Consider the following 57,671-nt stretch of genomic DNA (forward strand, 5'->3'; position numbering starts at 1 on the left):
CAGACGCTTTGTTCAGGTACGTAGTACTTTTCGTATTGTTCTTGCGCTTGTTCAGCCATGTTTATCTCCGTAGACCACTGTTCATCGCCACTACTTCAGCTTCGTCAGCGTTCTCAGTAATGTCATATAAAGTGTATTGCAATGTAAAAAAAGTTATATCGTCAGGCAGTTGCGGGTCAATGTAGAACGTCATTGGCATGACCGCTTCTTCGCCTGCTTTGAGAGGTTGGTGTTTAAAACAAAAACACTCTGTTTTATTGACATAAAGCGCAGCAGTTCCTGGAGAGACCGATGGGATCGCCTGCGCAATAATATTTCGATTGACCGGATTACGCACATAAAAAGCAACTTCGCTCATTTCACCGGGGTTAACTTCAACGCGCTTTGTTTGCGCTTTGAACTCCCATGGCATGCCTGTGTTTGTTCGCGTAATGAATTCAACCGTAATGGTGCGCGATGTATCAATTTCAACCGCTTCGTACACCGCTACTTCGTTACTTGTTTTGCCGTTTATGCCTAGTGCATCGCACAATACGTCATACAGCGGCACAAGCGCAAAACCAAAACCAAACATGCCCACTACAACCAATATGAGTTTGCCCACGGTTTTCCCGTGAGACTGTGGGGCAGTAGAGGCAGACTGCACAGCACTCTCAGCGCTAGACAGTTCAGCCTTGTTTTCAGTTGTTTGCTTGTTCGTCATAATGTATTGATTACCGCAATGCCGCCTGGCATACCTATTGTTTATCGGTTAATTACTTAATAACCGGTGGTGTATCAAAGGTATGATAAGGAGCCGGTGAAGGGATTTCCCATTCTAGGCCCTCGGCGCCATCCCACACTTGGTCTGATACCTTTTCACCCTGCTTACGACACGCTTTAATGATCAATGCCAAGAATATCAACTGTGATAAACCAAAGGCGAAACCGCCGATACTGATCCACTTGTTAAAATCAGCAAATTGCAATGCGTAATCAGGGATACGACGAGGCATACCCGCTAAGCCTACGAAGTGCATAGGGAAGAACAAGACATTTACCGAGACCAGCGAGCACCAAAAATGCAGTTTGGCCAATTTAATGTCGAACATGCGCCCGGTCCACTTAGGTAACCAGTAATAAACCGCTGCCATAATCGAGAAGACCGCACCGGTTACCAGCACATAGTGGAAGTGAGCAACCACAAAGTAGGTATCGTGGTACTGGAAGTCCACAGGCACGATTGCAAGCATTAGGCCTGACAAACCGCCGATGGTAAATAGTATGATGAACGCGATGGCAAACAGCATCGGCACTTCAAAGGAGATACTGCCGCGCCACATGGTGGCCACCCAGTTAAATACCTTCACACCCGTTGGCACTGCGATGATCATGGTGGCAATCATGAAGAACATTTCAGCAAATACTGGCATACCAGTAGTGAACATATGGTGTGCCCATACGATAAACGACAGCAATGCGATAGATGCGGTGGCATACACCATGGACGCATAACCAAAGAGTTTCTTGCGTGAAAAGGTTGGTACGATTTGCGAGATGATCCCAAAGGCGGGCAAGATCATTATGTACACTTCAGGATGCCCAAAGAACCAGAAAATATGCTGGAACAATACTGGATCGCCACCACCGGCTGCATCGAAGAAGCTTGTGCCGAAGTATTTATCGGTAAGCACCATCGTTACCACGCCCGCAAGCACTGGCATAACCGCGATTAACAAAAATGCTGTGATTAACCATGTCCATACAAAAAGAGGCATCTTCATGTAGGTCATGCCTGGGGCTCGCATGTTGAATATCGTGACCACAACGTTAATCGCGCCCATGATTGAGCTTATACCCATGATGTGCACTGAGAATACGAACAGGGCAGTACTGTCACCACTGTAGGTAGTAGATAACGGCGCGTAGAAAGTCCAACCAAAGGCAGGACCGCCTCCTTCAACAAACAATGAAGAAAGAAGTATCAAAAAGGCAAATGGAAGTATCCAAAAGCTCCAGTTATTCATGCGCGGCAGAGCCATATCTGGCGCACCAATCATCATAGGAATCAACCAGTTAGCTAGCCCGGTAAAGGCTGGCATAACGGCGCCGAATACCATGATCAATCCATGAACGGTGGTCATTTGGTTAAAGAAGTTTGGCTCAACTATTTGTAGCCCAGGTTGAAAGAGCTCTGCGCGAATAACCATCGCCATTGCTCCGCCCACCAAAAACATGATGAAGGCGAACCATAAATAAAGCGTACCAATGTCTTTATGGTTGGTGGTTAATAACCAACGCATCAAGCCTTTAGGCGCGCCGTGATGATGTCCGTCATGTCCGTCGTGGGAATCATGAGCGTCAGGTGCATGTGCAGTATCAGTTACGGTCGACATTTACTTGATCTCCTACTCGCCATTCATGATGGCATTAACATCTTTAGCTTGAACCATTTCGCCGGTATTGTTCCCCCAAGCATTTCGCTGATAGGTAACAACCGCCGCAATCTCTGACATCGTTAACTGTTTTGCAAATGACTGCATGGCAGTTCCTGCTTTACCGTAAACGATGATATCTATGTGGGCTTGTTGATCTTCTGTGGCTATCTTCGAGCCTTTAATCGCAGGGAACACGCCGGCAAGACCTTCACCATTTGGCATATGACATGCAGCGCAAACAGCTTCATATACGCGTTTCCCATCAGTCATCAGCTCTTCCATCGACATGTTCATCGCCAACAAACGCTGCTCTTCTTCTTTGGCACGAATGGCAATCGCTTCTTGTTCTTCAATCCATGCTTGATAATCTGCAGGATCTTTCGCGATGACCACGATGGGCATAAACCCGTGGTCTTTACCACACAGCTCCGCACACTGACCACGGTATACACCGGGCTCATTCACGTTAGTCCATGCTTCGTTTATAAAACCGGGATTAGCATCTTTCTTAACGGCAAAATCAGGCACCCACCAAGAATGAATAACATCATCGGAGGTGATGAGAAAACGCACTTTTTGGCCAGTAGGAATCACGAGAGGACGGTCAACTTCGAGCAGATAGTTTTCGCCCTTTGTAAACTTGTTGCGGATTTGTTCTTGCTGAGTAGCGAGTGTAGAGAAAAACTCAACATCGTTATCCATGTACTTGTAATGCCATTTCCACTGAGAACCAGTGACCAATACCGTCAGGTCAGGTTTAGACACGTCTTCCATATCTATCAGCGTATTTGCCGCTGGCACAGCCATGGCAATGAGGATTAAGAACGGCACTACTGTCCACGCAATCTCTACTTTTACATTTTCATGGAAATGCGCAGGTTTAGCGCCCTTGGACTTACGGTGTTTCACCATTGAGTAAAACATAACCCCGAAAACCAACACAGCAATGCCTATGCAGATGTAGAACATCATCATATGTAGGCCATACACCTGTTGGCTAATCTCTGTTACGCCTGGACGCAGGTTTAAATCTGACCGCTCACCAGCAGTAGTGGCTAGCGACATCATCGGCGCACTCATCAATAGAGTACTTAAAGCAATTTGCAGCGACTTCACACTTGACTCCCAAAATTGAGGTTGACGCATTATGTGTTTTATCAAAATTTACAGCTTAAGTAAGCGTGTTTCGATACGAATTAACGTCGGATGTTATTAGAATGTGAATAACTGTATAATGATTAATCAAACAAAAGCTTACGTCTAGTACTTTTTGGAGAAAAACCATACAAACAGTTCGAATTATCCACGAGTTTGCTGTTTTTTTAATCAAAAGAAAATAAAGCGTGTAAAAAACAAACACCATGCTGTGAATTTTTTGTTACGCAAATATAAAATTTTGCGCAATGGCTCGCGCGATTGTGAGAGAGAATCTAGATAAATATCTCAATAAAAAAAGCAAAAAAACTCGCCGTCATGTTTCTATAAGGGCGAGTTTCAGTTGATTTATATTTGGGCGAGAATTACCAAGCCGTTTACCCTAATTTGAGCGTAGCGCTTTCTCGTTAAGTTCACAGCATGAAACTACTACTCGCATTTTCTCGACATTCGAGCCAAAGCGAGTTGAGATTCGCATGCCAGCAATAGGTGAGAGTGACACCAACAGGGCTAATTGCCGGCGGAGGCCAATTAGGCGAAGGCCCTCTAATTGAAGTCTACATTATCCCGAATAACGCCAACCGCTAGTCCCTCAATTTCAAAGTATTGAGAGCGTAGGTCTACCTCAATGGGCGAAAAGTCATCATTTTCGGCATGCAAAATCACTAATGGCCCTTTCTTCTCGAAGCGTTTTACCGTCACATCTTCGTCAATACGTGCCACCACAACCTGCCCGTTTCGCACATTATTAGTTTTGTGTACGGCAAGCAAATCACCGTCCATAATGCCGATTTTCTTCATACTCATACCGTTAACACGCAATAAAAAATCTGCGCCCGGATGAAACATTGCAGGGTCTACTTTATAGTGAGAGTCAACATGCTCTTGCGCCAATATAGGTTGTCCGGCTGCAACACGGCCAATCAAAGGAATGCCTTGTTCAACATTGTCTTCGAGCGCGCAGTTCAATCGAATGCCTCGAGAAGTACCCGGAAGAATTTCTATTACGTTCTTTTTTGCAAGCGCCTTCAAATGCTCTTCTGCCGCGTTAGCGGATTTAAAGCCGAGTTCGCGCGCTATCTCAGCGCGAGTAGGGGGCATGCCCGTATCTATCATGGTAGATTTGATCAGATTGAGCACTTCTTCTTGACGTGGAGTTAGTGGACGCATAACCAGCCTGTTTTTCTATACAGTTAAGTCGAGTATAACTTTTTAATCGCAAAGCGCAACACTCTTGTTAAGGTTTGTGGTGATGATCACGCCTTTTGACCTTTTTTGAACAACGCTTATTAATATTCCACTTTCGCAAAGCGTGTTATTATTCAGTGACTAAGTTAGTTCGGAGCGCACATGCTAAATATTGGTTCTGCCTTTCGTTGGCTCGTATCGAAAGCGGTTGGTTGGTTAGTGTCGGTAAAAAGTGTCCCTGCAAATCTTGAAAAAGAATTGGGCATTGATAAAAGCAAACCCATTTTATATTTGTTGCAAACGGAGTCTTTTACAGACCAAGTTGCCCTTGAAAAGTCAACCAAAGCATTGGGATTGCCGAGCGTTTTTGAGCCTATTGAAATTGCCGGACAAGAACGGAAAAGACGCTATTTTTTAACACGTCCACAAAGCCTTTTAACGCGCCGGGTGTCTAAGACATCGATTGAAGATGTTTTTACCGAGTACTTTCATCTGCACCGCGAACACCCAGAAATCGATTTACAAATTCTGCCTGTGTTTATTTCGTGGGGTCGCTCGGCCGGAAAAGAAAAAAGCGGCTTTGCGCAGCTTTTTGCTAGCAAAGCCTCACCCAACTGGTTAAGAAAGTTATTTATTGTGTTGATATTTGGCCGCGATAACTTTGTTAGTTATTCGCCTGCGGTTTCTACCCGCCAAATGTCGCAACTACACGGCAGCGACAAGCAAATTGCTCAGAAACTTGTACGCGTTGCCCGCACCCATTTTCAGCGCAAACGACAAACGCTTTCTGGCCCTACACTGCTCGAACGACAAACCTTATACAACTCAATTTTAGGCGCAAGCTCAGTAAAGAGCGCTATTAGCGATGAGGTGAAGCACAAAGCAATTAGTTACGAAAAGGGCCGAGAAGATGCGCTCGCATACATCAACGAAATTTCTGCTGACTATCGTGAAGGCTTAATTCGCATAGGCGACAGATTGCTCAAACGTGTATGGAATAAAATTTACGATGGCATTGAAGTAGGTCATCCTGAACGTGTGCGTGAGCTTGCACAAAACGGCCATGAAATTATCTACGTACCCTGCCATCGCAGCCACATGGACTATTTGTTACTCACCTATGTGATTTATCATGAAGGTTTAGTGACGCCGCACATTGCAGCGGGGATTAATCTCAACTTTTGGCCTGTCGGCGGTATTTTGCGCCGCTGCGGCGCTTTTTACCTGCGCCGAAGCTTTGCCGGTAACAAACTTTATACCGCAGTATTTCGAGAGTATCTTGAGCTTCTGTTTAACAAAGGGTATTCGGTGAAGTACTTCCCCGAAGGCGGGCGCAGTCGCACCGGACGCTTACTTCCCCCTAAAACCGGCATGCTCGCCATGACGCTACAGGCGCTCGCAAAAGGCATTAACCGACCCGTTTCTATTGTACCGGTTTACATCGGTTATGAACACGTAATGGAAGTTAAAAGCTATATGAAGGAGCTTAAAGGGAAGTCTAAGAAAAAGGAGTCTCCCACCCAGGTATTTTCTGCCATTCGCAAGTTAAAAAATTACGGGCATGGCTTTGTTAACTTTGGCGAGCCCATTGCACTTAGTCAATTTTTAGATGAGTCGGTGAGCGACTGGCGCGAACAAAAAGCACTTGAAGACAAAAAACCAAAATGGCTCACACCAGTAGTAAACGCACTGGCCGACAAAGTGATGACGCGCATCAACCGTGCCGCCGCGCTGAACGGAACGGCCATGGTAGCCTTATGTTTGCTCTCATCGAAAACGCAAATCATGAGTAAAAAGGCCTTGGTGCAAAGCATGAGCGATTATTTGGCCTTGTTTAACGATGTGCGCTACAGCGAAGACTGCACCTTGCCAAACGAGCCTGCTGCTGAACTTGTAGACCGAACACTGGCGCTTAATCGCTTTGAACAAGGCGAAGACGCTTACGGTGCAATGGTATCGCCAAAAGACAGTAACGGGCTATTGTTGACCTTTTATCGCAACAACATCCTGCATATGTTTGCCCTACCATCGCTTATCATGGCGGCCGTGTTTGCGCATAAAAACCTAGAAAAGACGGCTCTTCAAGCCCTCGTTGCAACGTTGTTCCCTTTGCTCAAGCGCGAGTTCTTTATGCATCAAAGCCTAGAAGAGGCTGCCAAATATATCGATGCGCTTATTGTCCATATGACCGACAAAGGACTGCTGATACAAAAAGATGATTGCCTTGCCCCACCACCGGCCACACACGAAAAGTTTCATTCATCGTGGTTGCTCAGCCGCGCCATGCAGGAAACCTGGCAGCGCTATGCCATTGTGCTTCATGTTTTAGAAAAAGAAAAAGTGATTGGGCGCTCGCAGCTTGAGAGACAAAGCCAGATTATTGCGGAAAGGCTGTCGGCACTTTTTGGGATGCATTCGCCTGAATTTTACGACAAAAACGTGCTCAGCAGCTTTGTTAATGCGCTGCGTGAAAACGAACACGTTAAGAACCAAGACGACGGCAATTTTGCCTTTTCCCAAAGTAGCCTAGCGCTGAAAGAGGCTATTTTACCGCTTGTGTGGCCTGAAATCATTCAGCATCTTGAGCAAATTTAGCCCTCGGCGGCCAAGAAAAACTGATAGGCAGGGTCGTCGGTATGCTCTTGTGCTGCGTAATCGAGCGCCGCTAAATGCTCATTAAACAGCGCCCTTTCACTATCGCTAATATCGAAGCCGACCAATACTAAGCCTTGGGCGGCGCCATGATTGCGATAGTGAAACAGGGTAATATTCCACTGTTCACCAAGCGTATTTAAAAAGTGCATAAGCGCACCTGGGTACTCAGGGAAAGAAAACGAAAATAGCGTTTCGTTTAGGGCTGTTTGTGGTCTGCCGCCCACCATATGACGCACGTGAAGTTTGGCGAGTTCGTTATCGGATAAATCAAAACACTGATAGTTATTTTCTTGCAAGCGCTGCATTAAATTGGCAAATTCGATTCGCCCTTGTTTGAGCTTTACCCCAACGAAAATATGCGCTTCGCTGTTGCTAGAATATCGGTAATTAAATTCTGATATATTTAACCCGCCTAAAGTGGCACAAAAGGCCTTGAACGCGCCCGTTTGCTCTTTTAGTTTTACTGCAAATACTGCCTCTTTTTGTTCTCCGAGCTCACAGCGTTCAGACACGTATCGTAAGGTATGAAAGTTAATATTCGCTCCGCACAAAATGCCGGCAATATTTGCGCCTTTAATATTGTGCTCCGCGCAGTATTTACGCATTGCCGCCACCGACAAGGCCCCGGCTGGCTCTGCAATGACTCTGGTATCGTCAAAAATGTCTTTAATCGCTGTGCATATCTCATCGTTGGTGACCGTAACGACCTCATCTACATACAGCTGACACAAACGAAACGGCTCTTCACCAATGGTTTTAACCGCCACACCGTCGGCAAAAATTCCCACGCTCGGCAAAGTAACCGGGTGCCCTTCGGCAAGCGCAGCTTTCAAACAAGCTGATTCTTCTGATTCTACCGCGACAATTCGTATATTTGGATTAATTTGCTTTGCATATACTGAAATCCCGGCCGCTAAGCCACCGCCACCAACGGCCACAAACAAATACTGCAGATCGTGAATATGCTCAAGAATTTCTTTGCCAATGGTACCTTGACCGGCGATAACATCGGGGTGGTCAAATGGCGGGATCATCGTCATGCCGGTTTCAGCACAAATGGCCTTTGCCCGCTCACTGGCTTGGTCAAAACTGGTGCCATGCTGAACCACGCTTACCTGTTCTTGGCCAAACTGTTTAACCGCCTCCACCTTAATTTCGGGTGTTGTTTCCGGCATTACAATCACCGCTGGAATACCTAAACGTTTGGCGGCATAAGCTACGCCTTGCGCGTGGTTGCCAGCGGATGCCGCGACAACGCCAGCAGCTTGTTGAGCTTTTGAAAGCTGAGCGATGCAGTTATACGCCCCTCTTAGCTTAAATGATTTTACCGGCTGCTGGTCTTCGCGCTTAAGATACACCTGATTACCAAGCGTTTTTGACAAAGCCGGCATAACACAAAGCTCAGTGGCAATAGCAGCATCGTAAATAGGCGCCTGCAAAATTTTGACTAAATAGTCTTGCTTGCTCAATACTGGCGCGCTTGAGGTCGCCGTAGCGCTAGTTACATTTTCAGCTTGGGTTTTAGCATGGTTTTGCTGCACTGGATAAGGCTCACTTGTGGTCATTCGTTAGAGGTATTACAAAAAACTTCTCTTTCATCATCGCAAACATTGATTGGTGCGGGCAAGTGATTTTGAGGGTGAGTTAAGCAATGGGCGTTAAATTGCGATTTTATTATCGGCTCAGTCCATCCCTTTGGTCAGTTGTAAGCCTAGGCTTTAAATTAAATAATGAGCGCGTTGATAAGCAACTCATGGATGAAAAAAGACAAGGATGTCACTTTCTGTTGTATACACCCGCGCCAATATTGGCATAGACGCACCGCTTGTGACTATTGAGGTGCATTTGTCAAATGGCATGCCGGCCTTTCAGCTCGTTGGCTTGCCAGAAACGTCGGTAAAAGAGAGCCGCGACAGGGTGCGCAGCGCGTTAATCAATGCAGGTTTTGAATTTCCCAGTAAGCGCATTACGGTAAATATGGCACCGGCCGATTTACCTAAGGGTGGCGGTCGCTTTGATTTAGCGATAGCCATTGGCATTATAGCGGCAAGCGAAGAGCTACCCGACACAGCCCTCGAGCCATACGAGTTTGTGGGTGAGCTAGCCCTTTCAGGTGAACTGCGTTCGATACAAGGGGCGCTACCGATGGCATTTGCCGCTCGCAATTCCAATCGCCAGCTCATTTTACCTCTCAGCAACGCTAATGAAGCCGCATTAGTGACCAAAACCTCAGTACTGTGCGCCAGCACATTGTTTGATGTGTATCTTCATCTAACTGGTAAACAAGCTCTACCGGTGGCACAAACACAAAGCGAGAATTATCCGCCACCGAATTACGGCGACTTAAACGAAATTATTGACCAACAGCATGCAAAGCGCGCGCTAGAAATTGCTGCAAGCGGCGCTCATAACATTTTATTTTTTGGCCCAGCAGGCACAGGTAAGAGCATGTTGGCAAGCAGACTGCTGTCAATTATGCCCGACCTAAGCGAAGAGGACGCCCTTGTCGTGTCGAGCATTCGCTCGGTGGTGGGTGAACCTATTGATGCTAACAACTGGCGACAGCGCCCACTGCGCCAGCCACATCATTCAAGCTCGGCAGCTGCAATCGTCGGCGGCGGTACTTACCCAAAGCCGGGAGAAATTACACTCGCGCACAAGGGCGTGTTGTTCCTTGACGAGTTGCCTGAATTTGGTCGTCATGTGCTTGATGTGATGCGAGAGCCGCTTGAAACGGGGGAAATTAACTTATCAAGAGCAGCGCATAAGGTTTGCTACCCTGCGGATTTTCAATTGGTTGCCGCAATGAACCCAAGTCCAACAGGGGATATTGACGACAAGCGCGCTAATCCCGACCAAATACTGCGCTATTTAAATCGTATATCAGGGCCATTGCTTGACCGCATCGACCTACAAGTAAACGTGCCGCGTGTGAATTTAGAAAAAACCCTGAGTCGGAGCGTGGCACCCAACGATGAATCCGATACGGGCAACGACAATCGGCAAGATGCTTCAGAGCATGGTCGTGGATCTAACCACGAGGCCATCTCCAAGCAAAGCGCTCACAGTAGCTCTGAATCTAGCAAAATCGTAAAACGCCGAGTTGAGACTGCACATGCACTGCAGCTTGCTCGTCAAGGCGTGCTCAACAGTGCATTAAGCAATCAACAAATCAACATCCACTGCAGCTTAACGCCCAGCAATCAGCGCTTTATCACGCAAGCAATTGACGCGCTTGGACTGTCGATGAGGGCTTATCATCGTACTCTAAAGGTGGCGCGAACCGTAGCTGATTTGCAGGGTGCAGAGCACATCGAGCAGGCACATATTGCAGAGGCTTTAAGCTTTAGAAACTTTGACCGTCTGCTACATCAGCTTACAAATAGCTGAGTCATTGCTTTAATCAAATGCTCCTCGCTGCGTTCTTTGAGATAGCACACACCAAGCTGATAGGGCTCAATGTTTTTTACGCTTAGTGCGCGCACTTTATTTTTTACGGCTGAATTTTCAAGCACAATACTTGGCACAAAGCCCACGCCAAACCCCAATGCCACCATACTCACTATCGCCTCGTTTCCTGATACCTGCGCATAGACCCTGGGGCGAATGTTTTGCTCTGCAAACCAGTGGTGCACTATGCGCTTTGACGGGCCGGCTGAGGGCATGACTACATGTAGGTCTTGCCACGGCATGTCTTGCCAGCGCTCAACGGTCATGTTTTTAGGCATAATTAAGGTGAGCGGTACAGTAGCAACCGGCGCAAACCCCACCTGCGTTGGGAAGTCGGGCGTATGAATGGCCAGTGAAATATCTACCTCTGACGAGGCTACTTTTGAAACTGAAAGCGCATGGTCGCCCGTGTCTAGCTTAATTTCTACAAGTGGATATTGCTGCCTGAGTTTATCGAGCATGGCAGGCAAGAAGCTCTGACTGGCAGTGACCGAGCAGTACAAAGACAGCTCACCACTTAATATTTGTTCGTGCTGCTTCATGCTTTGCTTCATTAAAGCGTATTGATTCAGGGTGCTTTCAGCAAATGCCAACAGGCTTTTTCCTGCATGAGTTAAGCTAACACTTCGATTATTTCGGGTAAATAGCGCTGCGCCGCATTCTTGCTCGAGTCTGGCGACTACTCGGGTCAGCGTAGGCGCAGAGACAAACATAGCTTGCGCTGTTTTTGAAAAGTGCAGGGTGTTCGCGAGATGCTGAAACAAGCGTAGGCTTTTTATATCCATAATCGATTTACTCTTTTTTGACCCGACACATCTTATCTAATTCATCTTGATTCAACACAGCATGCATGTTCACCGCCGGCTATGTTTTGCTCACATTTTAACCGTTTTACGCAGCCATAATAGACATAAAAATTGGTTCATTACACCCTGTATGTCCTTCAATATAACATTTATTTCATTTTATGAAACACTACGTTTTAAATAATTCAATTTAAGCAACCAGTAGTTTCGTGTACATTGCAATCTCAGTCGTAAATGACTATCTCAATTTTCAGGAATAACATGACAAACTACTTCAATAGCTTACCGTTTAGAAAACAGCGCGACCAACTAGGACAGTGTCGCTTTATGCAGCGAGAAGAATTCGCACAGGGCTGTGATGCACTAAAAGGGAAATCTATCGTTATCGTAGGCTGCGGCGCACAGGGTCTTAATCAGGGCTTAAACATGCGCGACTCAGGCTTAAACGTATCTTACGCACTTCGCCAAGCCGCTATTGATGAAAAACGTGATTCGTATCAACGCGCTACCAGCAACGGATTTACCGTAGGTACCTACCAAGAGCTTATTCCAAGCGCAGATTTGGTGTACAACCTCACGCCCGATAAGCAGCATTCTAGCGTAGTAGAAGCGGTCATGCCGCTGATGCAAAAAGGCGCGACGCTGGGCTACTCTCACGGTTTTAACATTGTAGAAGAGGGTCAGCAAATAAGAAGCGACATTACGGTAGTAATGTGTGCGCCTAAGTGCCCGGGCACCGAAGTGCGTGAAGAATACAAACGCGGATTTGGCGTGCCGACCTTAATTGCCGTGCACCCTGAGAACGACCCTGAGAATAAAGGATGGGACATTGCAAAAGCATTGGCAAGCGCTACCGGCGGTGACCGAGCAGGCGTGCTAGAGAGCTCATTTGTGGCTGAGGTCAAATCTGATTTAATGGGCGAACAAACGATATTGTGCGGCATGCAGCAAGCAGCCGCGATTGTTGGCTACGACAAAATGGTCGCCGATGGTGTTGACCCTGCATATGCAGCCGCGCTAATCCAATATGGCTTGGAGGCAATTACCGAAGCGCTTAAAATTGGTGGCGTAACCAATATGATGGACCGCCTGTCTAACCCCGCCAAAATAGAAGCGTATGAGTTAAGCGAGACACTCACCAATTTATTTAGGCCATTGTTTGAAAAACATCAAGACGACATCATAAGCGGTGAGTTTTCTCGCACAATGATGGCCGATTGGGCAAACAACGATGCAAATTTATTGAAGTGGCGTGAAGAAACCGGTCAATCTGGTTTTGAGCAAGCCCCTGTTTATAGCGGCAAAATAGACGACCAAGAGTTTTTTGATAAGGGCATTTTGATTGTTGCCATGATCAAAGCAGGCGTTGAGCTAGCATTTGACGTGATGGTAGAGGCCGGCATCTTACCTGAGTCAGCGTACTATGAGTCATTGCACGAAACGCCGCTTATTTCCAATACCATTGCCCGAAAGCGTTTATATGAAATGAACGTGGTTATATCGGATACTGCTGAATATGGAAATTATTTGTTTGCCAACGCCGCGGTTCCTTTGCTCAAAGAGCATATAATGCCAAACATCACAGGTAAACAGCTTGGTAAAGGCTTCAGCGCGCAAAGCAATGGCGTTGATAATAAGCGTTTGGTAGAAGTGAACAAAGCGATACGTAGCCACGGCGTTGAAACCGTTGGTGAGGTACTGCGCGGCTACATGACCGACATGAAAGCCATTGTAGGTGCATAGCAGCCCATAGGCCTTTATGAGTAATCATATTGATGCGTGGGCATAAAGTTTTAAGTTTGTAACAGTTCTGTCGTTAGGTGCTTTAACTAAGCTCCTTTTGCCCGGTCAATTTGACCGGGCTTTTTTATGTCCGCTCCGATAGCCACTAGCCTTTGAAAATAGCCGCTCAAGTTAGCAGCTAAACCTGCTTGCGCACCGCTGCAATAGCGATGTGCACGGCAAAGTAAGTAAGAACAGAAAAGCACAAAAAACCGTAGGCAATCGGCAAGATGCTATCGCTCAAATGATGGCTGATAAATACGGCAATTGGCACTGAAAGCATGCTGGTAAAAAAGCCGATAAATGCTGCACCTACACCCGCTATATGACCCACTGGCTGCATAGCAAGCGAGTTCAAATTACCAAATAAAATACCAATAAAGAAAAACCCAATAAACATCGTGCTTACAAACAGCACCAACGGTGGTTTCCCATTAAAGTAAACAGATTCAGCTACCAGCACCACCGAGAACAAAATAGTCAACACTAAGGCATATGAAATCAATTTGATCATGCCTAGTCTTACCACCATGATCCCATTGAACAACGACGCAGCGCCTATTGAGAAAGCAAGCAGGGCAAACAACAGGGGAAACAACTCGCCTGTGTCGTAAATACTTTGAAAAATGGTTTGTGAGCCACTTAAATACGCCAAAAATGCGCCAAAAATCATCCCCATTCCCAGCGCGGCTCCCATCACAACTGGATTTTTTATTAGCCAAACAATTGAGCGCCAAAAAGCATACCAATTAAATTTTACGCGCTTATCACGCGGCAGCGTTTCACCTTGGCGCGCAAAAAACCAAATGCCTGATACCACGCAAACCATGGCAAACACTGTAAAAATATGCCGCCATCCGGCCACTTTCATCACAATCTGACCCATCAGAGGCGCGACCATCGGCATCAAAATAAAGATAACCGTGATAAAGCTCATTACTCGGGCCATTTTATCGCCCACGTGTAAATCACGAATGAGTGCCATCGTAGCTATTCGTGGACCCGACACGCCAAACGCTTGAATCAATCGACCAAGCAACATGATTTCCATATTCGGCGATAAATAGCACACCAGTGTGCCTATCAAAAAAATGATAAGCCCTACCAGAATAGTTAAGCGCCGGCCTCTCGCATCTGCAAAAGGGCCAAAGAATAGCTGCCCAAACGCCATACCCGCAAAAAACAGGGAAATAATGAGATAGGTTTGCTGGTTACTTTGGCTATTTAAGTCTGCACCAATTACGTCGAGTGCAGGCAGCATCGCGTCGATACTCAAAGCCACCAGCGATGTCAAAAACGCCATAAGCAGTATAAACTCGCCTAATGGCAAGGGTTTGCGTGTGCTGCTTGCTGTGGTGCCTGCGGTATCGCTTATCATTTATATAGTCTATGCATGTTGGGTGTTACGCGCTTAGTTAGGTGTTTAGTGTTCAGTAATGGGTGTCTAGTGTTTGGTCTTAGTTGTTAGATGGTTAATAACCAAAGACGCCGCAATTTAGCACACATGCGCGCTCACAGATAAACTTTATGACGCTATGGTATAAACAAAAAGCATGCAGTAAACGCGAATGCTAGCCAATTCGGCACCGCTTACTCATCTCGCTGTAAGGACGTGATTTTTCCGTTGCTTAAACTATAAATCCAGCTGTGTAGCTTTACTTCTTGCCCTCTAGCAACCGCGTCTTGAAACACACTGGTCCGGCGCACGTTTTCGGCCTGCTGTAGAACATTAAGCTCGCAAAGTCTGGCCAATTTAGCATGTTTATCTAGCGCGGCGAGCTCGTTTTCATGGGCACGAGCGATATCTTTAATATGCAGTAGCCAATTATCAATAAGACCTAGCTTACCGTCTCCTAAAGCCGCCTCAACTCCGCCGCAGCCGTAGTGACCGCACACTATCACATGCTTTACTCTTAGTACGTCAATCGCATACTGCAGCACCGACAAACAGTTAAAGTCAGTGTGGATCACCATATTAGCAACGTTGCGATGCACAAAAATATCACCGGGCATTAAATCTACGATTTGATTTGCCGGCACGCGCGAATCTGAGCAACCAATCCACAAATACACCGGAGACTGCTGTGTTGAGAGCTGCTTAAAAAATTCTGGGTCCTGCGCATGGGTAGCTTCTGCCCAACGGATATTGTTGTCTAACAGTTTTTTAATTTCGGGCATGAACCAGAACTACCTTAAGGATGATGTTAAGTCGCGTGTAATGTAGCAATAAGCAAAAGACCCGACAAGCGTCGGGTCTTTAAACATTTTAGTTAAGTCGTTATTCGAGTGCTTGGCTTTCGCCTCAAAACCTCTACTGACGGATTTGCCCATCACCGTATACAACAAACTTCTCAGTGGTGAGTTGCTGCGCGCCCATCGGGCCGTAAGCATGGAGCTTACTCGTCGAAATACCAATTTCAGCGCCTAAGCCCAACTGACCGCCATCTGAAAAACGCGAGGAAGCATTTAACATGATGACCGAGGAATTTACTTCACGCATAAACCGCTGAGAATTGCCCAAGTGCTCGGTTACGATCACTTCTGTGTGCCCGCTACCATAGGTTTGAATGTGCTCAACCGCTCGCTCAAAATCATCCACAATTTTTACCGCAATCTCTAACGCTAAGTATTCCGCATGCCAATCATCTTCAACTGCACCCACCGCTTCGCTGGTTTTAAAGTGCGCTAAGCTCTTCTCGCATGCGTGCACTTTCACACCCTTTTCAGTAAACATGGCGTCAATTTTCGGGAGAGCTTGTTCGGCAATATCCTTGTGTATGAGTAGCGTTTCAAGGGCATTGCACACGCCGGTGCGCTGGGTTTTACCGTTTTCTAAAATCGGCAGCGCTTTTGTTAAGTCAGCGTGGGCATCTACAAATAAATGGCAAACGCCTTTAAAATGTTGAATCACCGGAATCTTACTGTTCTGTGAAACGTATCTTATGAGGCCCTCACCACCGCGCGGAATGATCAAATCAATACTATCGCTAAGCTCAAGCATTTGCGCCATCACCTCTCGGTCAGGCACGGGTATGACGGTTGCTACACCAGTGGGTAAACCTGCTTTTTCAAGCGCCAAATGCAATACAGCGGCCAAGGCCTTGTTGGAGTGCTGCGCTTCTTTACCGCCGCGCAAAATAACCGCATTACCCGCTTTTAAACAAAGCGCCGCAGCATCAATGGTAACATTTGGACGTGACTCGTAAATCATCGCCACTACGCCGAGCGGGATACGCATTTTACCCACCTGAATACCACTTGGCAGCGGTTTAATGTTGGCAACACTGCCTAAAACTTCATCTTGATTTGCTATTTCAGTTACCGCAGCGGCAATGGCTTTAACGCCGCTCTCATCGAGCACGAGTCGCTCAATCATCGACGCACTTAAGCCAGCGCTTTTCGCTTGCTCAACATCCCTCTGGTTTGCCGACAGAATGCTAGGAGTAGCGTCTATCAACATAGACGCAATAGACTCTAGGAGTGCCTTTCGTTTACCTTGCGATAAATTGGCGATGGCGGATTTTGCTGCCTTAGCTTCAGCGGCAGCTTGCTTGATATCAAATGTCATAATGAAGTCTCTTTTTCTCCTTCCGTTTAATTATTCTATGCTTTCATTGTCGTGAGCAATGCGCACAAAGTCGTCTCTGTGAAGCACCTCAGCGCTGTCGCTATAACCCAAAATGTATTGAATTTGAGAGCTCTTTGCGCCTTTGATTTGTTGAATCTCTGCAGATGAATAGGCTGCTAGGCCTTTTCCTATTACGTGTCCTTCGTGAGTGACTAGCACCGCGTCATTCGCGGCGAACTTGCCCACCACTTGAGTAATACCTGCGGCCAACAATGATGCGCCGCGTTCGGTCATGGCTAAATAAGCCCCTTTATCGACCACCAGCTCACCCTTTGGATTAGAGGTATGTTTTAACCAGTCTTGACGCGCGGTGCTGTCGTCATCTTTCGCTAAAAACAGCGTACCAGGGCAATTGCCCTTCACCAGTTCAGTGAAGGTGCGCGTTTTGGTGCCATTAACAAGCAGGGTTTGAATGCCCGATTCGGCGCATTTTTGTGCCGCTTGTAATTTGGTGATCATGCCGCCGGTACCTACCGAAGAGCCTGCGCCACCAGCGAGTCCCATAATGCCCTCGTCGATGTTATCAACCGTGGGCAAAAGCTGCGCTTGTGGGTCTTGGCGAGGATTGCCTGTGTAAAGACCGTCTACGTCAGTACAAATAATTAAGCAGTCTGCCTGCACGGCAATGGCGGTGTGAGCGGCAAGGTTGTCGTTATCACCTACCTTCGACTCATCTATGGCTACAGTGTCATTCTCATTAACAATTGGCAGTACGTCATGATCGAGTAACTGCTCCATCGTATTTTTAATGTTAACAAAGCGGCGGCGGTCATTTAAATCTTCTACCGTAAGCAGCAGTTGCGCGCAGGTAAAGTCAAAAAGCTGCGACCATGTTGCCATCATTTTGGTTTGCCCGATGGCCGCCATGGCGGATTTTTTCCCTGGGCTAACTTTATGGCCGGTGCGTATTTCTCCGCGCGCGGCCGCAACACTACCAGACGATACAAGCACCACATTTTTGCCTTGCTTGCGAGATTCAGAAATAAAGTTTGCGATATTAGATAAGAATTTGTCGGAAGTACCAGTGCCATCAGGCGACACTAAAGCACTGCCTATTTTGATTACGGCGGTTTGCCAAGTAAAAGCTGTCATTACCAAGGTTGTCGATGAATAGTGAGTACGAGGATAAGGATTTACCACGTTTTCACAAGGTCACATATTATTATTTAGTGCTAATAGTGGGGTTTTTTATGCTTTTTAGGTCTATTCACCCAAATAGCGACAAAAGCTCACATTTTTCTAACAATGCTGATTTTATCTTCGAAAATAGTTACACTTTAGACTTACTAAAGCATAATTCGTCTCTACCCCCCTTTGAGACCCGTCCAAAAAAGGTTCCCACAATGACATTCAGGCTTGCTAAGCTTTTCATCTTTAGCGTTCTCTCGCTATATCTCAGCGTTTCTATTGCAAACATCAATCAAACAAAAGGCGACTTTGAAGATAAGTTTCGTCAACTCGACGAGGTATTGCCTACCCCAAATGTTTATCGTAATGCAGCAGGCGAGCCCGGTCATATGTATTGGCAGCAGAAGGTAGATTATGTAATAAGAGCGAGCTTAGACGAGCAAAACCGACGCATTGATGCATCACAAACAATAAAGTATCAAAACAACTCCCCCGACACTCTTAAGTATTTGTGGGTTCAGCTAGACCAAAATAAATTCAAAAATGATTCTATGTCTGCGCTTACCACAACATTTGGCGGCATTGGTAATCGAGGCCCAGCGACCAGCGCCGCAAGCGACAACTCTCCGGCAAAACTCAGTCTGGCGGCGCTGCGTCGCCAGCACTTTGTCGACGATGTTGAGCTAGGTTACACCATAAAAAAGGTCGCTTTATCAAACGGCAAAGCACTTAAACACATCATTGTGGGCACGTTGATGCGTGTTGACCTCAACACGCCGCTGAAAAGCGGCGACAGCGTAAAGTTTGATATCGACTTTGCTTTTAACATCGTTGAGGAGGATGCAGTTTCAGCGCGCGCTGGTTATGAACATTTTCCTGACGACGCCAGAGAGGGTGGCAACGATATATTCTTACTTGCCCAATGGTTTCCAAGGCTTGCGGCCTACACCGATTACGAAGCATGGACAAATAAAGAGTTTATTGGTCGCGGGGAGTTCACGCTTGAGTTTGGCGACTATGACGTGAGCTTAACCGTACCGGCTGATCATATTGTGTCGTCAACAGGCGTGCTCGCAAATCCCAACGATGTGCTCACGCGTGAACAGCGCAATCGTTTAAAAGAAGCAGAAGATGCCAAGCGCCCAGTGTTTATTGTTACCGAACAAGAAGCGCTAGAGAACGAAAAAGAAGGCACTGATAAAACCAAAACATGGCGGTTTAAAGCACAAAATGTGCGCGACTTTGCATGGGCATCCTCTCGTAAATTTATGTGGGACGCAAAAGGTTACCAACAAGGAGGCGAGGAGCAGCCCTTGGTTATGGCCATGTCATTCTATCCCAAAGAAGGCGGCGACCTCTGGAAAAAATACAGCACCGAGTCGGTTATTCATACCATGGAAGTGTATTCACGTTTTTCCTTCGATTACCCGTATCCGGTGGCGCAATCGGTTAATGGTCCAGTGGGCGGTATGGAATATCCGATGATCACCTTCAATGGTCCGCGCACCGAGCTGAGAGATGACGGTTCGCGCACCTATTCACTCGCCGAAAAGCGTTTTCTTATTGGCGTGGTTATTCATGAAATAGGGCATATTTACTTTCCGATGATCGTCAACTCCGACGAACGTCAATGGACTTGGATGGATGAGGGGCTGAATAGCTTTTTGGATGGTGTTGCCGGCAGAGAATGGGACCCAGATATTCCATGGGGCGTTGAGCCACGCGACATTACTGACTATATGAAATCGAGCGTGCAAGTCCCAATTATGACGCAGTCTGATTCTGTATTGCGCTTAGGACCTAACGCCTATACCAAACCGGCAGTTGCACTTAACATATTGCGCGAAACGATTATGGGCAGAGAGCTCTTTGATTTTGCCTTCAAAGAATACGCCCTGCGATGGAAGTACAAACGCCCTACGCCTGCTGATTTTTTTCGGACTATGGAAGAGGCTTCTGGCATCGATTTAGATTGGTTCTGGCGCGGTTGGTTTTATAGCACCGACCATGTGGATATTTCGTTAGATGCGGTTTACAAACTTCGCTTAGATACAAAAGACCCTGACATCGACTTTGCTCGCGAACGCCAAGCAGAACAAAACAAGCCACTTTCGATTACCGTTGAACGTAATCGTAGTGAGGGAGATTTATGGGTTGAGCGCAACCCAGATGTTCGCGATTTTTATGATGACAACGATATTTATACCGTCACCAATAAAGAGCGCAATGCCTACCAAGCCTTTTTAAAAAGCTTAGATCCTTGGGAAAAAACCGCATTTGAACGTGCTGTAAAAGAAGACAAAAACTACTACGTAATGGACTTTTCAAATCATGGTGGTTTAGTCATGCCAATTATTATTGAAATGACCTTCACCGACGGCACAACTGAGATGCTGCGTATACCAGCTGAAATATGGCGACGTTCGCCTAAAGCGGTGCAAAAATTAGTCGTGACTGATAAAAACAAGATCATTGACAAGGTCGTGGTTGACCCACGTTGGGAAACGGCGGATGTTGACGTGCATAACAACCATTATCCCCGCCAAATTATTGATTCGAGGATTGAAGCATACAAACGTAAGCCCTCTACCAGCAAAGTACGTCGCGATATTATGAACGATATCAAAACCGAGCTGAAAGAAGACCTTGATACCAGTGATGACGATAACGAGAACGAAGACAATGACGATTAATGCACACGCGCATCCACTGTAGTAGCAAATGGAGCATTGAGTTGAACATAGCATTGACCAAGATCAGCAGGATAAACGCATGCATAATGATGTTTGTGTTAGCAGCCGCCACGGCGCTATACAGCCCTGCAACACTTGCTCATCAGCAAAAGCTAGCGCTCAGTAAGGTAGTGGTCAACCCGCGGACTGACATGCTTGAAATAATGCATCGCTTTGAGCTCCATGACGCAGAGCACGCAGTTAAGGAAATATTCAAGTCAGATGCCGATATTATCCAGTCACTTGAAACACAAGCGCAGTTTGCGCAATACGTTTACGCACGATTTGGCATATACAAGGCAAACGGCGAGGCCCTCGACCTAGTTGAAGTTGGCTTTGAGATTGAGGGAAAACATTTTTGGGTGTATCAAGAAACGCCTCTGCCGGATAGTCTTGAAGGTCTGCAGGTTGTGCACAACGCCCTGCGCGATATTTGGTTTGCCCAGAGCAACACGGTAAATATAGAAATCGGCGATAAAATTAAGACTTTGAGTTTTACGGATAATACTGAAGTCCTAAGTGTTAACTTCACGCAATGATGTTATTAATATGTATCTAAGATAAATAAACGCATTAAGCGATACATGCACTGAGAGGCAAAATGTCGAAAGGTTCACGGGTAAAAGCGCAAAAACAGGCTCAGCAAGAGGCGAGCTTGGCGGCAAGTAGAGAGCAAAAAGCAGAACAGCAAGATAAACCGGCTACTGCGCACAGTGCTTTTAGCGACCCTAAAAATATCAATTGGGTGCTGATCTCGGGCGCCATGGCACTTACCGTGATTGTGCTTTTGTTTTTACCGCAACAGCTTGGCGCAGGCATTACCTCGGTATATAGCATCATGCTTTGGACAGGCTTATTTGGTACAACATTATTTAGGTACATGGGCAAAAGCGGCTGGATAGGCTTTATTAGCGGCTCGGTAGTGGGCATGCTACTGCATATATTTGCGCCACTGCTTGCTTAAGTTGGGAGCAGGTTGTTTGCCGTCCATATCCCAAAATTTACCGCACACGCTAAACTTAATCTAATGTTGGCTTAAACCGCAGCATGGCAATCAGCGCAAACAACACCACAAAAGCACTTAAAGCAAACATTTCACTTGCCACAACATTAAACTCTGCGCCTTTTAGCATCACAGCCCTAACAACCCTTAAAAAATGCGTCAGAGGAAAGGCCTCGCCTAGTATTTGCGCCCACTGCGGCATTCCTTTAAACGGGAACATAAAACCAGAGAGTAACAGTGACGGCAAAAAGAAAAAGAAGGTAAGCTGCATCGCCTGCATTTGCGAGCCGGCTACCGTCGAGATGAAATAGCCTAACAAGACCAATGCCATCACAAATAGCAGCACAGCGCACAGCAATAATGAAAGACTGCCCACAAAAGGCACACTAAATAAAAGGTGCGCTGCAATTAAGATTACTCCCACCTGCACAGCCCCTATGCTCAGGTAAGGTAGCACTTTTCCTAACATGATCTCGAAGGGCGTGGTGGGCATCGACAAAAGATTTTCCATTGTGCCACGTTCGGTTTCGCGAGTGAGCGCCATCGATGTCATCATTACCATGGTCATCTGTAAAATAACGCCAAGCAAGCCGGGCACAATATTATACTGCGTAATACTTTGAGGATTATAACGCTTATGAACAATGATGCTTACCGCGCTCTGCTCCCCGGCTTGCAAATGTGCAGAACTCTGGGTACTAAGCTCAGCAATCGCTCGGTTTACGGCTGGTTGGATAGATGAGAGTGGCCCTGCGCTTATGGCGGGGTCGGTGGCATCCACGTCGATTAAAATCAGCGCTTGGTCTTTACGTTGCACCCTGCGTGAAAAATCGCTCGGGATGGTCACTACGAACGATACCTCGCCCTTCTCCAATAAAGTTTCAGCCTCATGCTCACTGTCGACAATATAATCGAAGCGAAAATAATCTGTTTGTTCCAACTTAGAAACAATTGCGCGCGAGTATGGGTCTTGGCTAAGTGCTAGCAATGCGCTGGGTAGCTGCTTTGGGTCGCTATTAATTGCATATCCAAACAGCACGAGCTGCAGTAGAGGAATAAACAGCATCATGGCAAAGGTCACGCGATCGCGACTCATTTGAATGAGCTCTTTTTCAAACACCGCATAAAAACGCGCAAGAATAAAAAAATCGGCCATTAGACACTCTTTTTGTTGGAAGAAATTAGCTGAATAAATACATCCTCTAGACTAGTTTCACCCAGCACAGCTTTACATTGCGTTGCATTGACTACTTCGTCAAGCGCCTCTTTCAGCGCGTGCAGATTGCTGCCGACCACGTGCAAATTCATACCAAAGGCAGCGATTTGCTCTACCTGATGATAGGCGCTCAGCATCCGGTGAGCGTCGTTTAAGCGCGCACCACTCACAATAAATGTATATAACTGCGAATTTGCAATAACCTCAGAGACACTTCCCGAGGCTTTTAGAGACCCATTGCTAATATATTTAATGACGTGACAACGCTCAGCTTCGTCCATATAGTGAGTGGATACCAGCACAGTTAAGCCATTGCCTGCAAGTCGGTGTATTTCGTCCCAAAATTCCCTTCTAGCTTTAGGGTCAACGCCCGCCGTCGGCTCGTCTAACATCAGTAATTCTGGCTTATGCATGGTGCAAGCGGCAAGGGCTAAACGTTGTTTCCACCCGCCCGATAGCTCACCTGCTAACTGATGACGACGCTCAGTAAGCCCTAAGCTTTGCAGTGTTGTTTCAATAACAGACTTTATGGGTTTGAGCTCATACAAACGCGCAACAAATCGCAGGTTTTGCTCAATCGATAAATCTTCATAAAACGAAAAGCGTTGGGTCATGTAGCCAACTTTATTTTTAATGGCGCGTTGCTCTGCCAAAATATCGTGACCTAAGACTTGCCCATGCCCACTATCAACATCGAGCAAGCCACATAACAAGCGAATAGATGTTGTTTTACCCGACCCGTTAGGCCCTAAAAAACCGCAGATTTGCCCTCGGCGCACCTTAAGGGATAAATTGTTTACTACATGCTTATCGCCAAAATGCTTATTGAGTAAATGTACATCGATAACAGGCTCTGCATTCATATCCTGAAGTACATTCGGGTCAGAGGCTTGCCTATCAACGGTATCGTTCAATTTTTTGCCTCTGAATAGCTTACAATTTGTCCGGGCGTTAATGATGATGCCGCGGTGTTAGGACGCGCCTCAATTAGATACACAAGTTTTTGGCGAGACTCTGTGGAGTAAATCACCTGCGGTGTAAACTCAGGGGAATCAGAGATGTAGGTAACAGTGGCATTTTTAATGTCGTCGCAACCGTCACAGGTAAGCGAGATATCGCCGCCTACGGTAAACGATGAAAGCTTATTTTGCGGCACATACAGCTTAGCTAGCACGGCATTATCGGGCAAGAGCGATAATACCGGCGCTTGCGGACCGGCGAGCTCACCCTCCCGCCGTATTACATCAAAAACCGTACCGGCAGACGGCGCGGTGATTTCACGCTGATTTAAACGCAGCTGTGCCAAAGATACCGCTTGTTGCTGCTCTTCAACTGCTGCAAGCGCGGCGCTTATTTTGTCGTTGCGAGCAGGGAGTTTTGCTAATGCTAAATTAGCCTTAAGTTGCTCTAGTTCAGCCTCTTTAACTGCAAGCTCGGTTGACGCTTTATCAAAATTTGCTCGACTGTCTTGCCCAGCATTTAGCAAACGCTCCTCTCTTTGCAATGTACGTTTAGCCTCTTCCACCTGGGCATTAAGGGACTTCTCGGTCGCCTGCATTGCTGCAATTTCTTCGCTGCGTTTACCCACCATTAAATCGTTTAACTCGGCCTTTAGCTTTTGCAAGCTGGCTTTACTGCGCGCTAGGTTAATTTCAGCGTCGCGCGTATCAAGGCTAACAATCGTCTGGCCCCGCTCTACTGTATCGCCGCGTCTCACATGCACCTTTATAATTTCGGCGCTTTCCAAAGGCGCCATAAGCACATATTCACCCTCAACATAACCGCTGATTTTTGGCGCGGGCTCAGAGCACGCGCTTAGAAACAAAACTAAGGCAACGGCACAAACCTTTAAATACATATTCGAGTGTTTTTTCATAGAGCTCTTCTAGGCAGTAACAACCGGTAAAATATATTGATTATATTTACAGCTATTTAACGCTAGCACAAGTTCACAAAGCATTCGCTTTTCCGAAAACGAACTGTACTGATGTACATCTATTAATGCCGTTGTAACTTTAATAAAGTGAGTCATGCTTTGATGAATACGGTAAAGCTGTTGATGCAAAAATGCGGTCACCACGTTCACGAGCTACTCTTGCTCTCACTAATTATGTTGTGAGCACTTTTTTAAAACAATATTTGATAAGGATTTCACATGAAGCAAATAGCTCAAAACGAAATGGAAAATGTTACTGGCGGAATAGCAATTTTATGGGGTCCAGCATGGACAGCAGTGTCTGCAGCGTTCGTTGCTACAGATGCTAGCCAAAATGCTAGTTCAGGATTTAACGATGGTTTCAAACAGCGTGCATCAGAGTTACGCCAATTGAATGGGTGGGACTAACGATGCAATGTATAGACGAAAAGCAGATTAATGAAGTTGGCGGCGCAGGTGCTTGGGATGATTTTTGGAACTGGGTAGGCCGACAGGCTGGCGATTCACTAGCCGAATCAGCATATAGCTCAGGCTCTAAAAGACTTCACGACATCGGAGCGGGTAAGGGAGAGCAGTCATTAGATAGCTATTTAGCTGGTCAAACCGATCCTCTTTTGTAACACTAAACCCAATGCAAAACAGAGCAATCGGGCTGTTGGTATCAGCCCGGTTTATAGAGAGAGCCGCTATGTTAAAAAAAATGATATTTAACACCTTCTTTTATTACGGAATTTACCTAGCCTACATTAATCTAGTGCATCTAATTTTTGAAGGTAAGTTAGGATTTTTAAGCGAGCCTGAAATGATATTTTTCTTTTTTGTTTTAGCCGTTATAAACGAAGCTTTATTTCAGAACGACGCAAGAAAGCAACTGAGGTTAAAATAGCAGGAGTCAGTGCTTCCTCTACGAAACAATAGTTTTAACATCCGCCTGCATTTAGTATCGAATCGAGCATACAAAGCCCATCGAGGTTTTGTAACATTGCGTCGAAACAGCATTCGCGATATTTAAAACATTTTCTTATCTTGTAAAAATGGCTCAAAAACGCAACAATTCTTATTAATTTAAAGACAACTTGGTGAATTTTGAGCCAGTCTCGTAAGCATTTAAAGCAAATAAATTGGGAAGATATTCGTTATCTTGGCGCTATTTATCAGTATAAAAGCGTGAGAGCGAGTGCTAGGTTTTTAGGTGTGCATCATTCAACCGTCAGTAGGCGCATGGATGCACTAGAGCACTCAGCCTCAAGCAAACTGTTACATCGCACCCCTGAGGGTTTTGTACTCACAGAAGCAGGCGAATTGTTGGCGCAGACCGCGAACAATATCGAGGACATGGTATTCAGAGCGCAAAGATTAATTGCAGGAGGTGAGAGCGCGCTGAAGGGTAAAATTACCGTAAGCATGCCCGAGCCGATTGCCACTCAAGTGTTTGCAAAGCATTTGGCGCAATTCAGGCAACGCTATCCGAAACTAGAGGTTTGCATGTCGTCTACCTATGAAATGGTAGATTTGGCTAGGCAGCAAGCCGATATTGTTATCCGTTTGAGCAATTCACCAGACGAAAACCTGTTTGGTAAGCGTCTGTTTTCGTACTACAGCTGTGCTTATGTGGCGAAGGATGCAGAAAAAAGACTGAGTCAGAATAATTGGCAGGATTGTCAATGGATTGCGTGGAGCGAGACCTCAAGCATTGATACATCATGGCTGCGTGATTCGGGTTTAGACCGCATTAAGTTTTGGGGAAAATTCCCCGACTTGATTATGCAAACTGAATTAGCGGCTAAAGGCCTAGGCCTTGCATTTTTACCATGTTTTTTAGGTGATACTCATCCAAATTTAACGAGAGTAAATTCTGCTAAACCCATTAAAGAGCGCGATTTATGGATATTGACTCACACTGATCTCAAAAAATCGAAAAAAGTTAGAGCATTTATGCAGTTTGCCGAACAAATACTGCTCCAGTATAAGCCTCAGTTTGAAGGTGATTTAACTGAGGCCCAAACATCAAACTAGACAAAGCTCAGTAGTATCCAAATTGCGCCCGTTAAAATCATAACTATTGTGGCAAACATGCCAATTGGACGGAAAATCGATGGTCCAATCTCAGTTAATCCAATGTAATGAAATATTCTGCCTAATATCAGAGCGATACCAAGCGAATGTAACCAAAGCGCTGAGGCGCCTAACATCTCCATTGCGATGAGAATAAAAACTGCGATGGGTACTGTCTCTATAAAATTTGCTTGCCCTCTAACACGTCTTAGCATCTCAGGATCGTCACCCGTCCCAATAAAAATCTTGGATTTGAGCCGATATAACCCAGCGCGCATTGTAAATGGAATGAACAACAAACCAAGTAATGCAATATAAAGAGGTGAAGTATGTAAAATGCTAAGAGAGTCCATGTTTGCTTTCCTACTGATGAATTGTGAGTCAATAGTATGCATTGCATTTTATCGCTGAGAAGACGCATTTTTTGCAACGGCTTGTTGCAATAATGCGCCAGAGACGCTGACTTATTTGTCAATATTCTTAATTACTTTTTCACAGATAGTATGTATGTTTACTGAAGAGCCAGAAACGTAAAATCACTCTGGGCGCTTGCTTCCAAAAAACGACCAATATAAAAATAAGAAGACTATGAAGAAAAGAATTAAAAAAATTTTGATATCGCTACCTGCTGTTTTATCTATCCCAATAATCATTATACGTACCTTGCAACCTGAATCATCCATCCTGCCAGAGAATATCCTTGATGTGCTTGCTCTTTCGTGCCTAGTCAGTATCACAGGCTTATTGTTTTTAGTAGACAATGAGGAAATGAGCGTCAAATTTGATAAAATTAATCACAGATTATCTGACGCACTTTTATTTTCAAAAGGTAATCTTACGGCTATTCGCCCCGCCAAATCACCCTCTATTTGGACAGGTTTTAAAGGCTCAATGTATATCGTGAATCCGCCCTTGAAAATGGTGGAGGCTTCTGAAGATAGCTACCAGTCGTTGGTCGAGTCGCATGCTGAGAGATTCAATGATGATGAATTTAAAATGGGGCACTACGTCTTTTTTGAAAAAGGAGACCAAGGCAGATATTTCCCTGAAGCGATACCATTATTCATAAAATTTATGAGTGACGTTGAATCGTTGGCTCCCGCTCTTAAACAAAAGCTTCGCATCAGCGTTGCAGATATATCTGCTCCTGGCTTTACCTTTTTTTGCGGCGCGAAACACGTTGCCTCTGAAAAAGGCCTAGAAGCAGTAAGTTATGCAATTACTTACATCAATGAAGAGCCTTTGATGTATCAAAACGGCTTTTCAAATTGGGCTTTTATTTCACTTAATGAATCGTATAACTCCACGCTAGAGGACTATGCCACTGGTTTGCAACACCGAAGTAAAAGTTATGCATGGGATGAGTTTAAGCGCAAATATGCATCCTAAGTGTCCCTATTGTTTTAGATAAAATAGCTTGGAATAAAAACTCGCGCGTTAAACATCTAAGATGCAGTATTACTTAAATATTAGGGCCTTGTTAGCTGCTTATGAAAAACACTAATAAATCAAAATTCGCGATGCGGTTTTTTGCAGGCTTGCTCGCTTTGATAGGGCTAGCTTACGTATATGCCTACATAAATAGTCATACAGACTTTGCTTCTTGGTTAGGTTTCAGTCCTTATTTGTACGAGACAGACGATATCGCTTTGCAGCAAAAATATAGTTCGCAGTCTGCAAATGCTATTCAATGGTCTCAGTTGTTGCCGCCAAACGAAAAGCAGATCCTGCAACAATATCAGCAGCAACAAGCAAGCACGCCTACTGAGTTTGCGGACAATATTTTGCTGTCTCTACGAGCAAGTGTGGACGAAGAGTACAGCGCTGCCATGAATTCAATAAATAGCGTAGACACCTTCGATGGCAAAGCAGTGTCGATTGCTGGATTTATTGTGCCTATTGACTATGCTGAAGACAAAAGTTTGAGCAATATCTTTATCGTGCCGTATTACGGAGCCTGCTTACACTTTCCGCCACCACCACCGAATCAAATCATTTTTGCTCAACTTGGTAAGGGCTTTACGGAATTTGAATTAACGCAGGCTTACCGCTTACGGGGCATTATGCGCAGGGGCTTGTTTGAAGACCCATTAGGCACTTCTGCATATATTTTAGATGTTGTTAGCATTGAACCTTTTGCAGATAATCCGGATGACTTTAGGCAGCATTAAATCATCAATTTATGCACTATTCGTTGTAAGAGGCGTGTTTTTAGCCAAGGCCATGGAAACTACGCAGCTCTCCATGCGGACATATCAGCGAACCACGCTCCTTGCTCAGACCATTGCAGCTTTATTGGGGAAAAAGAGTAGATCAATAACACTTGGTCGAAGCGCACAGTTTTAGGAGCTTCGACCGTATATTGAATGAATCAACGAGTTGTGGCGAGGAGTCTAAAAACCCCTTTACTCTTCGGGCTGAAAAATTTCTTCAACCGACGTACTAAAAAGTTTGGCTGCTTTGAACGCTAAAGACAAACTAGGATCATACTTTCCTTTTTCTATAGCAATAATCGTTTGTCTAGAAACATCCAGAGCATCAGCAAGATCGGCTTGGGTCCAATCTCGCTCTGCTCTTAGCACTTTGAATCTATTTTTCATGCATACTTCCTTGTCGAAAACATGATACCTACAAAATAGGTAATACCCATGACGAATAAAATACTTGAAGGATTTGGTGAGAATGTGACTAGCCGGACGGCTTCAACTAATCCAAATATAGCGCCAAAAACCATGCATACGCCTAATGACAAGGCCATCGCCTCTAGTTGTATGCGCTGTTGCAATTCATCGAGGTCTTGCAGGTGTTGCTTGTTCGCCATGATCATTTTATAGCCCATCACCAGATTGATAATCACGGTGCAGCTAGTAATGACCGTATGATAGTCCCACAAAAACTTTGAGCCAAAAGAAACTATGGCTAAGCTCACTAGCCATAGGCCGGTCCATAGTGCTAGTTGTTTGGTATTACGACGGGTCTTCGACCGAATACTCTCACCATTTGTACGTTTATCTATGTCTTGTGTTGTCATATTTTGCTCACTTTAAAATTGTTGATGCTTATGCTGCTTGCCACCACTGCCGCTTATACAAAACAGGCAACGATAGTTCTCACAACATCCAAACAAAAAGTAAAGCGTCCTTTACTTAATGACAAGATAGCTTAGCTTTTTCGCAAGGTCAAGCTTGCTTTACATTTTGTTAGATAAATCGGACAAAGTGAGGGGAAGCTTAAAGTTTGTAGAATCAGATATCTAAATCAAGACATTGAAGTTACATTGTTCCAAGGAGATCGTGGTATGCACCACGATGACGATTCTTCGCAACGATGATGGTTCTTAGTAACGTCGACGGTTCTTAGTAACGTCGACGGTTCTTTGAAACGATAAGGATTGTTTATAATGACAAAAAAGCTGAACGTTTTTACGGTTCAGCTTTCAATGATTGACTTTGCTTTTTAGCGCTTTTGAATAGCGCGATAGATATTAAAGCTCGCTCATATCTTTCACGCTCACTTCACCAATGCCGGCGGCCTCTACTTCAGCCTTAATTTTACTGGCATCACCTATAATCACCCAAATTAGCTTTTCAGGATGGAGCACTTCATTCGCTGCATTCGATAAGTCAGCGGTGCTAAGCCCTTGATACTGCTGTGGTAGGGTCTCTGGGTAGTTTAATGCTCTTGCAAATCGATCGCTTGCCAACAAGCTCGCCAGCACTGCCCCTGATGTTTCGTATTGACCCGGGAGTGAGCGCACATTATCTAGCACAACTCGGTTGAGCTCAGCTTCGGTGGCCGGTTTGTCGCCTTTAAACGCGTTAAGCTCTTTTACTAGCTCTTGGAGTGACGCGCCTGTTTTGTCGGTTTGCACAGGTGCGTATACCATGAACGGGCGCTGAGCTCGTGCTTCTTGCAAAAAGGTATATGCGCCATACGCCCATCCTTTGTCTTCACGCAGGTTCATGTTTACGCGAGCGGTAAACGCCCCGCCAAGGGTGTCGTTCATCGCAGAAATAGCGATATTGTTTTCAGCACCTGTTGGCGGCGCTAAATGTGCGGCCAATATCAGCGATTGCGATGAGCCTGGACGGTCAATAATAATCGCTCGGCCCTGCTCAGGCAGCTTAGCATCTGCAATCACTTTGCTAGGCTTTTCACCTTCCACATCCCACTTACCAAACACCTTCTCAAGCTGTGGTTTAATTTCGCTCATACTGGTATCACCCACCACAAAAATCTTGCCATTGTCGGGGCGCATCCACGTGTTTTTAAAGCTAATAAGGTCGTCTCGCGTGATACTGGCAACAGCTTGTTCTGTGCCGGTGCCGGTAAAAGGAATGCCATAAGCGTGGTCTTCACCATAAATAAGTGGCGGCAAAACGGTCAGAGCAATCGACACAGGTTGTGCACGCTGCTGCGCGATACCGCTTAAAATTAAGCTACGCTGCCGCTCTATGTCATCACTCTTAAAGCTCGGCTTGAGTAGAACATCACCAAGCAACGACAGTGAAGGTTTCATATTTTCTTTTAGCATCGACATGCTCACCGATGTGGTGTCAAGGTTAGAGCCGGCAGACAGCTCTGCTCCGAGCTTTTCAAGCTCCGCCGATAGCTCTAATGCGTCGTATTTGCCTGCACCTTCGTCGAGCATTTGTGCAGTAAAGTTTGCCAAGCCAAGCTTGTTGCCTTTGTCTGCTGCATAGCCTGCATCAAACTGCACCGCGACGTTTATTACCGGCACCGTTGAACGTTTTGCTAAGAAAACCTGCATGCCGTTAGCTAAGGTCGCTTGCTCTATTTCTGGGAAGCTAAGTGATGTTTCCCCCGTTACATCAGGCAAACCTGTGCTTCGGTCTACGCCATTTGGTGCGCTGGTATATTCAGGGAAAGGCTCCACCGTTACCTGATGCCAACCATCTCCCAACCACTTACGTGAGGCATTTAATACATTCTTTGGTGTCGCTTTATCTAGCAATGCAAGCTGACTTTTAAAATATCCTGGGTCGCTAGCAAGAAGCTCGCCTTGAGCAAGCGTTTGTGCTTTGCCAGCAAAACCGCCTACCTCTTCAAGACCTCTAATAATAGTGGCTTTCGTTTTTGTAGAAACTAACGCCACTTCACTTTTACTGGGGCCTTTTTTCAAAAAGTTAGCCATAATCTTGTCAAGCTCTCGCTCCACAAGCGCAGTGTCTACGCCATCTTTTACATCCACCACAACACCAAAAATAGACGCCATTTGCAGCTCAAGATTAAACACCGAGGCGCCAGTAGCGATCTGCTGGTCGTATACCAATTCTTTATACAGTCTAGAATTTTTACCGTCGCCCAACACGCTGGCCGCTACGAACAAATCGGTCGACACAGGGTTGGTGTCTTCAGGCCCTACCCACACTCTATAAATCCGGGTTTGAGGAACCTTGTCTTGCATAATTTCGCGAGAGTTTGACGTGCGCTTTGGCACCCATGCTTCCCATTTTGAAAGCGCGGGGCCTGCATCAATATCAGCAAAATACTTTTCAACAAGGGGCCGCGCTTCTTCAACGTTGATATCTCCGCTCAATACCAATATGGCGTTAGCCGCGCCGTAATACTGTTTAAACCATGCTTCAACGTCGTCAAGCGATGCAGCATTTAAGTCTTCCATAGAGCCTATGGGTAAATGCGCATAAGGATGTCCAACAGGAAAAATCCCCGGAATAATGCGGTCAAATACCTTCCCATATGGCTGGTCTTCGCCTTGGCGCTTTTCGTTTTGCACTACTCCGCGCTGCTCGTCTAGCTTATCTTGGGTAATTGCACCTAAAAGATGCCCCATACGGTCAGATTCCATCCACAGAATTCGGTCTAGCGCGGGGGTGGGTACTGTTTGGAAATAGTTCGTTCGGTCAAAAGAGGTGGTCCCGTTCAGACCCGTCGCCCCAACCTCTTGCAAAGGACCAAACCATTCATCGTCATAGTTTTCAGTGCCGTTAAACATCAAATGCTCAAACAAATGAGCAAATCCGGTCTTGCCGGCTGGCTCGTCTTTTGAGCCTACTTTGTACCAAACTGCGACAGCAACAACAGGTGCTTTCCGGTCTTCATGCACCACAACGGTTAAGCCATTATCGAGCTGGAATTTTTCAAATGGAATATCAATCTCTTGCGCATGTGCAGGCATTAGCCAGGCAAACATTGCCACTACGCCGCACGCTATTGTTTGTTTTAGCCTATTATGACCTTTCATTATTATCTCCAGTGTCATCTTGCAGTATTGATTAATAGTAATTTACATTGCGAGTGAAGCCGTATTCGCTGCCGTTTTTTGCTGGCTAGTAGGCTTACGATATCTGTATAACCTTGAACATCTGCACATTACGCGTCTGATTCAGTTCGTACCGTTGCTTTTTTGCAAAACAAAGGCGATTTGCCCTATAGTCACCATTCATTATGTAAGCAAACGCTAATCAAAACCAGTCAAGCTTGCGTACTAAAATGTAAATAAGTATGTAATTTACACTAACTTACAGGAGCCCTGCCATTGAACTCACCTAACGAGCCTTCAATCGAACCGAATTCGGGTAACACCTCGGGAATGGGAATGTGGATGATTGTGGCCGCTTGGGTGCTAGGCTTAGGCTTATTAGTGGCTTACTTTTCGGGCATGCTTGAAAAACGCGAAAATCCTAATGCTTCGCCTGTTTCGGTGAGTAGCGAGGCTGGGGTGTCGGTAGCGCTGGTACAAAATAGAATGGGGCACTACGTAACCGGTGGCAAAATTAATGGTCAAGATGTGACTTTTTTACTTGATACCGGCGCCACTAATGTATCGGTAGGTGCACGATTAGGTGAGCAGCTTGGGCTTGTGCCGGGCAGGCGTTATTTAGCGTCAACCGCCAATGGCACGGTTACCGTCGCGCAAACAACAATCGCTGAGCTAAAAATAGGCGACATTACCCTGTATAACGTCGATGCAAACCTCAATCCCGGCATGGACTCAGACAAAATACTTTTGGGCATGAGCGCACTTAAACATCTCGAATGGACACAGCGCGGCAACACGCTTACCTTGAAAACCTACTAAGTCCATTTATTGTGCTCGCTGGCGCCAACGCGTACGATAGTCAAAACCCAAAATAAAGGAGAAATACCATGCGTAAAACGCTTATTGCTCTGGCAACACTCAGCGCCCTTGCTTCGCTCACCGCTTGCTCTGATGCCCCGCAAAGTAGTGCAAACACAAACCAAGCGGCCTCAACAAGTGAAAGCACCCCAACGGCAGCGGTTCAAACTGAAAGCCAGCGCTTGAACGCATGGTTTGAGCAAAAATACGAATATGAACTGCTCAAAAGCCCGATAATGCTAACGTATTTGGGCCGTACTGAGCATCAAGACTCCTTTGGTGACTTATCGATGCAAGCTTATAAAGAAGGCATTGAGCGCACCAAAGCCAACTTAGCAGAATTGAAAACTGAGTTTAACTACGATGCCCTTGATGAAAACACCCAGATTGCTTACGACTATTGGGTGTATCAATCTGAGCAAGAAATTAAAGCAGACGAGTTTGCAGAGAACTCTTATATATTTGATCAAATGACAGCCGTTCACAGCTCATTTCCTCAAATTCTCATAGCCTTGCATGATGCATCGACCGAGCGCGGTATTGAGGATTATTTACTGCGTATTTCTGCTACAGGCGAGGCGCTTGATCAACTTATCGAAGCTTCAAAACACAACGCAAGCAAGGGCGTTCGCCCGCCTTACTTTGCCTTTGATGCGGTAATAAACGAGTCTAGAAAAATCATCTCCGGCGCCCCCTTTGACGAGGGCGATGACAGCGCAATTTGGGCCGATGCCAAGAGCAAGCTCGCCAATTTAGTAGAACAAGGTATTTACACACAAGAGCAGGCCGACAGCATGCTCGAGTCAATTAAAAGCGCGCTACTTTTTGATTTTAAACCCGGGTACGAGCGCTTAATAGCCTGGCAGCTAGAAGACCAGCCCAACGCCACTGAACAGGCACTAGGCGCAGGAGAATTACCCAATGGGCAGGCTTATTACAACGAGCGTTTGGCCAATCAAACAACCACCACATTAAACGCTGACGAAGTACACGAAATTGGTCTTAAAGAGGTTGCTCGTTTACGCGGCGAGATGGAAAGCATCAAAACAGAATTTGGTTTTGAGGGCACCTTAGCAGAGTTTTTTGTATTTTTGCGCGACACAAAAGACGATGAGCGCTTGTATTATCCAAATACTGAGGAAGGACGCCAAGGCTACATTGATGATGCAACCGCTGCAATAAACAGGATCAAAGCGGTACTGCCCGAGTATTTTGGCATTTTGCCTAAGGCAGATATGGTTGTTAAACGTGTTGAAGCCTTCAGAGAGCAAGATGGCGCGGCTCAGCACTATTCGCCGTCCACACCAGACGGTTCAAGACCCGGCGTGTATTATGCGCATTTGTCAGACATGACCGCCATGCCAAAACGTGAACTGGAAGTTATTGCCTATCATGAAGGTTTGCCCGGCCATCATATGCAAATAGCCATATCATTGGAGCTTGAGAACGTACCGAGTTTTATTAAACAAACCTATTTGCCTGCATATGGCGAGGGTTGGGCGCTATATTCAGAATGGTTAGCAAAAGAAATGCCCGGAACCTATCAAGATCCATTGTCGGAATTTGGGCGTTTAGGATCAGAAATATGGCGAGCCATCCGATTGGTAGTAGACACCGGCCTGCATGCTAAAGGCTGGAGTGAGCAGCAAGCCATCGATTATTTCAAAGCCAATTCAGCGGTAACATCAGCCCAAGCAGAGTCGGAAGTGAGACGTTATTTGGTGCTGCCTGGTCAGGCAACCAGCTATAAAATTGGCATGCTCAAAATTCAAGAACTCAGAGCTAGAGCAGAAGAACAGTTAGGTGACAAGTTTGATATTCGGATGTTTCACGATACCGTGCTTGGCGGTGGAGCCTTGCCACTCACCATATTAGAGCGCAAAGTAGACAACTGGATTGCTTCCGTGAAGGCCTAACTTTAGGCATGATGCTGGGCCTACGGCCTATGGTTTTAGGTCTATCGTTTTAGGTCTATCGTTTTAGGTCTATTGTGCAACACTATGATGTAACATAAGGCGCCACCATCGATTAGCCATGCCAAGATATGTTTATCCGAAGCGGTGTTGCACATGTTTCCGCCGCTTCAACTCTAGGCAAAGGATACATACAGCAACAATTTCATGGGCGAACGACTCGCACATCCAGCAAGCGAAGGCGTTTAGCCATCTACCTTTTCTTCAGGTGTTTTTGATGATTCTTGGGTTACGGCTTGGGCTTTTTCTTCTTGCTGCTCCAGCTTTTTGTACTTAATGATATCTGCACCAAGAGAGCGCTCTACAGTCTTCCGGCCTAAATACGCAACGGGGGAATATGGGTACTTTCTCTTAAACAATTTTTTTAACGTGTTTAGTTTCATAGTGTTTTTAAAAATCTCCTATATGTTTGCGCCTTTGCGCGACATTGCAAACAAAACTTTGACACCAAGCGCGAATAATAAATTCAAAGAGCGTGCATTATTTTGTATGCTCCTGCACGAAATAATTTTGCAGGTGATATTTCCTAACCTAGGGTCTCTTGATGTTTGCTATACTTTTTATCTCGTGTTTTATCTAGCTTTGCTCAGTGAGACTCGGTTTTGCTTGCCTATTCTCGCAGTGCTTTAGCCTTCTAACACATAACCAAGCGTTTTGACTTAGCAACTTGCTCTCAAGTCACCTAAGCAGAATAATCTAAAAAACTTAAGCAAAACTGCGAGGCTTAAGTACTCGGAACAAATCCGATGCAAAAGTGTTATTCATAAGTTCTTATCAAGAGTGCTTATACGAATATAAGCACAAATGATGCCATAAAATTTTAATTTAATCTTCATAAAACTGTCATAAAAATGTCATAATAGCGCACTAGCGACACCGCTTAATAGATGCCTAAGCATTTAGCTTTCACAATTTTAAGCATGACAATGCCGAGCGCAGCGCATAGGTTCGTGAATTTTGAAAACACTCGCTAAGCGTTGAAGGTGTCAAAGGCAGAGTGAAATAGCCAAAGCCTAATGCAATAAATTATTAAGGAGATTAATTTGCTTCGTGATTTTTCACGTATTATCAGCGTGCTTTTTTTGGCATGCATAAGCTACTCTCAGCATTCCCACGCAAGTATTTCAGGCGTGATGGGGCCTGATATAGACCCAACAGATCGCAGTATTCAATTTAGAATTGCCGATTCGTTTGGCGATGATGAAGCTCAAAGCGACAAGTTAGCTTATCGTTTACATTATCAGTATGCGTTTAACGACACATTCCGCGGGCGTGTGTTGGTGCAATACCGCGAGAAAAACAATTTTGAATACGACTTTTTTCGGGCTGAAATGCTCTACAATTTTAAAAAACGTAAAGCGGGCGAGATATTTTCAAGCGCCTTACGTTTTGATTTTCGAACCCGCCGAGGAAGCAGAGCCGAAGAAATTGCGGTAAATTGGGGCAGTCAGTGGCTTTTGAGCAATGGCTATCGGTTCAGAACCACGCTTATATTAGGGCAACAGGTGGGGGCTAATCGCCAATCAAATGATTTGAGCGTGCAAACTCGTGCCAGCGTGGGCAAAAAACTTGAAAATGGTCTGCGCGTAGAGCTGCAAATGCTGAATCAACACGGAGAGCTGGGCAATTTTGGTTCATTGGGCGAACAAGGATTTTTACTCGGACCATCGGTAAGTGGAAAACTAGGCCGCTTTCAATATGAATTTCGCTATTTGAATGCCCTTACCAGCACGCAAAAAGACCATAACTTCTTTTTCAGAGTCACTACTAGGCTATAAACCATCGGAACTGTAGACTGTTTATAGCCCTTTATTTTTGACGCTTTTATGTCGTTTGGGTGCTGCTTCTGTGCTGATTGTGCGCCGCCAATGCACCCCTTACTCGTGTCACTTTTTGTCTTGCTCAATGAGCAAGAGCCTACATTTCTCTTACCTGTACGCCTGCATGCTCTGCTAGTCGCTTCATCAGCGGCGCTGCTAGAGCAGACGCAGGCGTCCAAAATCCGCCCTTAACACCCTCGGCGTCCTTTGCTAGGCAAAGGGTAAGCTGCGACAACATTTTTGCAGTCGAGCCATAACCTGGGTCTTTGTCGCCATACACCTGCACAACTTGCATTGCGCTTTGCATGGTCCTGACATTCGGATCTTTTGGCAGCGCTGCATAAAAGCGCATGTCAAACATGCCCTCTTCTTGCTGCTGTTTGCTTGGTCCTTCTCCAGGCTTAGGCAAGACATACTTGCTCAACAAATTTCGGATAGGCCCAATGCTGGCTGCGCCAACAAATGCGCCTAAAACAAGGGTGGTAAGCCACGCTGTGCCAGCGCCTTTTGCCGACATAGCCTCGTCGTACATAAAGTCTTTGCCGTAGCGATTGTTCAGCAAGGCATTAGAGCGATGCACAATACGTTCATTGATTGCCGCCATCACAAAAGGCATGGTCCAGAGTTCAAGCTCTTCGTCATATTCAGCCTTTTTATGCACCTTTTGGCGCTTACTGAAATCGTGCCCCTGTGGACACAACAAATAAGGGTTTAAGAGCTGACGCTTGAGGTCTTGATTAGCGCCTGCCTCTTTAAGCACATTGAGCAAGCTTGCTACCGTGCCGCCTGATGCCGTGCCTTTCACCTTTCGCACTCGCATTTTTATCTGCTTAGCTGGCTCGCCGGTTTTCTCAATCGCAAGGGTTTGCGACAAGTACACCCCTAAATCTGATGGGATAGAATCAAAGCCAGCACAATTGACGATACGAGCACCCGAAGCCTTAGCTTGCGCTTCGTATTTATCGAGCATAGCTTTTATCCACTGAGGCTCGCCGGTGAGGTCGCAATAATCTGTGCCGCTCTGCGCGCAGGCCGCCACCAAAGGTTCACCATAAAGTGCATATGGCCCCACGGTTGTAACCACCACTTTAGTTTGCGCACACATTGCGCTTAGGGCCTCAGCATCTGTTGCATCGGCAACAAAATGTTGGATTTCGTTTAGTTTAAATTGAGATTTAAGCGAAAGTAGCTTTTGTTCGTCACGACCAGCAATGGCCCAACTAAAACTCTCGGCAGAATACGATGCTAAGTATTCAACCATGATCTGACCCACAAAGGAGCTAGCGCCATATAAAATGAAATCTAATTTTGACTGAGCCATGATGTTACTATCCTTTATCTCGTTGTTGGGGCTTAAGCGCCATGATTGCGCAAACATACACAAGTGAGACACATGAATCAAAACAAAGCGAGTAAAATCCCGGCTTCTCGTCTTTCTCGTTTAGGCAAGCTTGGCAAAATGGCGGGTAGTATTGCCACAAGCGCCCTTGGCAATACCGCCAGCCAGTTGTTAAAAGCGCAGCGCCCGTCTGTTCAATCTACCTTGCTCACCAGTACCAATGCGTCAACCTTAACCAAGCACTTAAGTGAAATGCGCGGAGCCGCCATGAAGGTCGGACAAATGCTGTCGATGGATGCAGGCGAGTTTTTACCGCCCGAATGGGAGCCTATTCTGGCTACCTTGCGCCAAGGCGCCGACTCCATGCCTAAAACGCAGCTGCTTAGCATGCTAAACGCCCATTGGGGCAACAATTGGGCAAATCATTTTTCGTATTTCAGCTTTGAGCCGGTAGCGGCAGCGTCGATTGGTCAGGTGCATAAAGCGCAGCTTAAAACCGGAGAGTGGCTCGCGGTTAAAGTGCAATACCCTGGCGTGGCGCAAAGCATAGACAGCGACGTTAACAACATTGGGCGCTTTATTAAACTCAGCGGTATGCTGCCAAAAGGCTTTGACCTAGACACTATATTGCAGCAAGCAAAAGCGCAGTTGATCAGCGAGGCTGACTATGCCCAAGAGGCTGAACATATGAAAAATTTTGCGAAGCTTCTGCAAAACCAGCCGCAGTTTTTAGTGCCTGAAGTATATGCGCCTTTGAGCAATCAACACATATTGTGTATGTCATTTATTGAAGGAGTGCCTATAGAGTCACTTTGCGAGAAAAATGTGCGCGACCAAGACAAACAAGCGGCAATTAACGCGCTATTTCGTTTAATGTTGGCAGAGCTTTTTGACTATGCGCTTATTCAAAGTGACCCCAACTTTGCAAACTATTTATATGCGCCAAAGAGCAAACAAATTGTATTGCTTGATTTTGGTGCGTGCAGGCCCATTCCTGATAACATACAGCGCCACTACAAACAAATGGCCTTGGGCATGCTGGCGCAGGACGTTAACGCCATGCAAAGCGCTATGCGCGGGCTCTCACTCATTAATGATTCGATGACCAACGAGGTAGAGAGCGTGATACTTAATGCATGCTTAATGGCGAGCGAGTGCTTACAGACAAATCATTATAATTTTAAGTCACGCGAGTTGATTCAGCGCTTATACGACAGCACAAAAGTGCTAATGAAAGAGCGCAGCGTCATTGAACCACCAAACTTTGACGTGGCATTAGTTAACAGAAAAGTGTCGGGTATGGTTATGTTGGCTAATAAATTTTGTTGTGACGTGAGTCTTAAAGAAGCGGTGGAAAAATACGCAGACTGACCAGAGCAAACATCAGCCACATAAAGACATTGCTTAAGCGCTTGGGGCTTGCTCTAATATCGCGATACGGGCTCATTGGCGAGCTTTAACAAAACTAACGTTACCAACAGAGCAAAACGCCAACGTAATGCCTGTCTAACCGAGGCTACACCATGCAAGAAATCCTTTCCAACGCCATCACGCTCGGCATTGGCCTGCTACCATTTTTGGTACTGCTGATGTTTACGCTCCTTATTTTATGGGTGCTACACAAGGTCTTACTTGGCAAAGAAGGCTTAAGCGCGTCTGAGAAGTTACCGCGCCAATTAATTTTGCTGCTGGCTTATGTGATTAGCATTGTGGCTTTGGTTATTTCACTGCCCATTGACCCCAGCATACGCAATCAAATGCTTGCGCTAATTGGCGTATTACTCTCTGGCGTAATTGCGTTCTCGTCTACCAGCATTGTGTCTAATTTAATGGCCGGGGTAGTGATGCGCATTACAAAACCTTTTAGAACGGGTGATTTTGTGAGATTAGACGGCCATTTTGGACGAGTGACTGAACGCGGTTTATTTGATACCGAGGTGCAAACCGAGCAGCGAGAGCTTATTCATTTTACCAACAGTTATATGCTGGCCCATCCCCTTCAGGTTGTGCGCTCCTCTGGCACTATTATTTCGGCCAATCTGTCGCTAGGCTATGACTTGCACCACAGCCGTATTGAAAAATTGCTTATTGAGGCCGCTGAAAAAGTATCGCTCAGCGACCCGTTTGTGCAAATTATTGAGCTTGGCGATTTCAGTATTAGCTATCGCGTATCTGGCCTGCTCACAGAAGTAAAAAGCATGATCTCAGCGCGTTCGAAATTAATGGCGAGCGTGTTAGATACCCTGCATGGCGACAATATCGAAATTGTATCACCTAGCTTTATGAATCAGCGCAGACTCGACGACCTACCGCCTCTTATTGCCAAAACCAGTGAGCAAGAAACTGCACAAAAAGCGAGTGCAAAACAAGCGCAAGAGCCGCATCCAGAAGATATCATCTTTGATAAAGCAGAAGAGGCTGAAAGCATTGAAAAGCAGGAGCACAACCTACTAGAACAAATTGCGCTTTTGGAGACCAAATTAAAAACGGCTCATGGCGAAGATAAAGAGAAACTGCATCATCGCTTAGTCATGAAACAACAACGTTTAGTGAGCGTGCGTCAGCACAAGGCAAGCGAAGACTAGTCGCTCTGCATGCTTAATAAGGCTGCTGCATAGAGAAAGGCATCGACATAGACGGCTCTGCCTTGTTTGGATTGCCAATCATTTCATCGTATGGAGAGTCGTGCACCATCACCGCTCGGTCTACCTCGCATTGCTCAAAGGCGTCGCGTATTTGCTGAGAATTATGAAACCGCATGGGCCGGTCGGCATCGTCGTATACAAAACCATCGCCCTGTGGCGTATAAAGTTTTACCAGATATACATTCATCTCAAATGATTGCACCTCTAAAGTGTTAATGGCAATCGGGGATTTTTTAATGTCGGCGATTAAAAATTTATGCATATAGGCGCTCGCTTTAACGTTGTCATGCTAATTGAAGTCAAGGCCGCCATCACGCCTCTTTCAGCGCTAATTCCATGAATTTGAGGGAGAACTTGATCAGCTTTAAGCCAACTTTTACGCGCAGTTGCTTGATAAGTTCATCGTTTCGTACATTTTCACGCTTTCATTTTCGCGCTTTAAGGCGTCTATATTTGCTGCGGCGCGTATAAAACCACATGAAAATAAAGGAATTAATTGAAATATCTATAGTCAACACCATGTTTACCATATAAAACATAAGTGCAGGTGGTTAAAAAAACTAACACGTACTTTCAGCAACGGAGAATGATATGAGCGAAGAAAACAGTCAAATGCAGCAGATGAAACCCTACATCATTGTCGCAGGGGTACTATTTATATTGCTCATTGTATTGGTGTTCTGGCCAAGCAGTGACGATGCAGATGAGGGCGTAAACACAAGCTTGAGCGGCACGGTTGAAATGCCAGCTACCGGCACTGAAGTGCCACCGGCGATTGAACCGGTACTCAGCGAAGCACCAGCCGAAGAAACCGAAGTATTTGCGCCGCCACAAATGCCAACAGAAGTGGTGATAGGTGAAGAGTCTGAAGCGGTCGAAGCACTTGAGCCAGTAATTGAAGAGGCAGAAGAAGTCGCGCTCGATGTGAGCGACGCCGCGGTGAAAATGGCGGTTGTGCAGGCTATCCGCTCACCGAAGATCAGCGAGTTTTTAACAAGCGACGCTTTATTGCAAAAGTTTGTAATTAACGTAAACAATCTTGCCAATGAAGAAATCACCTTAAGAGACAACCTACTCACTCCGCCTGAGCAAGACTTTTCGGTGTATAGGCAAGCAGACAAAATTTGGATAGACCGAAGCTCGTTTGTACGCTACACGCCATATATTGATGCGCTTGAAACTGTTGACACCGATGAGCTACTCAAAGCCTATGAATCGTATAAACCGACCCTTGTTGAGAAGTTTGCAGAAATTTCTCGCCCCGGTGAAAGTTTAGATGCCACTATTATCCGGGCGATAGATGAATTGCTCGACACGCCCTTAGTGCCGGTGCCGATTGAAGTAATATCTGAAACCGTAATGTACAAATTTGCCGACCCTAAACTTGAAGCGCTGTCGGGACCGCAAAAACAGCTTGTACGCATGGGCCCTGACAACATGCGACGCTTTAAAGACGTGCTGCGCGACATTAAAGCCGAGTTAGAAGCAAAGCAATAATGGACTTGTTTTCGTTGCAGCAGCAGCTTAGTGCAGGCATGAAAGGCACACCTGAGGATTCCGAGTCAAACTCGCCGCCGGTAGACCGTTGGAATCCTGCGTTTTGTGGCGATATGAATCTTGTGATTAAACGCAGTGGGCAGTGGTGGCATGAGGGCACGCCGTTTACGCGTGCGCCATTGGTTAAGCTTTTTGCAAGCGTGATTAAAAAAGAAGACGAGAAGTACTTTTTAGTCACACCTGTTGAAAAAATTGGAATTACCGTAGAAGACGTTCCTTTTGTGATTATTGATCACAGCGAACAAGACAATGTTATACATGTAACAACCAGTGTTGGTGAGCGCTTTACTATTAACCAAGACCACCCTGTGGAGCTTAGAGAGTTTGACGGCCACCCGGTTCCGTATTGCAAGGTACGACGTAACTTGTGGGCGCGCGTGCATCAAAACGTGCTTTATAGGTGGGTTGAGCAGGCCCAGCAGATTCAGCACAACGGCAAGCTTTCGCTCTACCTACAAAGCGGTGACTATCGCTTTAGCATTGGCAGCATTGACGCGGCTGAATAAACAGCCGCGAGTCACTTCTCATTAGGCTCTGAAGGTTTTTGACAAGCCGCTTAATAGGGTGATATTTCGGTCTAAGTTTGCTGCATTTTGCTGCATCTGTTGGGCCATTGTGGTGTTAGTATCGGCCACCGCTAACATCGCTTCGATACTGCCTTTTACGTTGATACAGTTTTGATTTTGCGCTTGGCTCGCGTTTACGATGCCGTCGAGCAAATTGGCAATATCGTCAATCATGGTATAGATACCCGCAATACTTTGCGCAGATTCGTTGGCTTGCTCTGCACTTTGCATGGCGGTTTCTTTAGAAAAATGCATTTTTTCAACCCATTCTTTGAGCGTGTCGCGCATGGTGTTGGTGCTATTGATAGTTCTTGCCGCCGACTCCTGAGTACGAGTAGACAGCGCCCGCACCTCGTCTGCCACAACTGAAAAACCTCTGCCACTTTCGCCCGCGCGCGCCGCCTCAATCGCAGCGTTTAAGGCCAATAAGTTGGTTTGGTCGGCAATAGATTCAATTTCTCCGATGGTTTGCGCCACTACCTCAGAAGCCTGCATCAATGAGTCGGCAGTATCAGCCGCCTGCTCCACCACATCCGCGAGACTGTTAACACCGTCACGCCCTTGCAAAATAAGTGCTTTTGCCGACGCACATTGTTCATTAGTAGAAGCGACACTCTGATTGGTTTGATTAGTACTATTTAACACCGACTGACTGCCCGCCTCCATCGCGCCAATTGCCTCGGTTATGGCAAACATTTCAGCTTGTTGCCGACTTATACCCAGATTTGTTTGCTCCGCAATTTCTAAGGTTTTATGAGCGATTTGCTCAATACGCTGCGATGCATCCTGCGTGCGCCCGATGATTGTGCGCTGCATGGCTTTTTGCATGCCCAAATGAAAATTAACGATTCCTGATGAACCGCTGCCTCCGAGCACATAGCGGCTCACACTGTCATATTCATCTTTCAAGCTCTGAGCAAGACGCGGGGTATCGATAAGTTCCCCTTTGAATATCACAAGAGCACTTAGCGATAACGCAATGATGCCGAGACTCACAAACCAGCTGGCGCTTAAGCCCGCATATATCGTTAGCGCCAACAGCAATAATAAAAATAGCGCTGATTTTTTCGCGTAATCAAGGCGAAAGCGTGAATCGGACTTACCTGCATTTATGCTGGTGTATAACTCTTCTGCCCGAGTGACTTGCTCGGGCTTAGGCTTGACCCTTACCGATTGATAACCAACTAATGCATCATTTTCATAGATTGGGGTAACAAAGGCGTCGACCCAGTAATAGCTGCCGTCTTTACATCGATTTTTTACAATGCCATGCCAAGACTGACCGGCTTTTAAATGATCCCACATGTCTTTAAAAGCTGCTGCCGGCATATCGGGGTGGCGAACGATGTTATGGCTATGTCCTACAAGTTCATCTTCGGTATATCCTGCCACTTTACAGAAGATGTCGTTAGCATAGGTAATTACACCCCTTGCGTCGGTAGTAGAGACTAATTGTTCGGATTCTTCAAACGTGACTTCGTGGTCTTGGGTGGGTCTATTTTTGGGCATGATACGGGCACCTCTCATGCAAACAAAGTGAAGGTGTTAACTTAGTATATCGACACGAAATCTTTGATCTCAAGGACATATTGTCCTAATGTGTGAACACTCGAAGAAAAAGGTTATAACAATGAAAATAATTCAATCTTTCTCGAAGTGCATACTGATAGCGAGCTTGTCTTTAACGCTCAGCAGTCCTGCACTTTCTGCCACCTACATATATGCCAGCAAAGTGATTACCGCAGAAGACGGTAAAATGAGAAAAGACCTCACCGTTGTAGTTGACGAGGGGCTGATTACCGATATTTTGGACGGTAAGCAACAAGGCTCTGATTCCGATACGTTTGTGGATTTGAGCGACCATACTTTGATGCCCGGCTTTATGGACATGCACACCCACATTACCTTTCAAAATGAAGGCACTGCTGGCTACTTAAAGCGCTTTAGTAACAACGAAGCTGACTACGCTATTGCAGGCGTAGATTATGCGCAAAAAACACTCATGGCAGGGTTTACCACCGTACGAAACTTAGGCGACAGTTACAATGAAACCGTTGCATTAAGAAAGGCCATTGACCGCGGTATCGTGGCAGGCCCTCGTATTTATACCTCGGGCAAGTCTATTGCTACCACCGGCGGACACGCCGATCCTACCAACGGTATGCGCCGCGACTTAATGGGCAGCCCAACGCCTTCTGAAGGTGTTGTGAATGGCGTAGCACAAGCACGACAAGCAGTGCGTCAGCGTTATAAAGACGGTGCCGACCTCATCAAAATAACCGCTACGGGCGGGGTGTTGTCGGTTGCCAAGAGCGGACAAAACCCACAGTTTATGACCGACGAACTCGAAGCGATTGTGCAAACCGCCAAAGACTACGAGATGACAGTTGCCGTGCACGCTCATGGCAAAGAAGGCATGAAACGCGCAATACTTGCAGGCGTTGACTCTATTGAGCACGGCACCTACATGGACGATGAGATTTTTAAGCTGATGCGCAAAAACAAAGTGTATTACGTGCCCACCATATCGGCAGGTAACTTTGTGGCAGAAAAAGCGAAAATCGACGGTTATTTTCCTGCGATTGTGCGCCCAAAAGCCGCTGCGATTGGCCCTCTAATTCAAAACACCTTTGCAAAAGCCTATGAAAACGGTGTGATGATTGCGTTTGGTACAGACGCAGGCGTATCGCCCCATGGTGACAATGCTTTGGAGTTTGAACTCATGGTGAGCGCAGGCATGTCGCCTATGGATGCAATCCGCTCGGCTACCTATAACACCGCAAAACTGCTTAAAATCGATGACAAACTTGGTACCATAGAAAAGAACAAGCTTGCTGATTTAGTCGCAGTTAAGGGCGATCCAATCGACAATATTCGTGTGCTGCAAGACGTAAATTTTGTGATGAAAGACGGCCTGATTTACAAGCAAGACTGATGTTGCTGCAAAGCATTGCCAGGGCGCTTTTTACGGGGCAATGCTTGCCTGTAGGGCGCATCAATTCTCACCAGCCCATTGTTTATGCAAGCAGTGGGCTGATTTCTTTTAGCCTTATTGGACGCTTACCGCTTGGGTACTAGAAAACGTTTAAAAAAACGCATTAAAAAAATGATTCATTCTGAGCATATGCTCCCCAGCATAGGCCTAGCATCGTTTCTTGAATCAACCGTTGTGCCAATTCCCCTTGAAACACTATTGATACCGCTGATGCAGGCCCGTAGAGAGAAACTCTGGCTGATTGCAGCGGTTACTACATTGGGCTGTTTGGTGGGCGCATTGTTGGGTTACTTTATTGGTTACTTTTTGTTTGACTTGCTGCGTGACCCTATCATGACTTACATCACTACCGAGCAAGAATTTGAAACCTTTAAAGGGCAAATGGACACTCATGGGTTTTGGTTTGTGTTCAGTACCGGCGTAACACCCATACCGCTGCAAATTGCGATGTTAATTGCGGGGGTCACTAGCTATTCGCTGTTTTTGTATATGCTGGCCATTACTACGAGTCGCTGCATTCGTTATTTTGGCTTAGCAATACTGGTGTATTTCTTTGGAAACCGAACCGAAAAAATTGTTAGGCGGTATAAATGGCAGGTGGTGGTAGGAATTAGCATTTTGATTGCAGGGTTTATCACTTATAAGATTCTTTCAGCTTAGTCAGATTGTTTGGCTGACATACACATAACAATTAAGAGGATGTTTACATGAAACCATTAATTGCATTAGGGCTCGCCTGCTGCTTTGTATTTACGCCGGCGCACGCCAACGTTGAAGAAAAGCTCAAAGCGGCGATGTCGTCAGATATTAGAAGCCAAGCGGAAGTTGAGCGCGACCGTAACCGTAAGCCTATTGAAACCTTAAGCTTTTTTGGCTTAGAAGACGATATGACGGTGATTGAGCTTATACCCGGTGGCGGATGGTACACAAAGCTGCTTGTGCCGGTATTGGCAGAAAAGGGCACCTATTACGGCGCCATTGGTACAAGCCGTATAGAAACTGCGCTAGCCACTGCGCCCGGCTTTGAGCGCATGAACATTATTGCAAAAGACGCTCGTCTTTACCGCGAAGAAGGCTCACGGTTTTATTCACTTGAGCTAGGTAGCCTCGGCGTGACCGACGCCGATATGGTGGTAACGTTTAGAAACTATCACAACTTTGGCGACCAAGGCCGCGCTGCTATGAACAAAGCTGCGTTTGACGCACTAAAACCCGGCGGCATTTACGCCGTTGTTGACCACACAGCCCGCCACATGGAGCCTATGAACGACAGCAACCGACGACGCTTTGACCCGGTAAAAGCAATTAAAGAGATTCAAGATGCTGGCTTTGTACTGGTAGATTTTGCAGACTTACACTACAAAGAAGATGACGAGCTAGAATACGAAGTAGGCGCCCGTTCAGTAAGTGGCAACACCGACCGCTGGACTTTAAAGTTTATGAAGCCTGAATAAGTCGAGAACCTCATGGAGATCATCGCCTTCGCGATGATGACGGCGATTATAGGATAGAGGATGACAACCCTCGTATCAGGCTTGGTTGTATTACTTATATGCCCTTTCGAATCAAATACCGATAAGGGGCAGCGTCGGTATCTTGAGCTAGTAGCGTGTGGTCCATAAAACGGCAAAAGCTCGGGATGTCGCGAGTGGTGGAGTGGTCGTCGGCGGTAATGCATAAGGTTTCGCCGTCTCGCATCTTTCTTACCTTTAAACGCACCATCATCACCGGCTCAGGGCAGCGCAGCCCTAATGCATCTAGCTGATGATCAGCACTTGCAAATACATCATCTTCATTACGCTTATTCACGCAGTAATCCTGAGTGCCTAAAGGGCAATGCCGTATTGCTCTCTATAAGTTTCGATAGAGGCAATGGCCTGTGCGTTATCGTCGTGTTCTTTTAAGTAAGCCACTACATCACTTAAAGTCACTATAGAATAAACCTTGGTGTGATAATCGCGCTCTACCTCTTGAATAGCCGACAATTCACCGCGTCCCTTCTCTTGGCGGTCTAATGCGATGAGCACACCTGCCAATGTCGCTTTATGCTGGGTAATTATTTCCATCGACTCACGAATGGCCGTTCCTGCAGTTATAACATCATCTACCAGCATGATGTTGCCCTCTAGTGGACTACCCACCAATGAGCCACCCTCGCCGTGAGTTTTCGCCTCTTTGCGATTAAAACAAAACGGAACGTCTTCACCGTAAGAATTTGAGAGCGCAATTGCCGTGGCCGAGGCAATAGTGATGCCCTTGTAGGCAGGGCCAAACAGCACGTCGTACTCTGCTTTTTCAGTTTGCAGGGCGCTTGCATAAAAATGGCCGAGCTTAGCCAAATCACGACCTGTGTTAAACAAACCTGCATTGAAAAAGTACGGGCTGGTGCGGCCCGATTTTAAGGTAAATTCACCAAACTTAAGCACATTGCGCTGTATCGCAAATTCAATAAATTCTCGTTTATAGTCGTGCATGGTTTAACTCTCAAACGTTGTCATCAAAACGAAGCGCTAGGTATCGCTACATATTTTGGCTAGGGCTGCTTATGCAAGCGCGGTGCGCTGAATATCAAAGAGCTCTTTTATGCCAACGCGGGCCAGCTCTAGCATTTCGTTCATTTCGTCAAAGCTGAACGGTTCACCCTCTGCGGTGCCCTGTACTTCAATGAGTTTGCCGGTTTCAGTCATTACCACGTTCATGTCGGTTTCAGCGTCGGAGTCTTCTAAGTATTCTAAATCGGCAATGGCCGCGCCTTTGTACACACCTACCGACAGCGCGGCAATCATGTGCTTAAGTGGGTTCGTTTTTAAAATGCCTTTTTTACGCATCCAAGAAAGCGCGTCAACTAATGCCACGCAGGCGCCTGTAATTGAGGCGGTGCGCGTGCCGCCGTCGGCTTGGATCACGTCGCAGTCAACGGTAATGGTGTTTTCGCCCAGCATTTTCAGGTCTACCGCGGCGCGCAGTGAGCGGGCAATTAAACGCTGTATTTCAAGGGTTCTGCCGCCTTGCTTGCCACGAGCGGCCTCTCGATCAGAACGAGTGTGGGTGGCGCGAGGAAGCATGCTGTACTCGGCTGTTATCCAGCCCTTTCCTTGGCCCTTCATAAAGCGCGGCACGCCCTCTTGAACACTGGCGTTACACAGCACTTTTGTATTGCCAAACTCTATCAATACCGAGCCTTCAGCGTGGCATGTGAATGAACGAGTAATAGTAACTGGACGAATTTGACTGGCCGTGCGATTGCTTGGACGCATGTAATAGGGCTCCTTGATGCCTGAACCGCGCTAACAGTTAACGCGAAATAATGAGGCGAGATAAGATGCGGTAGAGTATACCGCATCTAGAAGGGGCGTCCAAACCGATGTTGAGTATAAAGGCCTACTTTAGGTGCTTGTCTAAAAATGCCGCAACAGTCTCAAAATATTTAATTTGCGACTCTTCTTCATAAAAACTGTGCCCAGCGCGGTCAATGGTAAACCACTGGTAGTCTTTTGAATAACGGTCGAGCTCGGTCATAAGCGTTTTGGCATGCGCAATAGGCACTTGGTAGTCGTCACCGCCATGAGCCAGCAATAAAGGCGCTTTTAACTTTGCTACATGAGTCACTGGTGACTGCGCTTTTAACTGAGCTGGGTCGCTGCCTAGTTGTATATTTAAAAAAGCTGGGCCATAAAGCAGGTACTCGCTTACGTTCCCCTCCTCTTTAAGTTGTTCAAGGTCGTAAACACCAGCACTTGCTACCACGCACGTAAACAAATCGGGCGCGATTGTGGCCGACATCACCGCAGAGTAACCACCAAAGCTGCTTCCCATTATGCAAACCTTATCTGTTTGAATGCCGCCTGAGTTAATCACATATTGCGTTGCCTCAATGATGTCTTGCTGGGCAAGCGTGCCCCAGTTTTTACGGACGGCGAATTGATGTTTTTTGCCATAGCCGGTTGACCCTCTGAAATTAACGCGCAACACCGCATAGCCTCTAGATGCCAGCATTTGCACTTCAGAGTTGAAGCGCCAATAGTCTCGCGACTCTGGCCCGCCGTGCACAAGGACCACTAAAGGCACATTTTGGGTTTCAGGAATATGCGAGGGGAAGGTTATATAAGCAGGTATTTGCGCGCCGTCGGAGGCTGCAAATGAGAACGGAAAAGACTGCGAAAGCGACGTACTTGGCAGCTCTTTTTTGTTTGTAAATAACAGCCTGAGCTTCTTAGTTTTAGCGTTGTATAGATAAAACTGACCGGGCACAATTTCATTGTGGGCGTAAATGACGAATTGCTCATTGGCGTCGTCTGCGCTGGTGATAGAAACCACATATCCTTTAAATACACTAAACAGGTGCTCATAAATTGCACGCTCACTAGACGCTGAGTCGAGCAAGACATAGCTTGGGTAGCCATCGTCAAGGGCAATAGCCAGCGGCACACTATCGGTACTGTCGAGCGCTAAGCCGGTTATATCTACCTTTGGGTTATTGTAAATAAGTGCTCTCTTACCCGATTTGAGGTTCATTCGGTATAGGGCAGTGGTATTCGTTTCACTGTCGTCGATATAAATTAAGTTTTCGCCTTGCTCGTCTACCCCAATTGCCTCAAAACCGCCACCAAAGCCTTGATCAGAAATGTCGTTGTATTGGCCGTTGTTGTAGCTATAAATGATGCGTTTGTAATTTTCATCAATGCCAACCGCAACAACGGGCTCGCCCTCGTCAGTAGAAACAACGTAAAAAGTGCCTAGCGGCGTGCTAGCCACAACCGAACTTAGGTCGCCAGTGTTAATGTTAAGCTTGTGCAGCGTTTTTTGCGACAAGCCAGCCATGCTCCAAGGCTTAACGGTAATGAGAATATGGTCTTCGTCGTTAGGCAAGAGGTTTACTACGTCAGCAAAACCACGCACCGCCTCTTTTGTTTTAAGCTTAGTGCCTACTTGCTGCTCACCGCCGCGATAGCCAAAAATAATTTCGCCGAGCTTGCCATCGAGGTTTATCGCGTATAGCTCTCCGTAGTAACTTGGGTCTTCCGACCATGGCTCGCTCTGCAATATTTGCATAACAATGCGCTCATTGTTTGCCCACCAAAACGCACCCACCTGTTGTTTGCCACCAAAATCGGCACCACCCACAGGCTCTAGCGTGTCGGCTTTAACAATAGCCAACCGCCGCTTGTCGTCTTTCCTTATAATTATGGCGAGGTGTTTGCCATCGGGGCTTATTTTTGCCGACGAAAATTCAGAGTCTTTGGCAAAATCGGCAGGACTTGGCCCGGTATCGGCCAGTGCTGAAGACACAAACAACATGCAAACGCACATAATTGCTACGCAAGATTTCAGGGAATTCATATACTCTCCTTGGTATGGTAATGCTTCCGTGATTAAACTTTAAACATCACAATATCACACTCTTGATTACGCAAAAAAGCGAAATTTCACTAAGCCCTCACATAAATAAAAACATGACATTAGCGGCCATACTCACTAGACTTAAACACGAAATATAAACCACAAAAGAGACCGCTATGATTTACAGCATGACAGGATTTGCCCGCGTTGAGACCAAAGCAGAATGGGGCAGCGCAGTATGGGAAATTAGGTCGGTAAATCAGCGCTACTTAGAAACGCACTATCGTTTGCCAGAGCAGTTTAGGTCGCTTGAGCCACTTTTACGCGAGCGTTTCAGAAAGCGCCTGCAGCGCGGCAAAGTTGAGTGTGCGCTGCGCTTGAGTTTCAATGAAGCAAATCAAGGCGCCATGACTTTTCATCCGGAGCTTGCTAATCAGCTTATACAGGCGGCAAAGCAGGTGCAAACAGCCGGGGCAGACGGCAGCATAAACCCCACCGACATATTGCGATGGCCTGGCGTAATGGCCACGCAAGAGGCCGATGTAGACCAAATGCAGCAACAACTCATGAGCGCGTTTGACGAGGCCCTTACACAGTTTTTATCGGCCCGCGCAAGCGAAGGCGAAAGCATGGCTGCCCTTATTCATCAAAGGCTCGACGGCATATTGAGCGAAGTAGAATCGGTTATTGCGCACATGCCAGCGGTACTCGAATGGCAAAAAGAGCGCATTCGCAGCAAGTTTGCCGAGGCGCAAGTAGAGCTTGAAGATACCCGCGTAGAGCAAGAGATGGTATTGCTTGCCCAAAAAACCGATGTAGCCGAAGAACTAGACCGCCTCAAATCGCACATTGGCGAAACGCAAAAGATCATGAAAAAGGGCGGTGCAATCGGCCGCAGACTCGATTTTATGATGCAAGAATTTAACCGCGAAGCGAACACCTTAGGCAGTAAGTCGATTAATAAAGATGTGACGCAGTCGGCGGTGGAAATAAAGGTGTTGATTGAGCAGATGCGGGAGCAGATCCAGAATATCGAATAATATCAAGTAGCGTCCAAACACCTCACGGTAGTAAAGCTCCGAATTCATGAGGTGTTCTTCTTTTTTCGGTAGTTTATTTCCCTTTATTTGTTGATTTTTGTATTTAAACGGTAGATTTCTAACCAATTTTTTTGCTATCAGTTTTATGGCACAATAAACCCGAACACTTTATTGAGCAAAAGCAACGAGCTTATCCAACTACTACCCCCTCTCGCAGCCCATAAACCATCAACTTATAATCAATCAACTCCAACAAGCAACTCGACAACAAATCGTGTTGCTGTTTAGACACGGGTTTTTTAAGCCCAAATCTATCATTTTCAACTTCAAAAAACGCTTTACGCTTCTTCGAATTCCCACCTACCCAGGCATTGATAGGGTTTTTATTCCAATACGTAGTGAAACTGGCAGGATAATCGCCATTGGTAATATGCCGCTGCAATGGCTTTGTTAGGTCATTAAATAATTCGGGATGTCTGCGCAGTACGTACCACGAGCGCTCACAAAGCGTGCTTATCTCAACCGCGCCCAACAGACCGCCACATTCAATAAAGGCTTTGAGCAAAATCATCTTAAAAGACTTGGTCATCGCTGTTTTCTCTACTTCAAATAGCAGCGCGCCATGTTCGTTAATCACGGCTTCCATTTCTGACGGCATCCCTTCCTGTTGATACACAAAGTTGAACCAGAAATCACTATGATGGCGAATCTTGCTTACATCTCCGCCACCTTCTATATATTCACTCAATGTAGGCCTATGTCCGAGCGTTTCACTTAAATTCTGGTATAAGGCTTGATGTGTCTTTACGCTGCTTTGAACGAGCTTGTCTAACATACTTACCGCATCAGGCGCTAAGTTAACAAAGCAGCCATTATCTAGTGTTATTGCATGCGCGTTCTTTAAAAACGCTTTACGCTGCTCATTGCTTGAATTGATGCCTAATAAGGCCTCGAACTGAGTAAAATAAGTATTGTGATTGCCCACATAATCAATGATCACCAAATGCGACTTGCCATGCGCTAAGCGCAAGCCTCGGCCTATTTGCTGTAAATAGATGATTTTTGATTCGGTGGGGCGCAGCATTAAAATCGTATCGATTAGCGGTAAATCGGTACCTTCGTTAAACAAATCTACCGCGAAAATGATGTCAATCTCGCCTCTCGATAGCATCTGCAAAGCAACATTGCGCGGCGTATGCGAGCGTGAATGCACGGCAAGCGCTCTTGCGCCTTGACTTGAAAAGTACTCAGCCATGAACTCTGCGTGCGCGATAGACACACAAAAGCCCAGCGTGCGACTTTGTTTTCGCGCTTGCCAGTTCACAAAGTTATGCTGCGCTCGCTGCCGAGTGGCAAATTTTGATGTAAGCGCATCTGGGTCAAATTTACCGTTGCGCCAAGGTATTTCTGCGTAATCCACTGTATCTTTTATGCCATAGTAGCGAAATGGAACGAGCACTGATTTTGCAATTGCTAGGGGCATATCAATTTGATAAACCAAATTGTTGTCACAAAGGGCAAGAATATTTGCGTTATCTGTGCGTTTTGGCGTGGCGGTCAAGCCCAGTAAAAAGCGCGGCGTAAAGTAATTCATCACCGCTTGATATGAGGGCGCACTGGCATGATGAAATTCATCAATTACAACGTAATCGAAGTGGTCGGCAGGAAGACGTTGCAGAATGTGTCCTTTACCAATCGTCATTACAGAAGCAAAAACTAAATCGGCTTTCAGTTCTTTTTGCTGCGCATTTACAATACCGCTAGTGTAGTTGGGTAAAAGCTGTCCAAAAGTGGCTTGGGCTTGAAGTAAGATTTCTTCTCGATGCGCAATAAACAACACACGCTTCGCTTCTATATTGGCAGCATCGAAAGCCGCCAACCAAGTTTTCCCTGTGCCTGTTGCCATCACAACTAAGCCACGCAAATAGCCATCTTCTCTGGTTTTAGCGAGAGCTTGCAAAGCTTCTTCTTGAATCATGTTGGGTTGAAATGCTTCTTCAACTTGCTCAGGGGCTGGCTGCGGGCTTGGTTCAGCAACGTGAGTCGCTGCTAACTGACGATTTGCCTCATATCTTTTAGCGTACTGGGCGATGATTATGTCGTTAGTCGCTGAGGTATAAGGATGGTTTAGCAACTTTGCAAAAGCAGCCTGTATAGCAGAAAACATAGCGGGCTCGCGCTCTCGTTGAACACCCACGTTCCATTCAAATGCGTTAGTCAGTGCCGCCTTTGACAAGTTACTTGAACCAATAAATGCAATGCCGTCGCTCAGATTTTCGTGCTCATCGCCATAACAAAAAATATAAGACTTTACATGAAAGCTTTGCTCCCGGGCGGCAAACAAATAAGTTTGAATATTCGTTAATGAATTTAAGGTACCCAGTGCCGATGGCTCGGTAATGTTCAAATAATCACTGGTTAAAATCCGAATGGATGCACCACGCTCACCAGCATCTACCAGTGCTGACAATATCTTTTGCAAGCCCGACATTTTGATAAACGATACAGCAAAATCAATCCGTGCAGAGCGGTTTATCGCCTCTAATAGATGCGGCAAAAATGGATCTTCATTGCCAAAGCTAATTTGATGGGAGGTATTATTTAGCATGAGTCACAATGAGATTTAGCCAAGTTTGCATTCCCCCGCGCAAAGGCTTGCGCTCTTGCCATTGTTCGATGGCTTTAAAACCAACTTCTTGAAACAATTCAATTAATTCGTCCATGTCGTAATATGCAAAGAAACGCCCTTTTGAATCAACACCTTCGTGTGTAAGCCCTTCATCTTCGTTTATAGCTTTGAACGAAGCGTAAAAAACGCCATTTGGCGACAGATGAGCTTTAAGGTACTTCAATACAGGCAGCATGTCTTTTTTCGGTAGATGCAATAAACTAGCACAGGCCCAAATGCCATCAAACTTAGACGGTAAAGACAATGCGCAAAAATCTTGCACTAGCACCTCTTGCCCGATGTGCAGCGATGCTTTTTTAGCCAATGCCTCGCAACCATCGAGCGCAGTGACTGCAAAGCCATTTTCAATAAAATAGAGACTGTCGCGGCCTGAACCACAACCCAAATCAAGCACACTAGAGCCTTTGGACAGTCTTGGCATAAAGCGCGCAAGTGCCTCGTTCATCGACAGTGAAATAGTTTCATCGAAGTATTCCGCCGCATGGATTTGATAGAAGTTAATGGTCATATTAAGCGGGTTAGCCAAGAATTACAGATTCCAAGATTTTCTATACAGTACAAAAACGAACTGTGTCGCGCACTAGATTTTTTTGGATATTGTTGTTTTAACTTATGTCGTTGATGGATATCGACTCCCTCTGGCAAACTAAGCTTTAAGCACACGCGGCCTGGCAACCTTGGTGTTACGATATGGTTCTGAACTATTGTTCATAAGAATTAATATTAGAAAATGATAAATTTTGAGCTCACTTAATAAATGAAAATAGAGTGACCTCTAATTCAATGAAACCTAAGTTCAAAAAGCAGACTAATATGAAGATCAACTACTTCGGATTAGCATTAGGTATATTCGCGGGCGCTTTATGCGGTGACCTTATTGCGTCTTTTTTATTGCCTGAACAATACGAATGGGCGTCGACTTTAGTCATAGGCGTGAGCATTTGGGCTTGCGCTTACATTGGTGCATACAAACTGCCGGCGTAACGGCTTACAAATTAGTACAAGGCTATTAGTTTGCTCTATTCGAAACGCTTTACCTTAAATTCCGAAGCTAGTGTGTCAATACTACTAATCACTGCGCACATCTGTTAGCAGGCGCCCATAACAGAGCAATGAAAAAACGAAATATGGTGAAGCGCAAACTATTCATTTCTCAGTAACTGAAGGCTCAAACCGTTACGCTAAGCGTTTCATGCGAATTAAATGCCCACTACTTCGTCAATCACCCACACTGCTCCCCAACCACAGCGCGATGAATATCCAAGATATACCCACTCTCACTAAAGGTCAGCGCCATCAACTCACCTTCTAGTAACGTGGGCGGCTGTGCAGTTGAGCTTGCTTTGTCTGCACTGAGCAGCATAGTAAGTGCTTGCTTCGATATTTCTATGAGCTCTTCATTACAGGTAACTAGCTGAGCGCTTTCTTCAAAATTAACTACGCGCGCTATTTGT

Annotated in this window: 52 protein-coding genes (2 of these 52 cut by a window edge); 23 read left to right on the top strand and 29 right to left on the bottom strand. The window is 45.9% G+C overall.

Annotation, left to right across the window (positions count from 1 at the left end; genetic code table 11):
• From ACFO4O_RS00580 to lexA, 5 genes are all read right to left on the bottom strand, one after another.
• Positions 1 to 59: the 5' end (the start) of a cytochrome c oxidase subunit 3 gene (locus ACFO4O_RS00580; protein ID WP_382405269.1), read on the bottom strand. 832 nt of this gene lie to the left of the window's left edge; 59 of the gene's 891 nt are visible here — the first part of the coding sequence; it begins with the start codon at positions 57 to 59; its stop codon lies beyond the left edge, outside the window.
• A 2-nt stretch (positions 60 to 61) separates the two neighbouring features.
• Positions 62 to 703: a cytochrome c oxidase assembly protein gene (locus ACFO4O_RS00585; protein ID WP_382405271.1), complete on the bottom strand. Its 642-nt coding sequence runs from the start codon at positions 701 to 703 to the stop codon at positions 62 to 64.
• A 52-nt stretch (positions 704 to 755) separates the two neighbouring features.
• Complete coding sequence (gene ctaD, locus ACFO4O_RS00590) at positions 756 to 2,375, bottom strand: cytochrome c oxidase subunit I (protein WP_382405272.1); 1,620 nt, start codon at positions 2,373 to 2,375, stop codon at positions 756 to 758.
• 12 nt (positions 2,376 to 2,387) lie between these two features.
• Positions 2,388 to 3,497 carry a cytochrome c oxidase subunit II gene (gene coxB / locus ACFO4O_RS00595; RefSeq protein WP_382405480.1) on the bottom strand — a complete coding sequence of 370 codons (1,110 nt, stop codon included), beginning with the start codon at positions 3,495 to 3,497 and terminating at the stop codon, positions 2,388 to 2,390.
• 621 nt (positions 3,498 to 4,118) lie between these two features.
• Entirely contained in the window at positions 4,119 to 4,742 is a 624-nt protein-coding gene (lexA, locus tag ACFO4O_RS00600) for a transcriptional repressor LexA (protein WP_382405273.1), read from the bottom strand.
• A 180-nt stretch (positions 4,743 to 4,922) separates the two neighbouring features.
• On the opposite strand from lexA, the gene plsB reads away from it, so the two are divergent.
• The gene (gene plsB / locus ACFO4O_RS00605) at positions 4,923 to 7,355 is read left to right on the top strand and encodes a glycerol-3-phosphate 1-O-acyltransferase PlsB (RefSeq protein WP_382405274.1); all 2,433 of its coding nucleotides are present in this window, start codon (positions 4,923 to 4,925) and stop codon (positions 7,353 to 7,355) included.
• Here the strand turns inward: plsB and ilvA are convergent.
• Positions 7,352 to 8,980: a threonine ammonia-lyase, biosynthetic gene (ilvA, locus tag ACFO4O_RS00610; RefSeq protein ID WP_382405276.1), complete on the bottom strand. Its 1,629-nt coding sequence runs from the start codon at positions 8,978 to 8,980 to the stop codon at positions 7,352 to 7,354. The two genes, plsB and ilvA, sit on opposite strands and share 4 nt — an antisense overlap.
• 208 nt (positions 8,981 to 9,188) lie before the next feature.
• Between ilvA and ACFO4O_RS00615 the strand changes: the two genes are divergently transcribed.
• Positions 9,189 to 10,805, top strand: a complete 1,617-nt coding sequence (locus ACFO4O_RS00615) for a YifB family Mg chelatase-like AAA ATPase (protein ID WP_382405277.1) — start codon at positions 9,189 to 9,191, stop codon at positions 10,803 to 10,805.
• Here the strand turns inward: ACFO4O_RS00615 and ilvY are convergent.
• Positions 10,787 to 11,650, bottom strand: a complete 864-nt coding sequence (ilvY, locus tag ACFO4O_RS00620; RefSeq protein WP_382405279.1) for an HTH-type transcriptional activator IlvY — start codon at positions 11,648 to 11,650, stop codon at positions 10,787 to 10,789. The genes ACFO4O_RS00615 and ilvY overlap by 19 nt on opposite strands.
• Before the next feature lie 282 nt (positions 11,651 to 11,932).
• Between ilvY and ilvC the strand changes: the two genes are divergently transcribed.
• Complete coding sequence (gene ilvC / locus ACFO4O_RS00625; RefSeq protein WP_382405280.1) at positions 11,933 to 13,414, top strand: ketol-acid reductoisomerase; 1,482 nt, start codon at positions 11,933 to 11,935, stop codon at positions 13,412 to 13,414.
• A gap of 178 nt (positions 13,415 to 13,592) precedes the next feature.
• Here ilvC and ACFO4O_RS00630 read toward each other — a convergent pair whose 3' ends face one another.
• The 4 genes from ACFO4O_RS00630 to proB all read right to left on the bottom strand — a co-directional run bounded on the left by ACFO4O_RS00630 (position 13,593) and on the right by proB (position 18,173).
• Positions 13,593 to 14,831, bottom strand: coding sequence for a multidrug effflux MFS transporter (locus ACFO4O_RS00630; protein WP_382405281.1), 1,239 nt, complete (start codon positions 14,829 to 14,831; stop codon positions 13,593 to 13,595).
• Positions 14,832 to 15,043: 212 nt separating this feature from the next.
• Entirely contained in the window at positions 15,044 to 15,631 is a 588-nt protein-coding gene (gene can / locus ACFO4O_RS00635; RefSeq protein WP_382405282.1) for a carbonate dehydratase, read from the bottom strand.
• 133 nt (positions 15,632 to 15,764) lie between these two features.
• Positions 15,765 to 17,021, bottom strand: coding sequence for a glutamate-5-semialdehyde dehydrogenase (locus ACFO4O_RS00640; RefSeq protein ID WP_382405283.1), 1,257 nt, complete (start codon positions 17,019 to 17,021; stop codon positions 15,765 to 15,767).
• Between the two features lie 30 nt (positions 17,022 to 17,051).
• Positions 17,052 to 18,173: a glutamate 5-kinase gene (gene proB, locus ACFO4O_RS00645; protein WP_382405284.1), complete on the bottom strand. Its 1,122-nt coding sequence runs from the start codon at positions 18,171 to 18,173 to the stop codon at positions 17,052 to 17,054.
• Positions 18,174 to 18,424: 251 nt separating this feature from the next.
• Between proB and ACFO4O_RS00650 the strand changes: the two genes are divergently transcribed.
• The 3 genes from ACFO4O_RS00650 to ACFO4O_RS00660 all read left to right on the top strand — a co-directional run bounded on the left by ACFO4O_RS00650 (position 18,425) and on the right by ACFO4O_RS00660 (position 21,905).
• Entirely contained in the window at positions 18,425 to 20,902 is a 2,478-nt protein-coding gene (locus ACFO4O_RS00650) for a M1 family metallopeptidase (RefSeq protein ID WP_382405481.1), read from the top strand.
• An 86-nt stretch (positions 20,903 to 20,988) separates the two neighbouring features.
• Positions 20,989 to 21,480: a DUF6702 family protein gene (locus ACFO4O_RS00655; protein WP_382405286.1), complete on the top strand. Its 492-nt coding sequence runs from the start codon at positions 20,989 to 20,991 to the stop codon at positions 21,478 to 21,480.
• A 62-nt stretch (positions 21,481 to 21,542) separates the two neighbouring features.
• Positions 21,543 to 21,905, top strand: coding sequence for a hypothetical protein (locus tag ACFO4O_RS00660; protein WP_382405288.1), 363 nt, complete (start codon positions 21,543 to 21,545; stop codon positions 21,903 to 21,905).
• A gap of 55 nt (positions 21,906 to 21,960) precedes the next feature.
• On the opposite strand, the gene ACFO4O_RS00665 is transcribed toward ACFO4O_RS00660, so the two are convergent.
• From ACFO4O_RS00665 to ACFO4O_RS00675, 3 genes are read right to left on the bottom strand one after another with little or no spacing between them, the layout of a single operon-like run.
• Complete coding sequence (locus ACFO4O_RS00665; RefSeq protein WP_382405289.1) at positions 21,961 to 23,100, bottom strand: ABC transporter permease; 1,140 nt, start codon at positions 23,098 to 23,100, stop codon at positions 21,961 to 21,963.
• Positions 23,100 to 24,074 carry an ABC transporter ATP-binding protein gene (locus ACFO4O_RS00670; RefSeq protein ID WP_382405290.1) on the bottom strand — a complete coding sequence of 325 codons (975 nt, stop codon included), beginning with the start codon at positions 24,072 to 24,074 and terminating at the stop codon, positions 23,100 to 23,102. Before ACFO4O_RS00670 ends, ACFO4O_RS00665 begins: the two co-directional genes overlap by 1 nt.
• Entirely contained in the window at positions 24,071 to 25,036 is a 966-nt protein-coding gene (locus ACFO4O_RS00675) for an HlyD family secretion protein (protein ID WP_382405291.1), read from the bottom strand. Before ACFO4O_RS00675 ends, ACFO4O_RS00670 begins: the two co-directional genes overlap by 4 nt.
• 279 nt (positions 25,037 to 25,315) lie before the next feature.
• Between ACFO4O_RS00675 and ACFO4O_RS00680 the strand changes: the two genes are divergently transcribed.
• From ACFO4O_RS00680 to ACFO4O_RS00690, 3 genes are all read left to right on the top strand, one after another.
• Entirely contained in the window at positions 25,316 to 25,504 is a 189-nt protein-coding gene (locus ACFO4O_RS00680; protein WP_382405292.1) for a hypothetical protein, read from the top strand.
• Between the two features lie 2 nt (positions 25,505 to 25,506).
• Positions 25,507 to 25,716, top strand: coding sequence for a hypothetical protein (locus ACFO4O_RS00685; RefSeq protein WP_382405294.1), 210 nt, complete (start codon positions 25,507 to 25,509; stop codon positions 25,714 to 25,716).
• Positions 25,717 to 26,182: 466 nt separating this feature from the next.
• Complete coding sequence (locus ACFO4O_RS00690) at positions 26,183 to 27,112, top strand: LysR family transcriptional regulator (protein WP_382405296.1); 930 nt, start codon at positions 26,183 to 26,185, stop codon at positions 27,110 to 27,112.
• Here the strand turns inward: ACFO4O_RS00690 and ACFO4O_RS00695 are convergent.
• Positions 27,109 to 27,504, bottom strand: coding sequence for an MAPEG family protein (locus ACFO4O_RS00695; protein ID WP_382405297.1), 396 nt, complete (start codon positions 27,502 to 27,504; stop codon positions 27,109 to 27,111). The genes ACFO4O_RS00690 and ACFO4O_RS00695 overlap by 4 nt on opposite strands.
• Before the next feature lie 235 nt (positions 27,505 to 27,739).
• Here ACFO4O_RS00695 and ACFO4O_RS00700 point away from each other — a divergent pair, with 235 nt between their 5' ends.
• Together ACFO4O_RS00700 and ACFO4O_RS00705 are read left to right on the top strand one after the other, a co-directional pair.
• Positions 27,740 to 28,540 (top strand): hypothetical protein, encoded by an 801-nt coding sequence (locus ACFO4O_RS00700; RefSeq protein ID WP_382405299.1) that lies wholly within the window; start codon positions 27,740 to 27,742, stop codon positions 28,538 to 28,540.
• Between the two features lie 101 nt (positions 28,541 to 28,641).
• Positions 28,642 to 29,322 (top strand): DUF3299 domain-containing protein, encoded by a 681-nt coding sequence (locus ACFO4O_RS00705; RefSeq protein ID WP_382405300.1) that lies wholly within the window; start codon positions 28,642 to 28,644, stop codon positions 29,320 to 29,322.
• Between the two features lie 234 nt (positions 29,323 to 29,556).
• Here the strand turns inward: ACFO4O_RS00705 and ACFO4O_RS00710 are convergent, their stop codons facing one another.
• The 3 genes from ACFO4O_RS00710 to ACFO4O_RS00720 form a co-directional block, all read right to left on the bottom strand.
• The gene (locus tag ACFO4O_RS00710; protein ID WP_382405301.1) at positions 29,557 to 29,751 is read right to left on the bottom strand and encodes a helix-turn-helix transcriptional regulator; all 195 of its coding nucleotides are present in this window, start codon (positions 29,749 to 29,751) and stop codon (positions 29,557 to 29,559) included.
• On the bottom strand, positions 29,748 to 30,182 hold the full coding sequence (locus tag ACFO4O_RS00715; protein WP_382405303.1) for a hypothetical protein: 435 nt from the start codon (positions 30,180 to 30,182) through the stop codon (positions 29,748 to 29,750). The genes ACFO4O_RS00710 and ACFO4O_RS00715 overlap by 4 nt, the downstream gene beginning before the upstream one ends.
• 453 nt (positions 30,183 to 30,635) lie before the next feature.
• The gene (locus tag ACFO4O_RS00720; RefSeq protein WP_382405304.1) at positions 30,636 to 33,377 is read right to left on the bottom strand and encodes a M16 family metallopeptidase; all 2,742 of its coding nucleotides are present in this window, start codon (positions 33,375 to 33,377) and stop codon (positions 30,636 to 30,638) included.
• A 348-nt stretch (positions 33,378 to 33,725) separates the two neighbouring features.
• Here ACFO4O_RS00720 and ACFO4O_RS00725 point away from each other — a divergent pair, with 348 nt between their 5' ends.
• Both ACFO4O_RS00725 and ACFO4O_RS00730 read left to right on the top strand, forming a co-directional pair.
• On the top strand, positions 33,726 to 34,214 hold the full coding sequence (locus tag ACFO4O_RS00725) for a retropepsin-like aspartic protease family protein (RefSeq protein ID WP_382405482.1): 489 nt from the start codon (positions 33,726 to 33,728) through the stop codon (positions 34,212 to 34,214).
• Positions 34,215 to 34,282: 68 nt separating this feature from the next.
• Positions 34,283 to 36,169: a DUF885 domain-containing protein gene (locus ACFO4O_RS00730; protein ID WP_382405305.1), complete on the top strand. Its 1,887-nt coding sequence runs from the start codon at positions 34,283 to 34,285 to the stop codon at positions 36,167 to 36,169.
• A 242-nt stretch (positions 36,170 to 36,411) separates the two neighbouring features.
• Here the strand turns inward: ACFO4O_RS00730 and ACFO4O_RS00735 are convergent, their stop codons facing one another.
• Complete coding sequence (locus ACFO4O_RS00735; protein ID WP_382405307.1) at positions 36,412 to 36,609, bottom strand: hypothetical protein; 198 nt, start codon at positions 36,607 to 36,609, stop codon at positions 36,412 to 36,414.
• A gap of 660 nt (positions 36,610 to 37,269) precedes the next feature.
• On the opposite strand from ACFO4O_RS00735, the gene ACFO4O_RS00740 reads away from it, so the two are divergent.
• A complete protein-coding gene (locus tag ACFO4O_RS00740) occupies positions 37,270 to 38,004 on the top strand; it encodes a hypothetical protein (RefSeq protein ID WP_382405308.1) in 735 nt (244 codons plus the stop codon).
• Positions 38,005 to 38,143: 139 nt separating this feature from the next.
• Here ACFO4O_RS00740 and ACFO4O_RS00745 read toward each other — a convergent pair whose 3' ends face one another.
• Complete coding sequence (locus ACFO4O_RS00745) at positions 38,144 to 39,367, bottom strand: saccharopine dehydrogenase family protein (RefSeq protein WP_382405309.1); 1,224 nt, start codon at positions 39,365 to 39,367, stop codon at positions 38,144 to 38,146.
• 72 nt (positions 39,368 to 39,439) lie between these two features.
• Here ACFO4O_RS00745 and ACFO4O_RS00750 point away from each other — a divergent pair, with 72 nt between their 5' ends.
• Positions 39,440 to 40,756, top strand: coding sequence for an ABC1 kinase family protein (locus tag ACFO4O_RS00750; RefSeq protein WP_382405310.1), 1,317 nt, complete (start codon positions 39,440 to 39,442; stop codon positions 40,754 to 40,756).
• 152 nt (positions 40,757 to 40,908) lie between these two features.
• Positions 40,909 to 41,970 (top strand): mechanosensitive ion channel family protein, encoded by a 1,062-nt coding sequence (locus ACFO4O_RS00755; protein ID WP_382405312.1) that lies wholly within the window; start codon positions 40,909 to 40,911, stop codon positions 41,968 to 41,970.
• A 13-nt stretch (positions 41,971 to 41,983) separates the two neighbouring features.
• Here ACFO4O_RS00755 and ACFO4O_RS00760 read toward each other — a convergent pair whose 3' ends face one another.
• The gene (locus ACFO4O_RS00760) at positions 41,984 to 42,292 is read right to left on the bottom strand and encodes a DUF6482 family protein (protein ID WP_382405313.1); all 309 of its coding nucleotides are present in this window, start codon (positions 42,290 to 42,292) and stop codon (positions 41,984 to 41,986) included.
• Between the two features lie 329 nt (positions 42,293 to 42,621).
• Between ACFO4O_RS00760 and ACFO4O_RS00765 the strand changes: the two genes are divergently transcribed.
• Complete coding sequence (locus ACFO4O_RS00765; RefSeq protein ID WP_382405314.1) at positions 42,622 to 43,527, top strand: DUF3014 domain-containing protein; 906 nt, start codon at positions 42,622 to 42,624, stop codon at positions 43,525 to 43,527.
• The gene (locus tag ACFO4O_RS00770; protein ID WP_382405316.1) at positions 43,527 to 44,093 is read left to right on the top strand and encodes a DUF1285 domain-containing protein; all 567 of its coding nucleotides are present in this window, start codon (positions 43,527 to 43,529) and stop codon (positions 44,091 to 44,093) included. Before ACFO4O_RS00765 ends, ACFO4O_RS00770 begins: the two co-directional genes overlap by 1 nt.
• A gap of 21 nt (positions 44,094 to 44,114) precedes the next feature.
• Here the strand turns inward: ACFO4O_RS00770 and ACFO4O_RS00775 are convergent, their stop codons facing one another.
• Positions 44,115 to 45,662 carry a methyl-accepting chemotaxis protein gene (locus tag ACFO4O_RS00775; protein ID WP_382405317.1) on the bottom strand — a complete coding sequence of 516 codons (1,548 nt, stop codon included), beginning with the start codon at positions 45,660 to 45,662 and terminating at the stop codon, positions 44,115 to 44,117.
• Positions 45,663 to 45,783: 121 nt separating this feature from the next.
• Between ACFO4O_RS00775 and ACFO4O_RS00780 the strand changes: the two genes are divergently transcribed.
• From ACFO4O_RS00780 to ACFO4O_RS00790, 3 genes are all read left to right on the top strand, one after another.
• A complete protein-coding gene (locus ACFO4O_RS00780; protein WP_382405319.1) occupies positions 45,784 to 47,088 on the top strand; it encodes a metal-dependent hydrolase family protein in 1,305 nt (434 codons plus the stop codon).
• A gap of 132 nt (positions 47,089 to 47,220) precedes the next feature.
• Positions 47,221 to 47,808, top strand: a complete 588-nt coding sequence (locus ACFO4O_RS00785) for a YqaA family protein (RefSeq protein ID WP_382405321.1) — start codon at positions 47,221 to 47,223, stop codon at positions 47,806 to 47,808.
• Between the two features lie 47 nt (positions 47,809 to 47,855).
• The gene (locus ACFO4O_RS00790) at positions 47,856 to 48,602 is read left to right on the top strand and encodes a class I SAM-dependent methyltransferase (RefSeq protein ID WP_382405322.1); all 747 of its coding nucleotides are present in this window, start codon (positions 47,856 to 47,858) and stop codon (positions 48,600 to 48,602) included.
• 94 nt (positions 48,603 to 48,696) lie between these two features.
• Here ACFO4O_RS00790 and tusA read toward each other — a convergent pair whose 3' ends face one another.
• The 4 genes from tusA to ACFO4O_RS00810 form a co-directional block, all read right to left on the bottom strand.
• Positions 48,697 to 48,957: a sulfurtransferase TusA gene (gene tusA / locus ACFO4O_RS00795; protein WP_382405323.1), complete on the bottom strand. Its 261-nt coding sequence runs from the start codon at positions 48,955 to 48,957 to the stop codon at positions 48,697 to 48,699.
• 17 nt (positions 48,958 to 48,974) lie between these two features.
• Entirely contained in the window at positions 48,975 to 49,622 is a 648-nt protein-coding gene (pyrE, locus tag ACFO4O_RS00800; RefSeq protein WP_382405324.1) for an orotate phosphoribosyltransferase, read from the bottom strand.
• Positions 49,623 to 49,691: 69 nt separating this feature from the next.
• Positions 49,692 to 50,405, bottom strand: coding sequence for a ribonuclease PH (gene rph / locus ACFO4O_RS00805; protein WP_382405326.1), 714 nt, complete (start codon positions 50,403 to 50,405; stop codon positions 49,692 to 49,694).
• Positions 50,406 to 50,529: 124 nt separating this feature from the next.
• Positions 50,530 to 52,488: a S9 family peptidase gene (locus ACFO4O_RS00810; protein WP_382405328.1), complete on the bottom strand. Its 1,959-nt coding sequence runs from the start codon at positions 52,486 to 52,488 to the stop codon at positions 50,530 to 50,532.
• Positions 52,489 to 52,664: 176 nt separating this feature from the next.
• On the opposite strand from ACFO4O_RS00810, the gene ACFO4O_RS00815 reads away from it, so the two are divergent.
• Complete coding sequence (locus tag ACFO4O_RS00815) at positions 52,665 to 53,528, top strand: YicC/YloC family endoribonuclease (RefSeq protein WP_382405330.1); 864 nt, start codon at positions 52,665 to 52,667, stop codon at positions 53,526 to 53,528.
• A gap of 190 nt (positions 53,529 to 53,718) precedes the next feature.
• On the opposite strand, the gene ACFO4O_RS00820 is transcribed toward ACFO4O_RS00815, so the two are convergent.
• Positions 53,719 to 56,136 (bottom strand): DEAD/DEAH box helicase family protein, encoded by a 2,418-nt coding sequence (locus tag ACFO4O_RS00820; protein WP_382405331.1) that lies wholly within the window; start codon positions 56,134 to 56,136, stop codon positions 53,719 to 53,721.
• Positions 56,126 to 56,743, bottom strand: coding sequence for a class I SAM-dependent methyltransferase (locus ACFO4O_RS00825; protein ID WP_382405333.1), 618 nt, complete (start codon positions 56,741 to 56,743; stop codon positions 56,126 to 56,128). Before ACFO4O_RS00825 ends, ACFO4O_RS00820 begins: the two co-directional genes overlap by 11 nt.
• Positions 56,744 to 57,030: 287 nt before the next feature.
• On the opposite strand from ACFO4O_RS00825, the gene ACFO4O_RS00830 reads away from it, so the two are divergent.
• Entirely contained in the window at positions 57,031 to 57,201 is a 171-nt protein-coding gene (locus ACFO4O_RS00830) for a hypothetical protein (protein ID WP_382405335.1), read from the top strand.
• Between the two features lie 238 nt (positions 57,202 to 57,439).
• Here ACFO4O_RS00830 and ACFO4O_RS00835 read toward each other — a convergent pair whose 3' ends face one another.
• Positions 57,440 to 57,671 carry the final stretch of a hypothetical protein gene (locus ACFO4O_RS00835; RefSeq protein WP_382405336.1) on the bottom strand. Its footprint extends 479 nt past the window's final position, so the window shows 232 of its 711 coding nt (coding positions 480-711); its start codon lies off the right edge, out of view; the stop codon is at positions 57,440 to 57,442.

Source organism: Glaciecola siphonariae (genome assembly GCF_042652645.1).
In the GTDB taxonomy this organism is placed as follows: domain Bacteria; phylum Pseudomonadota; class Gammaproteobacteria; order Enterobacterales; family Alteromonadaceae; genus Glaciecola; species Glaciecola siphonariae.

What these genes read in the sequence shown, in the direction of transcription:
- ACFO4O_RS00585 (WP_382405271.1), bottom strand. Translation starts at nt 703, where the DNA reads ATGACGAACAAGCAAACAACTGAAAACAAGGCTGAACTGTCTAGCGCT.
- ctaD (WP_382405272.1), bottom strand. Translation starts at nt 2,375, where the DNA reads ATGTCGACCGTAACTGATACTGCACATGCACCTGACGCTCATGATTCC.
- coxB (WP_382405480.1), bottom strand. Translation starts at nt 3,497, where the DNA reads ATGAGTGCGCCGATGATGTCGCTAGCCACTACTGCTGGTGAGCGGTCA.
- lexA (WP_382405273.1), bottom strand. Translation starts at nt 4,742, where the DNA reads ATGCGTCCACTAACTCCACGTCAAGAAGAAGTGCTCAATCTGATCAAA.
- plsB (WP_382405274.1), top strand. Translation starts at nt 4,923, where the DNA reads ATGCTAAATATTGGTTCTGCCTTTCGTTGGCTCGTATCGAAAGCGGTT.
- ilvA (WP_382405276.1), bottom strand. Translation starts at nt 8,980, where the DNA reads ATGACCACAAGTGAGCCTTATCCAGTGCAGCAAAACCATGCTAAAACC.
- ACFO4O_RS00615 (WP_382405277.1), top strand. Translation starts at nt 9,189, where the DNA reads ATGTCACTTTCTGTTGTATACACCCGCGCCAATATTGGCATAGACGCA.
- ilvY (WP_382405279.1), bottom strand. Translation starts at nt 11,650, where the DNA reads ATGGATATAAAAAGCCTACGCTTGTTTCAGCATCTCGCGAACACCCTG.
- ilvC (WP_382405280.1), top strand. Translation starts at nt 11,933, where the DNA reads ATGACAAACTACTTCAATAGCTTACCGTTTAGAAAACAGCGCGACCAA.
- ACFO4O_RS00630 (WP_382405281.1), bottom strand. Translation starts at nt 14,831, where the DNA reads ATGATAAGCGATACCGCAGGCACCACAGCAAGCAGCACACGCAAACCC.
- can (WP_382405282.1), bottom strand. Translation starts at nt 15,631, where the DNA reads ATGCCCGAAATTAAAAAACTGTTAGACAACAATATCCGTTGGGCAGAA.
- ACFO4O_RS00640 (WP_382405283.1), bottom strand. Translation starts at nt 17,021, where the DNA reads ATGACATTTGATATCAAGCAAGCTGCCGCTGAAGCTAAGGCAGCAAAA.
- proB (WP_382405284.1), bottom strand. Translation starts at nt 18,173, where the DNA reads ATGACAGCTTTTACTTGGCAAACCGCCGTAATCAAAATAGGCAGTGCT.
- ACFO4O_RS00650 (WP_382405481.1), top strand. Translation starts at nt 18,425, where the DNA reads ATGACATTCAGGCTTGCTAAGCTTTTCATCTTTAGCGTTCTCTCGCTA.
- ACFO4O_RS00655 (WP_382405286.1), top strand. Translation starts at nt 20,989, where the DNA reads ATGATGTTTGTGTTAGCAGCCGCCACGGCGCTATACAGCCCTGCAACA.
- ACFO4O_RS00660 (WP_382405288.1), top strand. Translation starts at nt 21,543, where the DNA reads ATGTCGAAAGGTTCACGGGTAAAAGCGCAAAAACAGGCTCAGCAAGAG.
- ACFO4O_RS00665 (WP_382405289.1), bottom strand. Translation starts at nt 23,100, where the DNA reads ATGGCCGATTTTTTTATTCTTGCGCGTTTTTATGCGGTGTTTGAAAAA.
- ACFO4O_RS00675 (WP_382405291.1), bottom strand. Translation starts at nt 25,036, where the DNA reads ATGAAAAAACACTCGAATATGTATTTAAAGGTTTGTGCCGTTGCCTTA.
- ACFO4O_RS00680 (WP_382405292.1), top strand. Translation starts at nt 25,316, where the DNA reads ATGAAGCAAATAGCTCAAAACGAAATGGAAAATGTTACTGGCGGAATA.
- ACFO4O_RS00685 (WP_382405294.1), top strand. Translation starts at nt 25,507, where the DNA reads ATGCAATGTATAGACGAAAAGCAGATTAATGAAGTTGGCGGCGCAGGT.
- ACFO4O_RS00695 (WP_382405297.1), bottom strand. Translation starts at nt 27,504, where the DNA reads ATGGACTCTCTTAGCATTTTACATACTTCACCTCTTTATATTGCATTA.
- ACFO4O_RS00700 (WP_382405299.1), top strand. Translation starts at nt 27,740, where the DNA reads ATGAAGAAAAGAATTAAAAAAATTTTGATATCGCTACCTGCTGTTTTA.
- ACFO4O_RS00705 (WP_382405300.1), top strand. Translation starts at nt 28,642, where the DNA reads ATGAAAAACACTAATAAATCAAAATTCGCGATGCGGTTTTTTGCAGGC.
- ACFO4O_RS00710 (WP_382405301.1), bottom strand. Translation starts at nt 29,751, where the DNA reads ATGAAAAATAGATTCAAAGTGCTAAGAGCAGAGCGAGATTGGACCCAA.
- ACFO4O_RS00715 (WP_382405303.1), bottom strand. Translation starts at nt 30,182, where the DNA reads ATGACAACACAAGACATAGATAAACGTACAAATGGTGAGAGTATTCGG.
- ACFO4O_RS00720 (WP_382405304.1), bottom strand. Translation starts at nt 33,377, where the DNA reads ATGAAAGGTCATAATAGGCTAAAACAAACAATAGCGTGCGGCGTAGTG.
- ACFO4O_RS00725 (WP_382405482.1), top strand. Translation starts at nt 33,726, where the DNA reads ATGGGAATGTGGATGATTGTGGCCGCTTGGGTGCTAGGCTTAGGCTTA.
- ACFO4O_RS00730 (WP_382405305.1), top strand. Translation starts at nt 34,283, where the DNA reads ATGCGTAAAACGCTTATTGCTCTGGCAACACTCAGCGCCCTTGCTTCG.
- ACFO4O_RS00735 (WP_382405307.1), bottom strand. Translation starts at nt 36,609, where the DNA reads ATGAAACTAAACACGTTAAAAAAATTGTTTAAGAGAAAGTACCCATAT.
- ACFO4O_RS00745 (WP_382405309.1), bottom strand. Translation starts at nt 39,367, where the DNA reads ATGGCTCAGTCAAAATTAGATTTCATTTTATATGGCGCTAGCTCCTTT.
- ACFO4O_RS00750 (WP_382405310.1), top strand. Translation starts at nt 39,440, where the DNA reads ATGAATCAAAACAAAGCGAGTAAAATCCCGGCTTCTCGTCTTTCTCGT.
- ACFO4O_RS00755 (WP_382405312.1), top strand. Translation starts at nt 40,909, where the DNA reads ATGCAAGAAATCCTTTCCAACGCCATCACGCTCGGCATTGGCCTGCTA.
- ACFO4O_RS00760 (WP_382405313.1), bottom strand. Translation starts at nt 42,292, where the DNA reads ATGCATAAATTTTTAATCGCCGACATTAAAAAATCCCCGATTGCCATT.
- ACFO4O_RS00765 (WP_382405314.1), top strand. Translation starts at nt 42,622, where the DNA reads ATGAGCGAAGAAAACAGTCAAATGCAGCAGATGAAACCCTACATCATT.
- ACFO4O_RS00770 (WP_382405316.1), top strand. Translation starts at nt 43,527, where the DNA reads ATGGACTTGTTTTCGTTGCAGCAGCAGCTTAGTGCAGGCATGAAAGGC.
- ACFO4O_RS00775 (WP_382405317.1), bottom strand. Translation starts at nt 45,662, where the DNA reads ATGCCCAAAAATAGACCCACCCAAGACCACGAAGTCACGTTTGAAGAA.
- ACFO4O_RS00780 (WP_382405319.1), top strand. Translation starts at nt 45,784, where the DNA reads ATGAAAATAATTCAATCTTTCTCGAAGTGCATACTGATAGCGAGCTTG.
- ACFO4O_RS00790 (WP_382405322.1), top strand. Translation starts at nt 47,856, where the DNA reads ATGAAACCATTAATTGCATTAGGGCTCGCCTGCTGCTTTGTATTTACG.
- pyrE (WP_382405324.1), bottom strand. Translation starts at nt 49,622, where the DNA reads ATGCACGACTATAAACGAGAATTTATTGAATTTGCGATACAGCGCAAT.
- rph (WP_382405326.1), bottom strand. Translation starts at nt 50,405, where the DNA reads ATGCGTCCAAGCAATCGCACGGCCAGTCAAATTCGTCCAGTTACTATT.
- ACFO4O_RS00810 (WP_382405328.1), bottom strand. Translation starts at nt 52,488, where the DNA reads ATGAATTCCCTGAAATCTTGCGTAGCAATTATGTGCGTTTGCATGTTG.
- ACFO4O_RS00815 (WP_382405330.1), top strand. Translation starts at nt 52,665, where the DNA reads ATGATTTACAGCATGACAGGATTTGCCCGCGTTGAGACCAAAGCAGAA.
- ACFO4O_RS00820 (WP_382405331.1), bottom strand. Translation starts at nt 56,136, where the DNA reads ATGCTAAATAATACCTCCCATCAAATTAGCTTTGGCAATGAAGATCCA.
- ACFO4O_RS00830 (WP_382405335.1), top strand. Translation starts at nt 57,031, where the DNA reads ATGAAGATCAACTACTTCGGATTAGCATTAGGTATATTCGCGGGCGCT.